This window comes from Gilvimarinus algae (genome assembly GCF_030518215.1).
GTDB lineage: Bacteria > Pseudomonadota > Gammaproteobacteria > Pseudomonadales > Cellvibrionaceae > Gilvimarinus > Gilvimarinus algae.
Genome location: NZ_JAULRT010000031.1, coordinates 113,579 through 169,290 on the forward strand (window position 1 = coordinate 113,579; position 55,712 = coordinate 169,290).

At 55.6% G+C, this 55,712-nt stretch carries 40 protein-coding genes (1 of these 40 cut by a window edge); 25 read left to right on the forward strand and 15 right to left on the reverse strand.

Annotated features, from left to right (window positions below):
• The 3 genes in view from QWI16_RS01230 to QWI16_RS01240 are tightly spaced (at most 60 nt apart) and all read right to left on the reverse strand, a layout consistent with a single transcriptional unit that may run on beyond the window.
• Nucleotides 1-182 carry the start of a Gfo/Idh/MocA family protein gene (locus tag QWI16_RS01230; protein ID WP_302710893.1) on the reverse strand. Its footprint begins 799 nt before the window's first position, so only the first 182 of its 981 coding nucleotides appear in the window; its start codon is at nt 180-182; its stop codon lies off the left edge, out of view.
• 60 nt (nt 183-242) lie between these two features.
• Entirely contained in the window at nt 243-1,244 is a 1,002-nt protein-coding gene (locus QWI16_RS01235; RefSeq protein ID WP_302710894.1) for an AraC family transcriptional regulator, read from the reverse strand.
• Nucleotides 1,245-1,255: 11 nt separating this feature from the next.
• Nucleotides 1,256-2,170, reverse strand: a complete 915-nt coding sequence (locus tag QWI16_RS01240) for a GGDEF domain-containing protein (protein ID WP_302710895.1) — start codon at nt 2,168-2,170, stop codon at nt 1,256-1,258.
• A 318-nt stretch (nt 2,171-2,488) separates the two neighbouring features.
• Between QWI16_RS01240 and QWI16_RS01245 the strand changes: the two genes are divergently transcribed.
• Genes QWI16_RS01245 through QWI16_RS01255 form a run of 3 tightly spaced genes read left to right on the forward strand, consistent with a single transcriptional unit; the run spans nt 2,489 to nt 9,177 of the window.
• Complete coding sequence (locus QWI16_RS01245; RefSeq protein WP_302710896.1) at nt 2,489-5,260, forward strand: TonB-dependent receptor; 2,772 nt, start codon at nt 2,489-2,491, stop codon at nt 5,258-5,260.
• Between the two features lie 52 nt (nt 5,261-5,312).
• Entirely contained in the window at nt 5,313-7,190 is a 1,878-nt protein-coding gene (locus QWI16_RS01250) for a phytase (protein WP_302710897.1), read from the forward strand.
• A complete protein-coding gene (locus tag QWI16_RS01255; protein WP_302710898.1) occupies nt 7,183-9,177 on the forward strand; it encodes a PhoX family protein in 1,995 nt (664 codons plus the stop codon). Before QWI16_RS01250 ends, QWI16_RS01255 begins: the two co-directional genes overlap by 8 nt.
• Here QWI16_RS01255 and QWI16_RS01260 read toward each other — a convergent pair.
• The 6 genes from QWI16_RS01260 to QWI16_RS01285 form a co-directional block, all read right to left on the reverse strand.
• Entirely contained in the window at nt 9,174-11,540 is a 2,367-nt protein-coding gene (locus tag QWI16_RS01260; protein ID WP_302710899.1) for an efflux RND transporter permease subunit, read from the reverse strand. The genes QWI16_RS01255 and QWI16_RS01260 overlap by 4 nt on opposite strands.
• Nucleotides 11,530-12,378 (reverse strand): MlaA family lipoprotein, encoded by an 849-nt coding sequence (locus QWI16_RS01265; protein ID WP_302710901.1) that lies wholly within the window; start codon nt 12,376-12,378, stop codon nt 11,530-11,532. The genes QWI16_RS01260 and QWI16_RS01265 overlap by 11 nt, the downstream gene beginning before the upstream one ends.
• A gap of 230 nt (nt 12,379-12,608) precedes the next feature.
• Nucleotides 12,609-13,295 carry an OmpA family protein gene (locus QWI16_RS01270; protein WP_302710902.1) on the reverse strand — a complete coding sequence of 229 codons (687 nt, stop codon included), beginning with the start codon at nt 13,293-13,295 and terminating at the stop codon, nt 12,609-12,611.
• A 288-nt stretch (nt 13,296-13,583) separates the two neighbouring features.
• Nucleotides 13,584-13,862 carry a YebG family protein gene (locus QWI16_RS01275; protein WP_302710904.1) on the reverse strand — a complete coding sequence of 93 codons (279 nt, stop codon included), beginning with the start codon at nt 13,860-13,862 and terminating at the stop codon, nt 13,584-13,586.
• Nucleotides 13,863-13,921: 59 nt separating this feature from the next.
• Nucleotides 13,922-15,106 (reverse strand): PepSY-associated TM helix domain-containing protein, encoded by a 1,185-nt coding sequence (locus QWI16_RS01280; RefSeq protein ID WP_302710905.1) that lies wholly within the window; start codon nt 15,104-15,106, stop codon nt 13,922-13,924.
• Nucleotides 15,107-15,111: 5 nt separating this feature from the next.
• A complete protein-coding gene (locus tag QWI16_RS01285; protein ID WP_302710906.1) occupies nt 15,112-17,250 on the reverse strand; it encodes a TonB-dependent siderophore receptor in 2,139 nt (712 codons plus the stop codon).
• A 132-nt stretch (nt 17,251-17,382) separates the two neighbouring features.
• On the opposite strand from QWI16_RS01285, the gene murJ reads away from it, so the two are divergent.
• The 6 genes from murJ (at nt 17,383) to ispH (ending at nt 24,740) form a co-directional block, all read left to right on the forward strand.
• Nucleotides 17,383-18,969: a murein biosynthesis integral membrane protein MurJ gene (gene murJ, locus QWI16_RS01290; protein ID WP_302710907.1), complete on the forward strand. Its 1,587-nt coding sequence runs from the start codon at nt 17,383-17,385 to the stop codon at nt 18,967-18,969.
• Nucleotides 18,970-19,045: 76 nt separating this feature from the next.
• Complete coding sequence (gene ribF, locus QWI16_RS01295; RefSeq protein WP_302710908.1) at nt 19,046-20,014, forward strand: bifunctional riboflavin kinase/FAD synthetase; 969 nt, start codon at nt 19,046-19,048, stop codon at nt 20,012-20,014.
• Nucleotides 20,007-22,808 (forward strand): isoleucine--tRNA ligase, encoded by a 2,802-nt coding sequence (gene ileS / locus QWI16_RS01300; protein ID WP_302710909.1) that lies wholly within the window; start codon nt 20,007-20,009, stop codon nt 22,806-22,808. Before ribF ends, ileS begins: the two co-directional genes overlap by 8 nt.
• A gap of 9 nt (nt 22,809-22,817) precedes the next feature.
• Entirely contained in the window at nt 22,818-23,330 is a 513-nt protein-coding gene (gene lspA / locus QWI16_RS01305) for a signal peptidase II (RefSeq protein WP_302710910.1), read from the forward strand.
• Nucleotides 23,323-23,772: an FKBP-type peptidyl-prolyl cis-trans isomerase gene (locus QWI16_RS01310; RefSeq protein WP_302710911.1), complete on the forward strand. Its 450-nt coding sequence runs from the start codon at nt 23,323-23,325 to the stop codon at nt 23,770-23,772. The genes lspA and QWI16_RS01310 overlap by 8 nt, the downstream gene beginning before the upstream one ends.
• Before the next feature lie 35 nt (nt 23,773-23,807).
• Nucleotides 23,808-24,740: a 4-hydroxy-3-methylbut-2-enyl diphosphate reductase gene (gene ispH, locus QWI16_RS01315; protein WP_302710912.1), complete on the forward strand. Its 933-nt coding sequence runs from the start codon at nt 23,808-23,810 to the stop codon at nt 24,738-24,740.
• On the opposite strand, the gene QWI16_RS01320 is transcribed toward ispH, so the two are convergent.
• Complete coding sequence (locus QWI16_RS01320) at nt 24,732-25,277, reverse strand: GspH/FimT family pseudopilin (protein WP_302710913.1); 546 nt, start codon at nt 25,275-25,277, stop codon at nt 24,732-24,734. The two genes, ispH and QWI16_RS01320, sit on opposite strands and share 9 nt — an antisense overlap.
• Before the next feature lie 136 nt (nt 25,278-25,413).
• Between QWI16_RS01320 and QWI16_RS01325 the strand changes: the two genes are divergently transcribed.
• From QWI16_RS01325 to QWI16_RS01350, 6 genes are read left to right on the forward strand one after another with little or no spacing between them, the layout of a single operon-like run.
• Nucleotides 25,414-25,986, forward strand: a complete 573-nt coding sequence (locus tag QWI16_RS01325) for a GspH/FimT family pseudopilin (RefSeq protein ID WP_302710914.1) — start codon at nt 25,414-25,416, stop codon at nt 25,984-25,986.
• Nucleotides 25,986-26,390, forward strand: a complete 405-nt coding sequence (gene pilV / locus QWI16_RS01330; RefSeq protein ID WP_302710915.1) for a type IV pilus modification protein PilV — start codon at nt 25,986-25,988, stop codon at nt 26,388-26,390. The genes QWI16_RS01325 and pilV overlap by 1 nt, the downstream gene beginning before the upstream one ends.
• Before the next feature lie 3 nt (nt 26,391-26,393).
• Nucleotides 26,394-27,425 carry a PilW family protein gene (locus QWI16_RS01335; RefSeq protein WP_302710916.1) on the forward strand — a complete coding sequence of 344 codons (1,032 nt, stop codon included), beginning with the start codon at nt 26,394-26,396 and terminating at the stop codon, nt 27,423-27,425.
• Between the two features lie 10 nt (nt 27,426-27,435).
• Nucleotides 27,436-27,960 carry a pilus assembly PilX family protein gene (locus QWI16_RS01340; protein WP_302710917.1) on the forward strand — a complete coding sequence of 175 codons (525 nt, stop codon included), beginning with the start codon at nt 27,436-27,438 and terminating at the stop codon, nt 27,958-27,960.
• A gap of 36 nt (nt 27,961-27,996) precedes the next feature.
• Nucleotides 27,997-32,229 carry a pilus assembly protein gene (locus QWI16_RS01345; protein ID WP_302710918.1) on the forward strand — a complete coding sequence of 1,411 codons (4,233 nt, stop codon included), beginning with the start codon at nt 27,997-27,999 and terminating at the stop codon, nt 32,227-32,229.
• A 14-nt stretch (nt 32,230-32,243) separates the two neighbouring features.
• Nucleotides 32,244-32,639, forward strand: coding sequence for a type IV pilin protein (locus tag QWI16_RS01350; RefSeq protein WP_302710919.1), 396 nt, complete (start codon nt 32,244-32,246; stop codon nt 32,637-32,639).
• Between the two features lie 59 nt (nt 32,640-32,698).
• Here QWI16_RS01350 and QWI16_RS01355 read toward each other — a convergent pair whose 3' ends face one another.
• Together QWI16_RS01355 and QWI16_RS01360 are read right to left on the reverse strand one after the other, a co-directional pair.
• The gene (locus tag QWI16_RS01355) at nt 32,699-34,081 is read right to left on the reverse strand and encodes a sigma-54-dependent transcriptional regulator (protein WP_302710920.1); all 1,383 of its coding nucleotides are present in this window, start codon (nt 34,079-34,081) and stop codon (nt 32,699-32,701) included.
• Nucleotides 34,078-35,685: a sensor histidine kinase gene (locus QWI16_RS01360; protein ID WP_302710921.1), complete on the reverse strand. Its 1,608-nt coding sequence runs from the start codon at nt 35,683-35,685 to the stop codon at nt 34,078-34,080. Before QWI16_RS01360 ends, QWI16_RS01355 begins: the two co-directional genes overlap by 4 nt.
• Nucleotides 35,686-35,827: 142 nt before the next feature.
• Here QWI16_RS01360 and QWI16_RS01365 point away from each other — a divergent pair, with 142 nt between their 5' ends.
• On the forward strand, nt 35,828-37,456 hold the full coding sequence (locus tag QWI16_RS01365; protein ID WP_302710922.1) for an NAD+ synthase: 1,629 nt from the start codon (nt 35,828-35,830) through the stop codon (nt 37,454-37,456).
• Between the two features lie 49 nt (nt 37,457-37,505).
• Here QWI16_RS01365 and QWI16_RS01370 read toward each other — a convergent pair whose 3' ends face one another.
• Nucleotides 37,506-38,408 (reverse strand): outer membrane protein assembly factor BamD, encoded by a 903-nt coding sequence (locus QWI16_RS01370; RefSeq protein ID WP_302710923.1) that lies wholly within the window; start codon nt 38,406-38,408, stop codon nt 37,506-37,508.
• A 102-nt stretch (nt 38,409-38,510) separates the two neighbouring features.
• Here QWI16_RS01370 and rluD point away from each other — a divergent pair, with 102 nt between their 5' ends.
• The 3 genes from rluD (at nt 38,511) to clpB (ending at nt 43,016) form a co-directional block, all read left to right on the forward strand.
• Entirely contained in the window at nt 38,511-39,464 is a 954-nt protein-coding gene (gene rluD / locus QWI16_RS01375) for a 23S rRNA pseudouridine(1911/1915/1917) synthase RluD (RefSeq protein ID WP_302710924.1), read from the forward strand.
• Entirely contained in the window at nt 39,457-40,221 is a 765-nt protein-coding gene (pgeF, locus tag QWI16_RS01380) for a peptidoglycan editing factor PgeF (RefSeq protein ID WP_302710925.1), read from the forward strand. The genes rluD and pgeF overlap by 8 nt, the downstream gene beginning before the upstream one ends.
• Before the next feature lie 146 nt (nt 40,222-40,367).
• Complete coding sequence (clpB, locus tag QWI16_RS01385; RefSeq protein WP_302710926.1) at nt 40,368-43,016, forward strand: ATP-dependent chaperone ClpB; 2,649 nt, start codon at nt 40,368-40,370, stop codon at nt 43,014-43,016.
• A gap of 98 nt (nt 43,017-43,114) precedes the next feature.
• Here clpB and QWI16_RS01390 read toward each other — a convergent pair whose 3' ends face one another.
• Nucleotides 43,115-43,552, reverse strand: coding sequence for a DUF4124 domain-containing protein (locus QWI16_RS01390; protein WP_302710927.1), 438 nt, complete (start codon nt 43,550-43,552; stop codon nt 43,115-43,117).
• Nucleotides 43,553-43,981: 429 nt separating this feature from the next.
• Between QWI16_RS01390 and QWI16_RS01395 the strand changes: the two genes are divergently transcribed.
• From QWI16_RS01395 to QWI16_RS01410, 4 genes are all read left to right on the forward strand, one after another.
• Complete coding sequence (locus QWI16_RS01395; protein ID WP_302710928.1) at nt 43,982-45,715, forward strand: acetolactate synthase 3 large subunit; 1,734 nt, start codon at nt 43,982-43,984, stop codon at nt 45,713-45,715.
• A gap of 1 nt (nt 45,716) precedes the next feature.
• Nucleotides 45,717-46,208: an acetolactate synthase small subunit gene (gene ilvN, locus QWI16_RS01400; RefSeq protein WP_026286800.1), complete on the forward strand. Its 492-nt coding sequence runs from the start codon at nt 45,717-45,719 to the stop codon at nt 46,206-46,208.
• Nucleotides 46,209-46,628: 420 nt separating this feature from the next.
• Nucleotides 46,629-49,676 carry a TonB-dependent receptor gene (locus tag QWI16_RS01405; protein ID WP_302710929.1) on the forward strand — a complete coding sequence of 1,016 codons (3,048 nt, stop codon included), beginning with the start codon at nt 46,629-46,631 and terminating at the stop codon, nt 49,674-49,676.
• Between the two features lie 69 nt (nt 49,677-49,745).
• On the forward strand, nt 49,746-52,391 hold the full coding sequence (locus tag QWI16_RS01410) for a hypothetical protein (protein WP_302710930.1): 2,646 nt from the start codon (nt 49,746-49,748) through the stop codon (nt 52,389-52,391).
• 59 nt (nt 52,392-52,450) lie between these two features.
• On the opposite strand, the gene ilvY is transcribed toward QWI16_RS01410, so the two are convergent.
• Nucleotides 52,451-53,326, reverse strand: a complete 876-nt coding sequence (gene ilvY / locus QWI16_RS01415) for an HTH-type transcriptional activator IlvY (protein WP_302710931.1) — start codon at nt 53,324-53,326, stop codon at nt 52,451-52,453.
• A 114-nt stretch (nt 53,327-53,440) separates the two neighbouring features.
• Between ilvY and ilvC the strand changes: the two genes are divergently transcribed.
• On the forward strand, nt 53,441-54,457 hold the full coding sequence (ilvC, locus tag QWI16_RS01420; RefSeq protein WP_302710932.1) for a ketol-acid reductoisomerase: 1,017 nt from the start codon (nt 53,441-53,443) through the stop codon (nt 54,455-54,457).
• A gap of 143 nt (nt 54,458-54,600) precedes the next feature.
• Nucleotides 54,601-55,455, forward strand: coding sequence for a CDP-diacylglycerol--serine O-phosphatidyltransferase (gene pssA / locus QWI16_RS01425; RefSeq protein ID WP_302710933.1), 855 nt, complete (start codon nt 54,601-54,603; stop codon nt 55,453-55,455).
• The last annotated feature ends 257 nt before the right edge of the window (nt 55,456-55,712 follow it).

Consider the following 55,712-nt stretch of genomic DNA (forward strand, 5'->3'; position numbering starts at 1 on the left):
AGCTGTTCATAGCTGCCGTAAGCTTTGGCAATGCCGAGCTTGGCAGCCTCGGCGTGCGCCTGCTCTTCGCGGCGCGAGGCGATGGCTACGACCTCACCCAGGGAGGAGGACTGTATGGCGGGAATCACATGGTTGCGGGCGATTTTGGCTGTGCTGAGCACCCCCCAGCGTATCTTTGACATAGACTCCTCTCGCGAACACGAATTGTCGCGCGCCATTATACGCTTTATTGACCGCTTTGTTCACAGTGCGCTGGGCAGCACCCCAGTCCAGCGCTTGAAGGCGCGGCGCAGGTTGCGACTGTCGTGGAAGTGAAGCCGCAGTGCGATTTCTTCCACATCCAGTTGCTTGCGCGTCAGCCACTCAATGGCCAGCTCTTTGCGCACGGTGTCGTAGCGCTGCTGGAAGTGGCTGCCGTGCTTTTTCAGCTTGCGCTTTAAGGTCGCCGGGCTCATTTGCAGTTCGTCAGCCACCAACTCCAGCGAGACGTGACCGGGCAGGCGCTTTCGAATGCACTGGTCGATAAAGGCAATAAATCCGAGCGCGGGCCGGCTGCCAAGAGTGCGCTCGCACTGTGCTCTGGCGATCATCGCCATGCTGGCACTGCCGCTGGGGCAGTTTGTACTGAGCAGCGCCCTGGGCAGACGCATGGCGGTGTAATGGCGGCCGGCTCTGACTCGGTTGCCCCAGTTGACCGCGTATTGTTCCGGGTGCTGGGCCTCATCCGGCAAAAAATACTCCCAGGGCAGGGATAATCCGCACAGCCTTCGGCACAGGGAGGTGACAGCGGTCATCATCATATGGCGCAGAAACGCGCTGTGGGCGCTCTCGGCGCAGCTCTCGTGCCAGTAAAGGTAGGCGAACTCACTGTCCAGTGAGAGGCGCGGTGTGAGCAGCGGTGTGAGAATAAAGCCATAAGCCTGCAGCGCTTGCAGTGCCTCCATCAGGTTGGGCGCCTGAGTGAGCGCCGTACCGGCCGGGCCAAAATTGCCGGGGTAGAGTCTGTGGCCGGCGAGAAAGGCGGTGTCGGCCGCAGGCAGCCACTTTTGGGTATTGCCGATCAGGGCCAGGCACTGCTGAGGCTTAATGGTGAGCTGGCCGCTGAGAAAGTCGTCCATAAAAATACCGGTGCCGCGCAGCAGCTTGTCCGGCTCAATATCGCGGCTACAGGCGAGGTCGATCAGCACTGCCGGAAATTCATGGGCGGCGATCACCGGCGAGTCGATGTCGTACCACAGGTTCATGGCAATCGGCCTCAGGCGGCTCGGGGCGCTTTGAGGTCTTTCGCCGCCAGCAGTCGCAAGGTGGCGCGCTCGATCAGGGCTTGAGCGCTGTCCTCGCTTTTGTCGGCCCCCGTGGCCATGCCGGTGCTGACGCTGTGGTAGACGGTTTCACCCTGGTTGGTCTTGTAGGCAAAGTGCTCGACCGCCCGTGTTAATTGTTCGGCAAGTTGACCGGCCAGCAACTCACCGGTGTTGGGCAAGACCACGGCAAAGCGGTCGCCGGCGTAGCGGCATAACAGGTCGCAGCGGCGCAGGTTCAGCAGAATCAGCTCACCCAGTTCACGAAGAAGGCGGTCGCCTTCGCGGTGGCCAAAGCGGCGGTTGGTCTGGTCGAAGTGATCGAGATCCAGCAGCAGCAGCGTCAGCGGCTGATGGTTGAGCTGGCACTGAGTCTGAAGCGCTTCCAGCTGCTGCTTGAGAAAGCGGGCATCCCCGAGGCCGGTAAGCGTGTCTTGCATGCGGTATTCGCGAAAGTCCTGCTCGCGTTTGCGTCGCTGCTCAGTAAACAGCAGCTGCTCTTTGTGCCAGTGGTAGAGGCCGACGGTGAGAACCACCAGCCCGAGGGGCATGAGCGTTGATTCAATACCGCCGCGCAAAAACAGGCCATCTTCAATGGCAATGACCTCATCCATTAAATCCTGAAAGGTGCCGACAAAGATCAGTGCCAGCCCGAGCGACAGCAGGTTAGTGACGCTTCCTGTTGGGCGGCTATTGAGTGTGAAAACCAGCCACAGCGCCGCCAACAGGCTCACCCCGCCCTCGCCGATGATGTCCAACCAATCGATACTGGCCCAGGGCTTGATGTCGCCTACCGCCAGGCTGAGGAGGATGGTGAGGTTCGTGGCCAGGGCGATGGCCAGTAATTTCCACTTATGCAGGCGAATCATGGGGCTTTCCCGCTCTTTAGCGTGTCTTGTCGATAGCGGGGTAGATAGCAGGCTTGTGTAACAGTTCTGTGACACAGCCGGGGGCAAATCAGCTCAGGCTATTTTTTTCTGCCAGCGCTCGTGAACGATCGGTGCCAGCGACAGGCCTGTTTTATCTGGCAATGAAGGGGGCCAATCGGCTCATTGGCGCCGTTAAACGGCGGTCTTGTTGGGCTCTAAGAGCCCAGTGTCACGGATCTGTCATTTTCACTTTTTACTGTCTGCCCCACTTGCCGTGCACGACACGGAACGCACTATGACTTTTTGGGGGATACCAACGTGAAGCCGACTCAACACCGTGCGCCTGCGTTTAAGCGCAATCTTTTACTCAGCGTCATCGCCGCTCTTACGGCGGGTCAGGCATGGGCTGATGGACAAATCAGTGGTCAGCTGACCGCGCAAGTGAGCGGTCTGCCTTTGCAGGGCAGCCGGGTACGAATTGAGGAGCTGAATGTCAGCACCGTCACCGCGCGCGATGGTCGCTACACCTTGCGCGGCATTGAACCCGGCCGCTACACCCTGAGTGTGAGCTATCTGGGCGTGCAGACACTGACCCGCCAGGTGGAGGTCAGTGACAACGAAACCCTGATCAGCAACTTTCAGATCAAGCCGGCAACCCCCGAGGCTGAATACGTTATCGTCATGGGCCAGGCCGGTAGCCTTAACAAGGCGCTGAATGTGCAGCGCTCTGCCGATAACGTGGTCAGCGCCGTATCGGCCGATGCGATCGGCCAATTGCCTGACACCAATGTATCCGAAGCGCTGCAGCGCCTGCCCGGTTTGTCCATTGAGCGCGACCAGGGTGAGGGCCGCTATGTGCGCGTTCGCGGCTTGGGGCCGGACTACAATGCCGTCACCGTTAACGGCGTGAACTTGCCCTCTCCGGACTCCGGGCGCCGCGCGGTAGCCCTGGATGTCATTCCCTCTGATTTGCTGGAGAGCCTGGTGGTCAGTAAAACCCTGACGGCCGACATGGATGCCAACTCACTGGGCGGGAGCATTGATATCCAGAGTCTGTCGGCGTTTGACCGAGACGGTATGTTCTACTCCTTTATCGCCGAGGGCAGCTACAACGAGCTCAGCGACAGCACTAGCCCCAAGCTGGCCCTGACGGCTTCCGACCAGTTCAGTATCGGTAGCGGGACCAACAATCTCGGTATTGCCGGCGGCATCAGTTGGTACGACCGTGAGTTTGGCTCCGACAACGTCGAGACCGGCGGCGGCTGGGATTTTGATGACGAGGGCACTTTGCTCGAAGAGTTAGAGCAGCGTGACTATCTCATTACCCGGGAGCGCTCTGGTGCGACCTTGAACTTTGACTACAAGCTGAGCGATAACACGCAATTGTACTGGCGCAACCTTTACAGTCGCTATACCGACTCTGAAGTACGCCTTGCCAATATCTTTGAGTTTGAAGAGGGTGTAGCGCCCGGTGAGGCCGGTGTGGCCGAAGTCGCCCGGGAGTTGAAAGACCGCGAGGAAACTCAGGAGATCTTCTCCACCGCGTTCGGCGGCAGCAGCCGTCTCAATAACTGGACCATTGACTACCGTGCTGCGTTGTCCGAATCGAGCGAGGATGAACCTCGCCATGTTAGCGGTGCTGTGTTTGAGGCCAGCGATGCGTTTGAAAGTGTCTCATTTACCGATACTCGTCAGCCCCATCTGAGCACCCCGGCGGCGTTTTTGTCGGTCGACAGCTACGAGATGGCCGAGGTGGAAAAAGCCGGATCAGGTACCAATGATGAAGAGCGGTCTTTCCAGCTGGATTTTACTCGCGACTTCTTTATCGCCCAGCACTCAGCGCAGCTGAAGTTTGGTGGTAAATACCGCAACCGCGAAAAAGACAATGATGTAGAAATTTGGGTCTACGAAGATTTTGATGAAAATGGCTTCAGCGACGATCAACTACTGATGAGCCACTATGCAGCGGACGCTCCGGATTACACCCTTGGCCAGTTCGGCCCGGGTATTGATACGGCGGCAGTGGCGAGCGCCCTGGCTGGCTTGAATGAGGAAGACTTCTACTCCGATGAAGACTCCACCATTGAAGACTTTGATGTGGAAGAGACTGTCTCCGCCGCTTATGTCATGGGGCGGGTGGATCTCAACAGTCTGCGCTTGATTGCCGGTGTGCGCTACGAAGACACGGAGTTTTCCTCCATGGGCACGCGTTTTGACGGTGATGAGTTCTCGCCTCTGGCCGTGGATAACCAGTACGACAATTGGTTCCCGTCAGTGCATGCGCGCTACACCCTTGGCGAAAACACTCAGCTGCGTGGTTCCTGGACCAACTCGCTGGTGCGACCCAACTTTGAGCAGTTGGCCCCCAATTTCGTGATTGACGATGAAGAGGCCGAGTTCGGCAACCCCTTGCTCGATCCGATGGAGTCGGAAAATTTTGATGTGGGCTTTGAACACTATATGGGTGTGGCAGGAGTCGTTTCGGTGTATGCCTTCTACAAGGACATCGACAACTTTATCTACCAAACGGACTTGGCTGGCACCGATCAGTACGGCGACTACGATGAAGCCATCACCTTTGCCAATGGCGATGCCGCCGAGGTCTCGGGCGTAGAGCTGGCGTTCTCCAAGCAGTTGGACTTTTTGCCGGCGCCGTTCAGTGGCTTTCTTGTCTCCGCCAATGCCACTTTTTCTGACTCTGAAGCAAACCTTAGTTACTACGACGCCGATGAGAGTAACTGGCTGAGCCGCGACAGCAAGCTGCCGAGCCAGTCGGACACCACTGGCAACCTGAGCCTTGGTTATGAATCTTCCAGTTTCAGTGTTCGCCTGGCGGCTAACTACAAATCGGAGTATCTGCTGGAAGTGCAGGATGTGACCGATGCCGACGCGGATGTGTATGTGGATGAGCAAACACAGCTGGATCTCTCGGCGCGTTACTATCTGACCGACGGCGTACAAGTGTATCTGGAAGCCCTCAACCTTACAGACGAGCCCTATTACGCTTACGTCAACGGCCGTGCCTACAATGCACAGTATGAAACCTACGGCTTGACGTTCAAACTGGGCCTGACGGTAACCAACTTCTAATAATACGCCAGAGGCGGTGCCAAGCACCGCAGTGCACTGAATGGAAACGATTATGTCGGTTAGAACAATAGCAGCGATTGTTGCCCTGGGGCTGGGTCAGAGCGCCTGCGCGGCCAATACAGTGGATTTTTCTGAGGCGCAAGCAGGGGCTGTGGCACTCGATGCGAATCATGCGCCCGGTCTTTGGGTGAGCGTTAACGCCTCGGGCGAGTTGCGCCTTGCCGGTGGTGAAGTCCTGGCGCAGCAGGTTGAGCTGGTGGATGCCCTGGCGCTGGAGCAAGGTTATCTGGTTGCCGCGACCGTGGGTCTTGAGGCCACCCCTAGCTTTTATCTTGTCAATCAAAAAGGCGCCAGTGGCCGGCAGGTTGCACGCTTACCGGTGCCCGGCTTTTTGCCCGAAGCGCTCTGTCTGGACCGCGATGCCAATGGCGATGTCTCGGCGTTTATTGTCGATGAGCGCGGCCGTGCCGAACACTGGCTGGTGTACAGCGAATCCCACACGGTGCAGCCTGCCCTGCTGCGCAGCTTGCCTATAGCGCCCAATACCTTGGCCTGCGCCAGTGACCACAACGGCCATTTGTATATGGCTGAAGAAGGTGTGGGTATCTGGCAGTACGAGGCCAGTGCGGAGCGTCCGCCGGGTCGCTCGGCCGTGGACATGGCCTCCCCCTTTGGTGCCTTGGATGGTGGCGCCGAAGCCATAGACACTCTGGGTGGCCATGTGGTCGCCGTCTCTGCAGACAAACAGGTTCGTCTCTATTCACCGGGCGCCGAGGGCTCATGGACCGCCAGGGTGCTGGGCCAGTGGCCGGAGCTCGGCGAGGCCGAGTCTTTGCAAGTGTGGTATGAACCCGACGGTCACCGCCTGCAGGCGATGGTGCGCGACGATGACAGTGGCCACATAATGCAGGGTGACTGGCCCCTGCCCGAGGCGGTGTCTTTTTCGTCGGCTGCAAACCACTCTGTTGCTCAGGTAAAGCCGAGCTTGCAGACCGAGCCTGTAGCGCGCTTTGGCGATGCGGCTGATGATCCTGCCATTTGGGTTCACCCCACAGTGCCAGAGCAGAGCCGCCTGCTGGGCACCGATAAAAAACATGGCTTGATGGTGTACGACCTTCAGGGTAAGCAGTTGCAGTTGTTGGCCAAAGGTCGCCTCAACAACGTGGATGTGCGCTATGGTTTTGATTTTGGCGATGGGCGCGATGACATCGCCGTAGCCAGCCAGCGCGATGACAATACCTTGTCGGTCTACCGGATTGATGCGGGCAGTGGGCAGGTGAGCCATTTGGTTGAACTACCCACCCAGCTCAGTGAAATTTACGGCTTGTGCCTGTATCAGGATCGAGCCGGCACCTACGCGATTGCCAACGGCAAGAGCGGGCGCTTTGAGCAGTACCTGCTGCAAGGCACCAAGGGGCAGGTAAGCGCTACTTTGTCCCGCACCTTTGCCGTTGGCTCGCAACCGGAGGGCTGTGTTGCCGACGATGCGCGCGGAACACTCTTTGTAGGTGAGGAGGATACGGGAGTCTGGACACTTTCCGCCCGGGCAGCCGATGCGCCCGAGATTACGCTGGTGAAAGCTGTGGACGCCGAGCTGGTGGCAGACGTTGAGGGATTGGCGCTCTACCCGGCCAGTGACAGCCGGTACCTGATTGTCTCCAGTCAGGGTGATGATACTTATCTGGTCTTGCAGTCGCAGGCACCTTACAAAGTGCTCGGTAAATTTGCCGTACGCAATAACCTGGCACTGGGCATAGACGCCATATCGGAAACCGACGGGCTTGAAGTCACCCATCGCTCTTTGGGCAAAGGCTTCGAGAGCGGGGCTTTCGTTGCCCAGGACGGTCACAATGTCATGCCCGAGCAACCCCAGAATTTTAAAATGGTGTCCTGGAAGGATATCGCCCGGGAGCTTGGCCTTGATGAGTAGACCCACCTCGCAAAACACACTGCAAACGACTTATGGGAGTGGCGATATTGACGATATCGCCATCAATCCCTCGACCAACCTCTCCCTCGGGGAGCTGGCCTGCTCACGGCGTCGAATCGTGACAGGTTCCATGGCTGCTTGCCTGGCGCTCGGCGCCGGGCCTTTTTTATTGTCTGGCTGCGCCACCCGGCGCGAGCCAATCTTTACCGATGCTCTGCGGCCGGCTATTGGTTTTCAGCCTGTGCCTGCCGCTCTGGGGCCGGACGTGGACGTTGTAACTGTGGCCGAGGGCTATACGGCGCGGCCTTTTTTCAGCTGGGGCGACCCTGTTGTAGAGGGTGCACCCAGCTGGCGCAGTGACGCTGGCGACGGCGCCGCGGAGCAAAGCCTGCAGGCCGGGCAGAACAACGACGGCATGCATTATTTTCCCTTTGCGGATGCGCCCAATGCCCACGGGCTTTTGGTGGTGAACCACGAGTACACCAACGATACCCTGCATACCTCCGGGCCGCAGGTGATGGAGGACAGCACCGGGGCGCGGCTGCGCCCTGAGTCACAAGTGCTCAAAGAGCAAGCGGCTCACGGTGTCAGTGTGATCGAAATCGCCAAAGATAAGCAGGGGCTCTGGCAGCGGGTCTATCCATCGGCTTACAACCGCCGGTTGACGGCCAATACCCCGATGGACATCAGTGGCCCGGCCGCCGGTGCGCAGGCCATGAAAACCGCACAGGACCCTACGGGTACCCGGGTGCTCGGCACTCTCAACAATTGCTCCATGGGGGTGACGCCCTGGGGCACGTATCTGATTTGCGAAGAAAACTGGAAAAACTATTTCGTTAATCGCGATGTTGGAGACTGGCAGGAGCGTCCCGCGCACCATCGTTACGGCATCGCCGCTGGAGTGCACAGCCACAAATACTATTGGGAGTCGGTGGATGAGCGTTTTGACGCAACGCCGAACGAGGCTCTGCCGCACGACGGCTTTGTCAACGAGCCCAACCGTTTTGGCTGGGTGGTGGAGTTTGACCCCTTCGACCCCACATCACAGCCGGTAAAGCGCACCGCCCTCGGTCGCTTGGTGCGCGAAGGCTGCACTTGTGTCTTGGCTGAAGACGGCACTATGGCGTTCTATTCAGGCGATGATACTCGCGGCGAGTATGTCTATAAGTTTGTTCCCAACGGCAAATACCACCCGGACGCGCCCGAAGCGAATCGCCGATTACTCGACAGCGGCAACGTGTATGTCGCGGTCTACCGCGCCGATGGTACGGGAGAATGGCGCCTGCTCGAGCAGGGTAAAAATGGTTTGACCGCCGACAAAGGATTTGCCAGCCAGGCGGATGTACTCATTAATTTGCGTGGCGCTGCTGATATCGTCGGCGCTACGCCCATGGACAGACCCGAATGGGTCGCCGTTCACCCGCAGACGACTGATGGCTATGTGACGCTCACCAATAATTCCGAGCGCGGCGCCGACCCCCGTCAGCCGGTGGATGCCGCCAATCCGCGGGCTGACAATGACCATGGCCAGATACTGCGCTGGCGCGAAAAAGACCGCAATCCCGCCGCGACCGAATTTTACTGGGAGCTTTTTTTATTGGCGGGCCCGGTGCTGCAGCGTCAGACGCAACCCGGGCAGTTCAAAGCGCTGGACGGCGACCGCTTCTCCTGCCCGGATGGGCTCTGGTTTGATGGCGACGGCCGGCTGTGGATTGCCACTGATTACGACGAGCAGGAGGCGCCCTATCTCAGCCAGGGCACCAACCAGTTGCTGTGTGCCGACCCGGTGACGCGCGAGGTCAAGCGCTTTATGACCGGCCCTGTGGGCGCGGAAATTACCGGTTTGACCGGCACTCCGGATGGCACGACCCTATGGTTTAACGTACAGCACCCGGGCTTGAGCTATCCTGCCAGCGACGGTAAATCCCGCCCGCGTTCCACTACCGTGGTGGTCACCAAGAATGACGGCGGTGTGATCGGGACCTAGCGCGCATAGCGCTTGAGCAGTGTGGGCAAGAGCGTGAGGTCTGCCAGGAGGGCGATGGACATGGCCAGACCCGATAGCAAGCCGAACTGAACGCTGGGGATAAAGTCGGAAAACAGCAGCAGGGAAAACCCCAGCACAATAATCAAGGTTGTGTACAACAGCGCATAGCCAACGCTTTGATGAGTGCGCCTTATGGCGCCCTCGCGGCCGGTTTCTTCGCGGTAGCGGTGCATGTAATGGATGGTGTCGTCGACCGCAATGCCCATGGCAATGGAGGCAATGGTCATGGTCATCAAATCGAGAGGAATGCCTGCCCAGCCCATAACACCCAGTACGGAAACCGTAGTGGCCACATTGGGCACAAGGCCAATCAGGGCCAGCCTGAACGAGCGGAAAATGGCCCAGAAGGCAAGGCCCAGAGCGATATACACCAGACCCAGCGACAGTATTTGTGAACGAAACAGCTTCTGCAGAATGTTCTGGTAGAGCATGAAAAGGCCCGTCAGCTGGTAGTCGCTTTCGGGAATGTCCAAGGCGTTCATGTCGGCTTTGAGCTCCTCAATCAGCGCCTGGCGATTGAGTCCTTCGGTGGTGTCCTGAATGCGCGTACTGACGCGGAACTGGTGGTGCTCATTGTTGTAGTAAGAACCCAACAAACTGTCGCGCAGGTCCTTGTCCAGTGTCCAGTAAACCGCGTTGATCTCGTACTCTGTTAATGGCTTGCCGGCGTTGATCTGTTTGGCGAGCTCGGTAAAGTTGACCACCGACAGAGTGTCACCACTGGCTTGGTAGTCGGTCAGGGCGGACTGTATCAACTGTAGCCGTTGAATTTGCTCAGCGGTAAAGTCCAGATCGGTGTTTTGTGGTTTAGTTGGGGAGTAGGTAATGTCCAGGGCTGTGGTGCCGCCGAACTGCTGATCGATAAAGCTCAGCTCTTTGTGTACTTGGGTTGACTCTTTGAAATAGTTGATAAAGCTGTTCTCAACCGACAGGCGGGCCAGGCCCAGTGCTAGCGCGACGACCAGGATCAAGCTGGTGGAGATAATCAGTTTGCCGCGCTTTTCCGCTGCCTGAGCGAGCGCTGCCATCACGCGTTGGCTGATGGCGGGTGTTTTTCCGGGCTTTTCCCGTTTGAAAAAAACCAGCAGTGCCGGAAACAACAGCAGGCTGGTGGTGATAGACACCGCCATGGCGATGATCATCATCCAGCCAAACGCCATGACGGGCTGGATGTCGGTCAATAACAAAGAGGCAAAGCCCACCGAGGTGGTGAGGCCGGCGTAGAGGCAGGGTTTGAACTTGCGAGCCAGGGTGGCGCTCAGCAGTTGCTTTTGGGTCCAGTCCTTTTCCTGGTCGCGGTACTCGCGGTACTGCACAATCAAGTGCACGACAATCGCGAGCGTGAGAATCAGTTGCAGGGCGACAAAGTTGGCCGAGATAACCGTAGCCTTGAAGCCCAGTGCGCCAAACAAGCCCAGCGTCATGACCACACTGCAGATACAGCAAGCGGCAGTGACGATGATCCAGCGTGGCCGCTTAAACAGAATCAACAGCAACAGAACAATCATCGCCGCAATGGCGCTGCCAAAAATCAGCAGGTCATTTTTGATGATGTTGATCAGCTGATAGCCCAGAGCGTGGGCGCCGCCGATGTACAAATTCGCCTCCGCCTGATAGGGAGCGATGATACGCCGGATCTCATCGATTTCGCGGTTGCGTGTTGCAGTCAGTTGTTTTTCGATGGGCTCTGCTTGTGCCTGGAGCGCTTCGAGTTGTGTCTTCTCCGCTTGAGAGAGCTCGCGCTCCAGCATTGTTTCCTGCAGGCGGGTAATGCCCTGCTGTATTTCCTCAAGTTCCGGGTGTGGCTTAAAGAGCAGTTGGATGCCCGTGGCACTCTGGTCGCGATTGATGACCAGATCCTCGTAGATGGGGTGGCCTTCAAAGGTCTCTGCCAGCTCCTCTGGGGTGAAGTTCTTTTCCGCGATCGTCCAGCTGTCGGCGGTGCCGGCACTGAGACCACCCTTGGCCAGGCTCAGAAGCGGAATATTCAAAATGGAGCGAACTGATTCCACTCGGTCGATGCGCTCGAATGCCTCGGTTAAGGCCTGTATGTCACTAAAACTCTTCTCAGACAATACTTGATGCTTTGTCGGCTCATAGGCCACCAACAGAAATTCCTGCGGAGCGAAGCGGGCGTCAGCTACACGCGTTTTCAGGTACAGTTCGTTGTTCTTGGTGAGCAAGGTGTCGGCAGAAGCATCGATGGTAAAACGCGTTGCCTGCCAGGCCAGCAGCGCGGTGATCACCCCAAAAATCAACAGGATCAGTTTGCTGTGGCGCACGGCCAGGGCGCTATTGTTCATCGGCGGCGCCCTGGTAGTCGGCATCGCGCATCACGCTTTGCAGATAGAGGTTGCGAAACAGTATGTAAGGATCATCGCTTTTCTCGCGCAGTGCTTCGTAGCGCTCGGCGTCGCTGGCGTAATCCTGGAGAAAATCAAACGTTTTCACACCGTATTTTTCCGGATTTTCCATCAGGTAGGTGATGGGGTTGAGGAAATAGTCGGTGATGGCGGACATGCCGTCGCGCAGATCGGAGGGACCGAAAAAGGGCAGCACCAGATAGACGCCGTAGCCCGCACCGTATTTCATCAGGGTGTCGTCAAAGTGGGCTTCGGCACGCTGGAGACCGAACCACGCGTCGGCGGGGTCGAAGAGCCCGGCCAGACCCAGGGTAGAATTAATCACAAAGCGGGCTAGGTTGCGACAGGCGAGGCGACCTTCGAGCTGCAGCACGTTGTTGACCAGGTAGATGGGCGTTTTCAGGTTGTAGAAAAAGTTGGTGACGCTGTTGCGCACCGGTAATGGCACTGCTTTGACGTAGCCGTTCGCCAGGGGGATGAGCGCGTAGCGGTAGACGGTATCATTGAAGGTGAACATGGCCCGGTTAAAGCCTATAAATGGGTCGTTGTAGTCCAGGTAGGACACCACCGTTGGCTCCACATCGGGTATGCCCTCGGGTGCGTCAATCACCTTTACGCCGTTATCTACCTCACTGGCCGGCACCTCCAGGGGCACATAGCGTCGGCCGACGTCTTCCTGGGGTTGGTTGACGCTGGCGCACCCCGACCCCAGAAGCAGCAGGAGGCAGAGGTAAAGCCAGTTGGTAATCCTTGGTACTGTTATCGATCCGCTGGCCATAGGGCTTATCCATTGTTGATATCCCTGTGCTAACAGCAAGTGGTATGCCACGCCAACCGGTGGCGTGTGTAGCGGGTTTTGGCGCTTCGCCGAGCTAAAGCCATGGCGGAAACTACATTGTCTTGTAACTTCTACGAAAGTTGGGCGTGGGTCGGTCAGCGGTCAGAAAAAAGGGCGGCAGCGCCGCCCAAGAGGGTGTCCAGGAGTGACAACGATTATTGAGAGGTGATTCAGTGCGCCTTAGCGACCTCCTGCTCTGAGCTGCGGTTGAGGATTTGGATGTCCACGCGCCGCTCCAGCGCGTAGGTTTCGTAGTCGCCGCTACTGGCCTGGGTGACCGAGGCGCCGTGGGCGTTGAGCTCAATGCGTGAGTCCTGCACCCCAGCGCTTACCAGCGCTTCGCGTACGGCGCGGGCACGGTATTGCGATAGCACATTGTTGTATTCGTCCGTGCCGCGAGGGTCGGCGTAACCGTCGAGCCGGACCACGAGCTCAGGGTTTTCCACCAGAAATTTCGCCAAGGTGTTCAGTGCCTGGCGATTTTGCGGCGTGAGGGTGTCCTCGCCGGTTTTGAACATCACCTGCAGCTCCAGCTGGTCGAGGGTGATGGTTTCAAATTCGCTGATGCTGGTGTGGGCGGCGTGCAACTGCCGGGTCACGTCTCTCAGCTCGGCTTGGGTGGTGTGAAATTGCTGCTCAAGCAGGCGTGCTTCTTCGTTGTTTTCCATTTGTTCACTGACGTAAATAGTGCCGACAAAAGCCGCCAGCATGCCCACCGGGCCGCCCACCAGAGCGCCGGTGAGAAGTCCGGCAGTGGCGACGCCAGCTTGTTTGGTTTCCAGGCTGGCGGCCTGGGTGATCTGTGGGTTGAAGGCTGTGGTGGCAATGATGGCAGAGGCCAAAATGGCTTTTTTCATGGTAGTGCTCCTGTAAAAACAGTGGGTTTGTCTGTGTCTTCAGGAGTTATTTAACCGCTGCAAAAGGGCAGGGCTGTGGCGCAATTAAGGCAAGTCAGCGAGCAATTGTGGTGAATAGTGGCGGGCGCAAGTCATGGCGCACAGTGGCGCCTGAGCTTAAAAAAACCGCCGCACCGTTGAGGGGAGTGCAGCGGTGAAAAAGCGGCAGCGCGTTGTGGAAGCGGTGCGCGGCCGCGAGCGCCGTGTGGAGTGATGGAGTGGAAGCCATCCGGCGCGTGGTGATGGGTATTACTGGTTGGCTACCAGCGGGGTAACGCTTGCGTCGTCGTCCTCTTCGAGCAGTGCCTCTGGTTTGCCTTTGCAGGCCTTGGCCAGTAGCTCACTCTTGCCTGCCAGCAGCAGGCCTATGGCCTCGCTGTGCTCTTCGCTGATGCCCTTGACCGAGCGCTCAATCAAATCGGTGATATTGGCAGCCAGCTCCAGCATTTTATCGTGGGCTTCTGCGGCTTTTTTGTCTTCAAACATCTTTCCATCCCGGTCACATTTCCAGACGGCGACTACAGCCATAATTAACCTCCATTGCAATATACTGTTTTTATGTACAGTATATTGGCTGTAGGGTGCTGTCAAGCAATAATGAAGGGGAGGCTAAGGCCCAGGCTCAGCAGTATCAGGGCCAGCTGCAGCCAGCGGCTGCGGCCGATCTGCCGCCAGGCCGCTGTTGGGGCGGGGCCTGTTCGTCGGCTGCCCAGACGCAGGGCACAGAGCCAGACGCCGCTGGCTGACAGAAGTGTCATGGCCATGCCCCAGATAAACCAGACGATTTTGCTGGTGTAGCCAGCAAAGGTCCCAAAGTGCAGCGGGTCGGCGGCCTCGGCAATGCGTTGATGCGCGGTCAACTGCTCCCCTTTGACTTGACCGACAATGCGTTGGCTGTGGGCATCCACGGCGATGGTGTTGGCCCGGTTGCGCACCAGCAGGGCAGTCGCCTGCCCCTGTAGCAGCAGTGGTTTCCCTTCGCTTAGGAGAATGTGTTTTAGCGCAAATTCCGGATTTTGCGCCAGCGCTTGGTCAATGGCTCGGGTAAGGGTGGGAGCGCCCCTCGGTTGGCTGGTGCTGGCGTATTCCGGCAAAAGACGAGAGGCTGGCGCTGCGGCGCCGCCCCAGCGTTCAATCAGATACCACAGGCCGGTGATGGCGATCAAGGCAATAAAAGGTAAGCTCCAAACGCCCAGTAAACGATGCAGGTCGCCCCACCAGCGCCGCGGCGTATCGCCGCCTTTGGGCGTTTTACGAAAGCCCCGCCACCATTTTTTGTAAATAGGAAATGCCGAGGCGAGGGACAGCAGCAGCGGAATGCTCAGTAGCCCGACAATGCTTAGCCCCCACTTGAGCGGCAACATCAAATGCCGGTGGGTTTGGCGCAGGAAACGGTGGGCGTTGAACCAAGGCGCCACTCCAATCACCTCGGCGGTGTAAGGGTTGAGATAAATCCGCTGTAACTCGCCCGCTGGGTCGCGGGCGATGGCTTCAGCCGCCATGAAACTCGGTAGTTCAAGGTTTAGAGAAGTGATCGTCCATTCGGGATTAGCGCGGTGAGCGGCGGCCAGCAGTTCTCCGGCCGGTCGGGCGCTGGCTGCTGGTTGTGGAGTAACCCTTAGCTCGGGTGTGAGCAGCCAGTCGATCTCGTAGGCGAAGACTGCCAGGGTGCCGGTCAGTGAGACAAAAAACATTAACAGGCTAAATTTTAATCCGGCCCAGCTGTGCAGGCGAAACCACCACTGTCGATTGGGTCTGGATGATTTCGCCATGCGAATCAGAACTCGCGACTGATGGTGGCGACCACGCGGCGCGGTTCACCGGGAAAGTGGCCGGTGCGGGTAATAAAGCCGCTCTCGGCATATTCCTCGTCGAACAGGTTGCTGACATTCAACTGAAATTTCCACTGCTCAATGGTGCTCTGCCAGCTGGCATCGAACACCGTGTAGGGTTTGACGTAGTCACCCTGAATGCCGATTTGGTCGTCTTTGTAATCCACCCCGAAGGCCAGCGCCGAGTTGATGGCCGGGAAGTCGTAGCGGGTCCAAAGCCCGAGCAGGTTGCGCGGCGTGTTGGCAAAGCGCTCGCCCGTGGCATTGGTGATGCCGCTGGTCGCTTCCAGCACCTGAGTGTCGTTGTAGGTGTAGTTCAAGGTCATGGTCCAGTGTCGCAGCAAGTCGGCGCTCAAATCCAGTTCCATACCGCGGCTGCGTACCTTGCCAATGGCAATCAGGTCGTCTATGCCGTCGCCTCCGACATCGCCGGCCGGATCGGCCTGCAGCACATTGCGCTTTTCAATCTCGTAAGCGGCGATGTTCAGCTGCGCGCGCCCGGACCAGAGGGTCAGCTTAGTGCCGATCTCGAGGCTTTCGCTCTCTTCCGGCTTGAAGGGGCCGCCTTTTTCCGTCTCCTGGTTGGAGACGCTCTGCGGTTCAAACCCCTCACTGTAACTGGCGTAAATATTCAGATTATCGGTGAAATGGTAGACCGTGCCCAGGCGGTAAGTGAGGGCGGTATCGCTGTCTTTTTCGATGCCGCTGTCACTGTCAAAATCGTTAAAGCGCACGCTGATAAGTGCGTCCCAAGCGCTGGATAGCCCGATAAGATCCTGCATATACAGGCCCGATTGGGTGAGCCCGGATTGCGAAGCGCTCTCCCAGTCGCGCTCGTCCAGGCCGTATTGCGCGCGCGACGTCTGGCCGTACACGGGGTTGTACAGACTCAGCGGTGGTACCAGGCCGCCGGATTCAACCGGGCTGCCGCGCTTGGCTTTAAAGTCGCTGTCTTGGTCGAAGATGTCCGCGCCCGTGAGCAATTGATGGCTGATGCCGCCAGTGTTGAACTCGTAAATCAGGTTAATGTAGGCGCTGGTGCCCTCGCTGTTGCGTACCTGGTCGCGAAACTGGCGACGCATCATGTCCTCTATACCGTCGCCGTTGGAATCGTAGAGTCCCTGAGGCTCATGGTAGTTTTGCTTTTCCTGGTTGTCGTAGTAGCGCAGGGCGACATCCAGCTTTAGTTGATCGTTAAAAGCGTGCTGTAAACGCGAGTAGAAAACGTCGGCATCCAGTGTCAGAAAGTCGGTGGGTTCATTGTGGTTCCAGGTCGGCTCTACCAAAAACTCGCCGTCTTCATCCACGGGCACACCGCGCAAGCGGTTGGCCCCGAGCGTCTGTTCCACAAACGAGTATTTCAGCTGCACGCTGGTATCCATACCCGGCTGCCAAATAAAGCCCAGGTCGCCCTGGTCGTTGTCGTTGGTGGTGTGTTTGCGAAACGGCTCTTCGGTCTCTTTGAGCATGGCGACGCGATAGCCAAAGTCGCTGTCGCCAAAAGCGCCCGTCGCCTCGACATTGACACCGGTTAACTCATAATCGCCCACTACGATTTGGGCTCGACCATAGTGCTCTAGGCTCGCTTGGCTAGTGGCGTAGTTGATCAGGCCGCCGGGGGCGCCAGCACCGTAAATGGCACCGCTGGGGCCTTTTAATACCTCCAGCCGGTCCACACCAAACAGCCGCGGCACGGTAAAACCCGCGTAGGGGTCGCCGCGCAGGCCGTCGTAGAGCACTTCGTCCTGGCGAAAACCGCGAAAGGTGATGCCCGAGTAGCTAAAGACGCTGACGCCACTGATGTCCCGGTAGAGGTCGCGGGCATCGCGAGCGCCCTGATCCTCCATCAGTTCGGCGTTGATGATTTGCACAGAGGCCGGTACCCGCGAGAGGTCGGCATTGATGCGGGTGGAGACCGATGACTCATCGGCGCGGTAAAGGGATTGCGCCCTCCCCGTGACGACCATGGTTTCCAGTGTTGCAGCCTCGTCTTCTTGAGCGCTGGCGGGCTGGGTGAGTCCCGAGGCAAGTGCGATGGCGAGAAACAGCGGTGACTTTTTCAGTTTAACGGGCAACTTCAGCATAACGGGCATCCACTTTACGAAATTTTTGCAAATGGTAAGTATTATCAGGTGCGTTTGCAATGGCGGCGCTGTTCAATGATGCCGGTGACGTGGATAATGGCGCTCTCGCTAGCGCCTCTGGATTAGAACCACGTGAGTCAGACACAGACCAACAAACCTCCGGCAAAACCCGGACTGCTGCGCTCCAGTAGCAAGGTGGGGGCGATGACCATGAGCTCACGGGTTCTGGGGTTGGTGCGCGATGTGGTTTTCGCGCACACCATCGGCGCCGGGGCGGCGGCGGATGTGTTCTTTGTCGCGTTTAAAATTCCCAATTTTATGCGCCGGCTGTTTGCCGAGGGGGCCTTTGCCCAGGCGTTTGTGCCGGTGCTGTCAGAGTATCGTCATCGCGGCCCCCACGCCGCCGTGCAGGCGCTGGTGGATCGCGTGGCCGGCGCCTTGGGGCTGGTGTTGTTATTGGTGACGACTCTGGCGATTGTCGGCGCGCCCCTGGTGGCGACGGTGTTCGCACCCGGCTTTCGGACCGACCCTGACCAGTTTGCCCTCGCCACCGAGATGATCCGAATTACCTTTCCCTATTTGTTGCTGATTTCCCTGACGGGTTTTGTCGGCGCTATTCTCAATTGTTACGACCGCTTTGCGGTCCCCGCCTTCACCCCCGTGCTCTTGAATGTGGCCCTGATTACCGCCGCACTGGTGGCGGCGCCGCTGTTCGACCCCCCGGTGCTGGGCCTGGCTTGGGGGGTACTGGCCGCAGGGGTGCTGCAGCTGCTGTTCCAGTTGCCTTTTTTGCGCCCGGTGCAACTGATGCCGGTCCCCAAGCTCGATTGGCGTGATCCCGGTGTCAGGCGCATTCTGGCGTTGATGGTGCCGGCGCTCTTTGGCGTGTCGGTCAGTCAAATCAACTTGATGTTGGATACGGTGATTGCCTCGCTTTTGCCGGACGGAAGCATCTCCTGGCTCTACTACTCAGAGCGTTTGTCAGAGCTGCCTCTGGGGGTGTTCGCGGTGGCCATCGCCACGGTGATTCTGCCCAACCTCTCGCGCCAGCACGCGGCTCGGGACCCCGAGAACTTTTCCCGCACCCTGGACTGGGCGCTCAGGCTGGTGTGCTTGATTGCCCTGCCGGCCACGGTGGCACTGGTGATTTTGGCAGAACCGATTTTGGTGTCGCTGTTTCAATACGGCGCCACCTCGCCCGCCGATACCGCTATGGCGGCTTTGAGCCTTAAGGCCTATGCGCTGGGACTGCTGGCTTTTATGCTTATCAAAATACTGGCACCGGGCTTTTTTGCCCGTCAGGATATGAAAACCCCGGTGCGTATTGGGGTGCTAGCCATGGTGGCAAACATGGTGCTCAACGTCGTCTTTGTGGTGCCGCTGCATCTGTACTATGGGATTGGGCATGTGGGGCTGGCGTTGGCGACCAGCAGCTCAGCCTGCCTGAACGCCTTTTTACTCTATCGCGGTTTGCGCCTGCGCCAGGCCTTTTTGCCTCAGCGCGGGTGGGGCCGCTTTGCGCTCCAGGTGCTGTTGGCCAATACGGCAATGGCGCTGGTTTTGCTTACGGCGGTCGAGTTCTGGCCCGACTGGGGACACTGGGAGGCTACCGGGCGCCTCTGGCGTCTCGCCTGTGTCTGCCTGGCAGGTCTTGGGGTGTATTTGCTGGCGGCCCTGGCCGCCGGCCTGCGGCCAGCGAGTTTGCGTCACAGCCCCTGAGGCTCTCGTCGTCTCGCACGCTAGCAGCCCGTGCTGTATACTCTCGCGTCTGATTTTTGACCCCCGGCAGGCCTTGATGCAACTGATACGCGGCTTACACAATCTGCGAGCTTCTCATCGCGGCTCGGTAGCCACGATCGGCACGTTTGACGGGGTGCACCTCGGGCATCAGGCCATACTGCGCCAGTTGGCCGAAGTGGCCGTCAGGCACGGGTTACCCTCGGTGGTGATTGTGTTTGAGCCCCAGCCCCATGAGTACTTCGCCCGGCACGAGGCTCCCGCGCGGCTCATGCGCCTGCGGGAAAAGTTGATTGCGCTGGAGCGTGCAGGCGTGGAGCGAGTTCTCTGCCTGCAGTTTAACGAGGCCTTTCGCCGCCTGAGCGCCGATGAATTTGTCTCGCAGGTGTTGCTGGACGGCTTGGGTATAAAACACCTGGTGGTGGGGGATGACTTTCGCTTTGGTTGCGACCGGCGCGGCGACTTTGCGCTGCTGCGGGCGATGGGTAAGCGCGAAGGCTTTGGGGTAACCGATACCTGCACCCTGACCATGCAGGGCGAGCGTATCAGCAGTACGCGGATTCGCGAGCTCTTGGCGGCGGGTGATTTTATCCGCGCCGAGGCCTGCCTCGGTCGACCGTTCACGGTCACCGGCCGTGTTGATCACGGCAGAAAGCTCGGCCGGGAGTTGGGTGTACCCACGGCCAATATTCGGCTTAAGCGCTTTCGCTCGCCTCTGGCCGGGGTGTTTGTAATCAGCGCCTTGGTGGCTGGCCGGCGCTATCACGGCGTTGCCAATGTTGGGGTAAAGCCGACCCTGGGCGGTGCCCAAGAGCCACTGCTGGAGGTCCACCTGTTTGATTTTGAGCGGGATATCTACGGCTGGCCCGTAGAGGTACACTTTCACGCCAAGCTGCGCGAAGAGCAACGGTTTGCATCGCTGGATGCGCTAAAAGCACAATTGCATGAGGATATTCGTCGGGGCCGCGGTTTTTTTGCTGCTCTGGACGCTAACACCGACCGGGTATTGACTAACGACCATGAGTGATTACAAAGCGACTTTGAATTTGCCCCACACGCCCTTCGCCATGAAGGCGAACTTGGCACAGCGTGAGCCCCAGATGCTAAAGGCCTGGGAAAAGGCGGGCTTGTATCAGCAGATTCGCGAGGCCCGCAAAGGCCGCGAATCTTATATCTTGCACGATGGCCCTCCTTACGCCAACGGCGATATTCATATTGGTCACGCGGTTAATAAAATTCTCAAGGACATTATTATTAAAAGCAAAACCTTGAGCGGTTTTGACGCCCCCTATGTGCCCGGCTGGGATTGCCACGGTCTGCCCATTGAGCACAATGTGGAGAAAAAGCACGGTAAGGCAGGCGTAAAGCTGGAAGTGAAAGCCTTCCGCGAGAAGTGTCGCGCCTATGCCGCGCGCCAGGTTGAAGGGCAAAAGAAAGACTTCATCCGCTTGGGCGTCTTAGGTGAGTGGGACAATCCCTACCTCACCATGGACTACAAATTCGAGGCCGATATTATTCGTGCCCTGGGCAAGATCGTCGAAAACGGTCATTTGCAACGCGGTTTCAAGCCGGTGTACTGGTCCGTGGTGGGTGGTTCGGCCCTGGCCGAAGCCGAGGTGGAGTATCAGGATAAAACCTCTTTCAGCATCGACGTAAAGTTTGCGTTTGTGGATCAGCATGCTGCCGCTGGCGCTTTTGATGAGCTGTCGGGCAGTGGCGATTTGGAGGTAGTGATCTGGACCACCACCCCCTGGACCTTGCCCTCCAACCAGGCGGTTAGCCTAAATGCCGAGCTGGACTACGTGGCCGTGCAGGTGGGTGATAGACGTTTGGTGGTGGCCGAGGGGCTGCTGGAGTCGGTGATGCAGCGCGCGGGTGTAGAAGACTACACCCCTGTGGGCCGCACCACGGGTGCCAAACTCGAACATCTGGTACTGCAGCACCCGTTTTACGAGCGCCGGGTGCCGGTGATTCTGGGTGATCACGTTACCTTGGATGCCGGTACCGGCTGTGTTCACACCGCTCCCGATCACGGTGCTGACGACTTCTCGGTCGGGCAAAAATACGGTATCGGCACACTGAATTACGTTGATGACAATGGCGTCTACCGCGACTTTGTTGAGGTGTTTGCCGGTGATCACGTTTATAAAGTGGACGAGAAAGTCATTGAGCTGCTCACCGAGAAAGGCGCGCTGTTTCATGCGGGCAAGCTGACACACAGTTTCCCCCATTGCTGGCGTACTAAGACGCCGCTGATTTTCCGGGCAACTCCCCAGTGGTTTGTCAGCATGAGCAAAAACGACTTGCGCGGTGAAGTCGCCAAATCGGTTGAGAGCGTTAACTGGGTGCCCGGCTGGGGTCGCGCGCGTATCGACGCCATGCTGGAGTCCAGTCCCGATTGGTGTATTTCCCGTCAGCGCACCTGGGGCGTGCCCATCGCGCTCTTTGTTCACACGCAAAGCGGCGAGCTTCATCCCCGCACAGCGGAACTGATTGAGCAGGTTGCACTCGCCGTGGAAAAAGGCGGAATGGATGCCTGGTACGAGCTGGATGCTACCTTATTGCTCGGCGATGAGGCCGGGGATTACGAAAAGGTCACCGACACTCTGGATGTGTGGTTTGATTCCGGGGTGACGCATCATGCGGTATTGCGACAGCGCGAAGGGTTACGCTACCCCGCCGATTTGTACCTGGAGGGCTCCGATCAACACCGGGGTTGGTTCCAGTCATCCCTCAAAACCGCCATGGCCATGCATGGCACGCCGCCCTATAAAACCGTTTTGACGCATGGTTTTACCGTGGACGCCGACGGACGCAAGATGTCCAAATCCATTGGCAACACGGTCTCGCCGCAGAAAGTGGCGAACGACCTGGGCGCCGATGTGCTGCGTCTGTGGGTGGCCGCAACGGATTTCAGCTCGGAGATGAGCGTTTCCGATGAGATTCTCAAGCGCGCGGCCGACTCTTATCGGCGCATCCGCAATACCGCCCGATTTATGCTCGCGAACCTGAATGGTTTTGATCCGGCGACGGATATCGTGGCTACTGAGCGAATGCTGGCGCTGGATCGCTGGGTGGTGCGTCGCGCGCAGGCGTTACAGCAAGAATTGATTGCCGCCTATGACGGCTTTCAGTTGCACCAGATTTACCAGAAGTTGCACAACTTCTGCGTTGTTGAGCTGGGTGGCTTTTATCTGGATATCATTAAAGATCGCCAGTACACCACCAAGGCCGATTCGCGGCCGCGATTGTCAGCGCAAACGGCGCTCTATTATTTGTCAGAGGCCTTTGTGCGCTGGATCGCGCCTATCCTGAGCTTTACCGCTGATGAAATGTGGCAGGAAGTGCCCGGCAAGCGAACCGGTAGTGTGTTCACTGCCGAGTGGTTTGACTTGCCGGCGCTGGCCGATGATACCCTAGGCGATGCTTTTTGGGAGCAGGTGGCTGAGGTGAAAACGGCGGTCAACCGCGTGATGGAGGCCAAACGTGGAGAAGGCGCTATCGGTGGCTCCCTGACCGCGGAGCTGACCTTGTACTGCGACGCTGAGCTTGCCGAAATGTTGAGTCAGTTGGGCGATGAGCTTCGCTTTATCCTTATCAGCTCGACGGCCGTTGTGGCCCCCTTGTCCGAAGCTCCAGCTGAGGCGGCAGGTACAGAAATTGAAGGATTGAGGGTTTTGGCTGTGAAATCGGCGCAGCCGAAGTGCGAGCGTTGCTGGCACCACCGCGCCGATGTCGGCGCGGTCGCAGCGCATCCAACCATTTGTCAGCGCTGCGTGGACAATATTGACGGCGCCGGCGAACTGCGCCACTACGTCTAGAGGTACCCTGTGAAACGATTGTTACACCCGTGGGTGTGGTATTTCTTGGCGCTGGTGGTCATCGTGCTCGATCAGTGGAGCAAGGTCGCTGCCGTGGCGCATTTGCAGTACGGCCAGCCGGTGGAAGTGACCTGGTTTTTCGATTTGACCTTATTGCACAACCACGGCGCCGCCTTTAGCTTTTTAAGCGATGCCGGTGGCTGGCAGCGCTGGTTCTTTACCGCCATTGCCGTGGGTATGAGCATCGCCATTAGTGTCTGGTTGTACCGCATCGGCCGCGAGCGCTGGCTGGAGTCTGCGGCGTTGGGCTTTGTCCTGGGGGGTGCGCTGGGCAACCTCTACGATCGGGTGACCCTCGGCTACGTGGTGGACTTTATTTCGGTGCACTATAAAGGCAGCTATTTTCCCGCCTTCAACCTGGCGGATTCGGCGATTTGCTTCGGCGCCTTTTTGATGATTGTGCATATGCTTTTCTTTCAGGATGAAAAAGACGGCGACTCCCGGGAGCGAAACAATGCGTGAGTTGACAGTTGGGCCGGGCACCACGGTGACCCTGCACTTTTCTCTATCGCTAACAGATGGCGAGCTGGTGGACTCTAACTTTGATGGCGCCCCCGCCACATTTACTGTGGGGGACGGGCAGATGCTCAAAGGGTTTGAGCAGGCACTGTTTGGTCTGCAGGAGGGTGCCAGCGAAGAGTTTGTGATACCGCCCGAAGCGGGTTTCGGGGCGCACAACCCTAATAACGTGCAGTTGGTTGAGCGCGAAGAGTTCGATCCGGGCATTGAGCTCAGCGAGGGGTTGATGCTGTCGTTCGCCGATGCCCAGAATACCGAGCTGCCCGGGGTTGTCGTGGACTTTAACGACGAGCAGGTAACCATTGATTTTAATCACCCGCTGGCCGGGCGTGATATCCTGTTTAAAGTGGCGATTGTGCAAATTGAGCCGGCGCAGGTGCACTGAGCACTGCCTTGTCGGCGAGACCCAAAGAGAGCGTTATGCAAATCAAACTGGCCAATCCCCGGGGCTTTTGTGCCGGGGTGGATCGAGCCATCGACATTGTTAACCGGGCGTTGGACGTTTTCGGTTCTCCCATCTATGTGCGCCACGAGGTCGTTCACAACCGCTATGTGGTGGATGGGTTGCGCGACCGAGGCGCCGTATTCGTTGAGGAGCTCAGCGAAGTCCCGGACGATGTCATTGTGATTTTCAGCGCACACGGGGTCTCCCAGGCGGTGCGCAACGAGGCTGAAAGACGCCATCTCAAGGTTTTTGATGCCACCTGTCCGCTGGTGACCAAAGTGCATATGGAGGTGACCCGCTACTCGCGCGAGGGGCGCGAGTGCATTCTCATAGGCCACGAGGGACACCCCGAGGTGGAAGGCACCATGGGGCAGTACGATGACAGCAACGGCGGGCGGATTTATCTGGTAGAGAGCGAGGCGGACGTTGCCACGCTTGAGGTGCGCGAGCCTTCGGAGTTGGCCTATGTGACCCAGACGACGCTCTCTATGGACGACACGGCCAGAATCATTGAAGCTCTGAGGGACAAGTTCCCCGATATCCAGGGGCCGCGCAAAGACGACATTTGTTACGCCACCACTAATCGTCAGGACGCCGTGCGCCAGTTGGCGCTTGAGTGCGACTTGGTGCTGGTGGTGGGTTCGCCCAACAGCTCAAACTCTAATCGCCTGCGCGAGCTGGCCGAGCGCTGCGGCGCCCAGGCTTATCTGGTGGATTCGCCGGAGCAAATACAAGAGGGCTGGTTGGCCGGTAAGCGCCAGGTTGGCATTACCGCGGGGGCGTCTGCACCGGAGACTCTGGTTCAGCAGGTGATTGAGCATTTGGTCAGCCGGGGCGCGCAGGGCTCAGAAGAGGTGGAGGGCATCCCCGAAAACGTCCGTTTCTCTCTCCCGAAAGAGTTACGTTGAGGTGGAGCACTCTTCGTTGTTGAGCTTCTCGGTTCTCAGTCTGCCTCCGCGCGAGAGCACCAGCGCAAAGCCAGGTCCTTCATCGGCGGGGCAGACCGTTAGCGTGCCCGCTTGAAAGGCGCCTTCGCGTTCACCGCTGGCCCAGCGGCTTTCCCCGGTTCCTAAGTACGAAATGTAGTCTTCAACCGGTCTATTGCCTTTTACTTCTATCGACTCATGCAGTTCGCCCTGTGTTTGGATTAGCCTCTCCTGCTCATCATACAATCCGTTGTGATTTTCATCATAAAAGATCTGCCACCCCCTTCTCCAGGTAGGATTGGCGAGCATGGTAACTCGCATGTTGGATTTCACGGCATAAGACCTAGCCGCTTGAGTTGCATTGAAAATACTCCAAGCGGCCGATTCAGTTCGCATATCTCTTACAAGTCGGTCAAATGCAGGCAAGGCAATAGCCATAAGAATAGCCGCAACAGCTATAGTAACGAGCAGCTCGAGGAGTGTGAATCCAGAGGGTTTTATGGGTGGCGTCCATTTCATTGTGCTAAGTCCGTTTACTCTTTGGCGAAGACCGTATGTCAGTCTTGGACAGCGCTTGTCCGTTCACTGTGGTAGCTTTAAGAGGCTAGTAATTGGTCAGAGTTTCGTCAAATCATAAATACAGGAGTGCCGCTAGTTGAATTCAGATGACCCTGGAAAAAACAAGGGCTTTACCTTGATTGAGCTTATGGTCACGCTAGTGGTCGCAGCAATATTCATGGCAATAGCTATGCCAAACTTTAGTACTCTCATTGTTAATGGCAGATCTGACGGACTGGGTGAGGAGTTGGCGGCTGTATTACAGGCCACTAGGGCAGAAGCGGTCAAGCGTGGGCGGCGGGTGAGCTTGTGTGCCAGCAATGCTGATGGAACGGGCTGCGCTGGGGACTGGGCGAACGGCTGGCTAATGTTTGTTGACAGTGCTGCGTCAGATGGAGCCGGAGCGACAGTACTTGGCGCGGCATCTGATGTGTTGAGGCATATCAATGATGTTGACGATCAAGCGGTGATTAGTGCGACCAACGATGGTAGTGCGGTCAGTTTTGTGCGTTATACCAGTTCAGGCCAGCTTGCCCGAATTGGTGGGTCGGCAAATACCGCTCCGGTGATTTTAAGTGCTTATGTCACCGGCTGCCAGGGTGAAAAAAGAAATCAAATTACAATTGGTGTGGCGGGTATGATGGATGTCGATAAAGAGGAATGCCCTTAATGAAAGTATGTGATGCTTGCTCTAAAGATCAATCCGGTGTGACTTTGATAGAAGTGATGGTGACCGTTCTAATATTGGCAACCGCACTGATGGCCCTAGCTGCACTCCAAACTAGAGCACTTCAATATAACAGCAGCGCGTATCTACGGTCTCAGGCCAACATTATTGCTTATGATGTGCTTGAACAAATGCGGACGGCTTCGACATATAACGCGCTGAGAAGTAACGGCGCTGTTGTTCAGCCTGATGTGGATGCTTTGGCTTCGCAACTTCCCGGTGGTACCGGTGCCGTTGAGTGTGTGGCGCGAGTGTGTACTGTCACCTTGACTTGGGACGAGCCGAATAAAAGTCAAGAGAGCGACGCTATGGAAAGAACATCATTTGCTTATGCTTCAAGGATCTAATAAATGAGAATGTTCCAGCAAAGAGGTCTGTCTCTGGTTGAATTGCTGATCTCAATCACTATTGGTTTGGTGTTGATGACGGGGATTGTGCAACTGTTTTTGTCCAGCAAAGAAGTTTTTACTACGCAGCAAGGGCTGTCTCGGTTGCAGGAAACTGGCCGTTTGGCGGTGGAGTTTATCAGTCGTGACCTGCGGCAAGCTGGGTATATGGGGTGCGCGCACCCCACTGATTGGAATGTCGGCACAACATTGAATAATGGCCATACATTCAATTCCTCCTTTGAGTTTGGCACACCTTTACAGGTTTATGATGCTCCTCCGCCCAATATTGCTCTGGCGCCGGCTCCAAAAGCTGGTACGCAGATTCTGGTTGCTTACACGGCAAACGATGACTCTGCTTCGGTTAGCCAGACAAACACGAGTGAATTGGTATTTATAGATTTAACCACACCTGCCGGTGAAGACTGCCCGAGCGGAATTTGTGCAAATGACATCGTTGTTGTTGCCGATTGTGATAAGGCGATGGTTTTTCAGGTTACTGGTTTCAACGAGGTGGGTGCGGAGGTCGAGCTGCAGCATCAGGCTGGTGCCGATCCTGGTAACGCGCGTACATCCTGGGGTGGGAATCCGGATAATTTAGTCGAGACATTTAGCGAGGGAGCTGAAGTTTTTAAAATAAATACCGTCGCATACTATGTGGCCGAAGATGCAGAGGGTAACCCCGGGCTGTATCAGAAAATCGGTGGTGACCCTTCGTTTGAATTGCTGCGTGGTGTCGAAAATCTGAACATTTCAGTAGGTGTAGATAACAACGCTGATCGCGCGGCAGACGAGTACATCGATCATGGCTCTGTCGGCGCCAACTGGAAGAACGTGGTTGCGTTGCGAGTAGAGGTGCTGGTGCGAACTCCAGAGGACAAGGCGACTAGCGAGAATCAGACTTATGAGTTTGCCGGAGCAGAGGTTACAGCTACTGATAATCGAATTCGGCAAGTGTTTACGACTACGATCGGTGTTAGAAGTAAGTTGCCGTGAAGGGGGCGCTATGAGAAGTCAAGTAATGCGATATCAGTATCAGAGTGGCGCAACAATAATCGTAGGCCTGATTATGGTGCTAATTATGACGGTTCTTGGGCTTTCGGCTATTAGGGGCAGTGGATTGCAGGAGCAGATGGCCGGTAATATGCGAGATCGACAACTGGCTTTTCAGGCGTCTGAGGCAGCTTTGCGAGAAGCGGAGTTCGCCTTAGAAGTGCCAGAGCCCCCCATTGGCGACCAGGCTGGTTTTCAAGAGTCTCTGGATCAGTCTAGCAGCCTCTTCTGGCAAGACTTCGATAACAACTGGGCCGCGCTGTCGGCTACCTATTCAGCGGATATTGATTATGTCAAAGAACGTCCACGCTATTTGGTTGAAGAGGTCAGGTTTTATTCCAGTGGAGTTGACGGCAATCCCGTAGATTTGGCTAGCCTACTCAACAAAGGTATGGAAGTTCGTTATCGAGTGACCTCGCACTCGACAGGCGGCTCCACTGATGCGAATGTTATTTTGCAATCCACTTACCGAAATTAAGCCATTTGTTTGCGAAAGCAACATGGAGTTATGAAAATGAACAAAACGAGTTTGATTAGAGCGCTGACCACGGCCAAACGTTCAGCGGTGGCGGTGGTGGCATCCATTGTTGCGCTCGGAAGTGCGCACTCGGTACACGCAATAAACCTTGCGCAGTCACCACTGTTTTTGGCTCGTCCTGTCACACCTATCGTTATGTTGAACATGTCAAATGATCATCAGCTGTTTTTTAAAGCCTATGATGACTATTCTGATCTTGATGGCGATGGTTTTCCTGATACCACATACAAAAATAGCTACGACTACTATGGGTACTTTGATAGCAATAAGTGTTATACCCATGACGGAGAAGTTTTTCGGCCTTCAGGTAATGCCAGTGGGCACTATTGCTCAGGGAAGTGGAGCGGTAATTTCCTTAACTGGGCCACTATGACGCGAGTCGATGCTGTGCGGAAAATTTTGTATGGCGGAAAGCGCTCAGAAAGTGGCGATACGGCGACATCAACTATTTTAGAGCGTGCCATGCTTCCTCAGGACGCTCATGCTTTTGCTAAGTATTATAACGGCAGCGATCTAAATCGCTTGACACCGTATTCGGTCACATCGGGTTTGTCTGCTACAGCGGATACTGGTATTACCATTTGTAACTCGACGAATCCAACAGGAACAGCGCGGGATCAAGAATCGCAGAATGTTACTTCTCCCCCAATGATGCATGTGGCCAGGGGTAATTACTCACTATGGGCTAGCAATGAGGGTTGGCAGTGTCGTTGGGGCACTGGAACTAACGATAATGATTCTGCTATTTCCGGTATTTATGCGTATAGCTCAAGCCCTGTTGCATCAACTAGACGCCTAAATGATCTGGAAGTACAGGTCGAGGTGTGTAACTCAAGTTACATGGACTTGGATAACAATGAAAACTGTAAAGGTTATTCTGAAGGATTAAAGCCAATAGGGCTGCTGCAAAGGTATGGAGAGGACGATACCATCCATTTCGGTTTGATGACAGGTTCATACAGTTTGAATAAGTCAGGTGGGGTCTTGCGGCGCAATGTCGGTAGTATCGCAGATGAGGTGAATGCGGACGGTACATTTAAAACCCCACCGGATGGAAGTTTGGGGGTTATAGGGACCTTGGATGCGCTGAGAATATCGCGCTACAGTTTCAGTTCCGGTCAGTACAACGCTACGGACAAGTGTCCTTGGGAGCTCGCCTACTTTAGTGACGGGGCTTGCTCTAACTGGGGTAACCCTCAGTCAGAGATTTATCTTGAATCGCTCCGTTATCTAGCAGGAAAAGGGCCGAACTTTGCAACTGACGATAGCACGAGAATCTCGGGGTTGGGCGAGGTCAACTGGGTGGACCCGATCAATAATGACAATTATTGTGCTCCTTTGGCTGTGTTGCAGTTTAATGCGTCTACTAGCTCCTACGACTCGGATCAGCTAACTGGCTTTGGCGACATCGCGAACGGAAAGTCGCTGAGTGCATTGACGGATTTTGTTGGTCAATCTGAAGGCATTCATGGAAACACCTATTTTGTGGGGGAGACTGGTGCGAATAAGGATCAGCTCTGTACTGCAAAAACAGTCTCGAAGTTATCTGAGGTCAAAGGTACATGCCCTGATGCACCACGATTGGGGGGAAGTTATCAAATTGCTGGTCTAGCGTATCATGCAAGGGTCAATGGAATTGGGGCTGACCGCGAAACCGTGCAAACCTTCGGTGTTGCTCTGGCCCCAGCTGTTCCGCGAGTTGATGTGCGAGTGCCAGGAAGCACCAATAGGACCATTAGCATCCAGCCAGCATGCAGAAATAGTACGCCCAATCCAGATGCTAACTGCGCCATCGTAGATTTCAAAATTATCGAACAGGACAATACGGGCTCTATTTATCGCGGAAAACTCTATGTGAACTGGGAGGATAGCGAACAGGGTGGTGACTTTGACCAAGATATGTGGGGCATTATTGAGTACAGGTTAGATAGTGAAGAGCTTGAAGTGACTACTCGTGTTATTGCGCAATCAACCCCTAATTCTATGGGCTTCGGGTATGTCGTTAGTGGTACAAATAAGGATGGTTTTCACGTCCATTCTGGCATTAATCACTTTGCTTATACTCACCCTGATCCGACCGCACTAAGCTGTAGTAGTACTGGTGCCAATCAATGCGACTGCCGCGATGGCTTTGGGCGTTGTAATAGCAGCTACTCTGCAGCTACGACGCAAGTATTTGGTGTTGAGTCTTCTGCTGCATCAGCTCTTCAGCAGCCTCTATATTACGCGGCTAAGTGGGGTGGTTTTGACACTCTTGATGAAGAAGGCAATGAGGTAAGTGTCCCTCCCGCTGGAGATCCGGAAACATACTTCTTTGCAACAGATCCTCGTGAGCTGGAAGCGTCTTTGTACAAAGCCGTAGAGGCATTTGCAGAGGGGGCAGGGTCAGCCACTGCGGTCGCCACAAATTCTACTCGCCTGGGTACGGATTCAATTGCTTACCAAGCTACCTTTAATACGACCAGTTGGACAGGGGATTTAATTGCTGCAGCTTTGGGGGAAGGCGGGCTGTCTGCTCCGCTGTGGTCGGCAGCAAGTCAGCTGCCAACACCTTCAAGTCGTAATATATGGACTCATAATGGGAGTGCGCCGGTAGAGTTCCAGTGGGGGAATTTGTCCCCAATCCAGCGAAATTTGTTGGGAGGGAGCGTTGCTAGTTCAGACCCTGCGTTAGAGCAAGACGGATTTGGTGAGAGTCGTGTGCAGTGGACAAGAGGCACAGATGTCCCCGGTTTTGCAGAGAGGGAAGCTGACAAGAAGCTTGGCGATATCGTTAACTCAAACCCTAAGTTTTCCGGCGCGCAAAACTATGGCTTTGGAATGTCTCAAGCAAATGGCGCATCCAGCTACGAGAGTTTTGTGGCGAGCAAAACTGAAAAAACAGTGTTTGTAGGGGCTAACGATGGAATGTTGCACGCATTCAATGCTGTAACAGGTAGAGAGCGTTTTGCTTACATACCTTCGAATGTCTATGAACAGCTTCGTCGGCGTACAGCTGCAAATTATGGCTCTTCTGTAAATCCGCATAAGTATTCTGTCGATGGCCAGATTTTTGTTGGCGATGCTTATTATGGCGGCCGCTGGAGAACAATTTTGGTGGGAACTATGGGCGCAGGTGCAAAAGGTATTTTCGCTCTGGATGTCACCAATCCGGGAAGTTTTAATGCTGGAGATGTTCTGTTTGAATACACAGAGGGAAACGCCCCCGAAATTGGCAACATAACGGGTACCCCGATTATTGCACCTATGCCTGATGGCAGTTGGGCAGTCGTGACGGGTAACGGCTACAACAGTCAAAGCGGTAGAGCTCAGCTCGTGATCATTCCGCTTGACGGCACTTATACTCCAAGATATATAGATACTGGCTTGGCGGGAGATAATGGCTTGAGTGAGCCCTCAATCTCGGTGGGTGGCGGCTTTCTATCCCGCTACGCTTATGCGGGAGACTTGAAAGGCAAACTCTACAAGTTTGATCTACAGAATATGTCAGTCAGCTATACGCTTTTTGAAACCGAGAGTGGCCAACCCATAACTTCAGCTCCAATTTTGGGTATAAACCCCTACCGCAAATTTAGTGATGGCCGGCCCGGCACTATGGTGTACTTTGGTACCGGTAGCTACTTAACCTTAGGAGATTTGAGTAACGTGGATTTGCAAAGCTTCTATGGTATTGCTGACACAGGGGGGGCGGTAGCACACTCTGCATTGTTTACGAAAGATATTGTTTCGGAGGGGGCGTCTGGTAGAGAGGTGTATCAAGGCGATGGCCCCTATGGAGATGAAATCGACTGGCAGACATATGCAGGGTGGTATTTGGATTTTGATACCGAAGAGGGAGAGAGGGTAATCGACAAGCCGATTCTGTCTTATGATCGTGTGATCTTCCCTACGGTTATTCCAACCGATAGCCCCTGTGATTTCGGCGGTCGCAGCTGGATTATGGCGTTAATTGGTGTTGGAGGGCTTTATTCCGCGTATTCTCCTTTCGATTCATCCGTTCCAGATGGCGGAAATGGTGGCGGCGAGTCTCCACCTGACGGTATCGAAAACGATACAATAGTGAAGTTGACTCCTCCCAGTGAAAATGGTGCCCCCTGTGGTGGTGGCGGGTTTATCATTCAGCAAAATAGTGATGGCACGGTCGAGTATATCTGTACCGGTGAGCCAGATGTCGTCGAGGGCCGCCAATCTTGGCGACAAATACAATGATGAGGCGGGATGGTATGAAACAGCATCAAGGGTTTTCGTTGGTTGAGCTGGTGATTGTAGTGGCAATTATTTCTCTTTTGGCAGTCATAGCATTGCCCGCGTACGTTGATCATGTGCGACGTGGAAATCGCACTGACGCTATGGCGTCGTTAACAAGTGCGGCGCATGAAATGCAGCGCTGTTATACATTGAATAACAGTTATGCTGACTGCCCCGCGTTGGGCTCTAGAGACTCAGATGAAGAGTTCTATAGTATTGAGATTGAGTTGTCGGATGGTGGTGCAGGTTATTTGGCGACCGCTACAGCTGTGAAGTCTCCACAAACGGGCGATACGGATTGTGCGAGTTTTACCTTGAACCATTTGGGGCAAAAAGGCGCCACACCTGACACGGAAGGGCGGTGTTGGTAGGTTACTCGACTTTAAAAGCTCGAGTTTGGTGTAATAATAAAGCCCGCAATTGGCGGGCTTTATTCTTTATCCAGACCTAATTTTTGAAGCCTATAGCGCAGGGATCGAAAGGTAACTCCCAGCTTTTTTGCCGCCTGGGTCTTGTTCCAACGGCAGGATTCCAGCGTCTTACAAAGTATTTCCCGCTCGATTTCTTCCAAGTACTCGTCGATAGAGCCGTGCTCCAGACAATTTTGGTAATAATCTACTTTTCCACCGCCTCCGACAGGAGAGCTTGGCGGGGGCTTAGGGGCGGAGTCGGGTAAGTGTAGATCTTCCGTCTGAATTGTGTCGTGCTCGCACAGAGTAAACGCTCGCTCGAGGATGTTCTCCAATTCGCGAACGTTTCCAGGAAAAGAGTAATTCTCAAGTGCACTTATAGCGTTGCCAGAAAGCGTTGGGGTGGGGGCCCCGGCAGAAGAGGCGATTTTTTCTAATAACTCACACGCCAAAGCCGAAATATCCTCTTTTCTGTGTCGTAGTGCCGGTACGTTTAACTGTATGACATTGAGCCGATAAAACAAATCTTGCCTGAAGTGACCACGAGACACCTCGTTCTCCAAGTTTTTATGGGTCGCGCATAGGACTCTGACGTCTGTAGCAGTTTCGCTCTCCGCACCTACAGGGCGTACTTTTTTTTCCTGAATTGCTCTTAGTAGTTTTACCTGCATGTCCAGCGGTAGGTCAGCCACTTCATCAAAGAAAAGTGTTCCTCCTTCGGCAGCTCTGAATAGACCGGCTTTGTCTTGATGGGCGCCAGTGAAGCTACCTTTTACGTGGCCGAAAAGTTCGCTTTCGAGTAATTCCCTCGGGATGGCGCCGCAGTTTACGGCAATAAAAGGTTTATTTGATCTTGGGCCCAAATTGTGGATGGACCTTGCTACCAGTTCCTTTCCTGCGCCCGATTCACCGCTAACGTAAACAGGTGCTTGTGATCGAGCCAGTTTTTGAATGCTGTTGACAAGCTGCTTCATTGCTCGAGATTCACCGGTCAACAATGGTTGTTTATCTTCCCTGTTCGTGGTTTCGAGCTCCGTCGCCCGCACGGCTGTATTCACTAATTTTCTAAGTGCAGTGAGGTCTACCGGCTTTGAAATAAAGTCGAAGGCTCCAGCTTTCATCGAGTCTATAGCGATATCGACATTGCCGTGAGCGGTAATGACGGCCACTGGCAGGCGGGGATGATGCAACTGAATATATTCTACAATCTCTAGTCCGTTGCCATCTGGCAGCTTCATATCGGTAAGGCAAATAGAGAAATCTCGTTCGGCGAGTAGGCGTTTTGCCTGGGCGACATTTTCTACACTAAAGGTTTCAATGTGCATACGTCCAAGTGTGATTTCGAGGAGCTCCCGGATATCAGGTTCGTCGTCGATCACTAACGCCGTCTTGCTTTCGCTCATTTTTGTACCTTATCTGGGTGGGCAAAGTGTAAAGTAAAGCAGCTCGCGCTCTCTTTGTCGCAGCGATAGGTGATAAATGCTTGGTTCGCTTCGCAGAGTTCCTTGCAAATGAAGAGCCCAAGGCCTGAGCCGCTATTTTCGGTGGTAAAGAAAGGTTCGAAAATATGCTTCTGGTTTTCGGGTGCGATTCCCGATCCGTTGTCAATAACTTTTAGGTAAGGTGTCTTTCTGGTGCTGTCGATGCCAAGTTCTATCTTAACAGGTGGACTATCGCTCGATTTTGCGTAGCGGAAAGCATTGTCAACCAAATTGTTGATAATTTGATGTAGCTGAGAAGGATCGAATTGAGCGAATATTGATGGGTGCGCAGAAGCTAGCAGAATGTCTAAGTCTTTATTGACGGGTTCGTTTAAAAAGTTCTTAACCCAATCGTTGAGTTCTATGGTCGAGGGGATCGTGGGACGTCTTCTTGATACCTGAAGAATGTTCTCAATGATTTGATTGACCCGCTTGGTGTGCGTGCTAATGATATCCGTTAAGCGGTAATCCGCTGCGCCAATGTCTGGCGATTCACTCAATAGTTGACTGGCATGAGAAATGGCGCTCAGAGGGTTTCTAATTTCGTGAGCTATACTGGCGGTCAATCGACCCAGAGACGCCAGCTTTAACTGTTGTGCCTGCTGGGCTATAGCTCGATTGTCTTCAATAAAAACTAAGGTGTCTTCTTCTTTTCCAAGTTCGAGGTTCGCGAGGCTGATCTTAAGCTCATTGGTCGGTCCCGTCTGCGTGTTTATAATCGTACTTCCTGCTTTGCTGTCTCGGGAATGGCGCCATTGTGATAATTGCTCATAAACAGCCGGGATGTCGCTTATGCTTAAAGAAAGGTTGTTGCCAACTTTGATGTTTAGTAACGATTGCGCCGCTTCATTAATCAGTTCAATGTCATCTTGTTGGTTTAACACAATGATTCCAGTGCGCATTCGCTCTACGATTAATCGAGCGAGTTTTTGCAGGTGTGCTACGTGTTCTGCTTGAGCCTGAAGCTCGGCAGTGCTGCGACGAATCTTTCCCGTGACATACTGAAAGGTTATTGCTGTGATAAAGATCAGGGCGCCCAGTGATCCGGCAACAAATAGAGACCTGGTGTCTATACCTGTCAGTGTATGGTGAACTACGCTCTCGCCAATTAGCGCGATAGTGGCCATTGCTGCCATAAATATCGCAAGTTGCGCGGGCAATAGCATGCCCGCAGTGGCGACGGACACGATCATCAAGTAGCCCAGGCCACTGGTCGCCCCGCCGCTGGCGAACATCATTAGGGTGATGGCACAAATATCAAAAAATATGGCAAAAAACCGCTGTCGTAGTGATGGGGTTTCACGCCGCCGCCAGAGCTTGACAAGACTCAGTAAGTTTGTGCCCGTATAACCCCAGCAGGTATAAAAAAAGAGTTTGCTATTTTCACTGCCCACCAAGTTTGTTAAGAGGCTACTTTCATGAATAAGCAGCAGCAGGCAGCCGAGCAGCACCCGGTAGTAGGTGTAGACTCGTAGCAGTTGATAGGGGTCGTAGCCCTGTTCGGTACTCTGGTGTCTGGATTTCATGCGCTTATGTTGTGGTTGATCGCAGTGGACGATCGGCAGCTCGCTGCGCCGTGTATATTATTGTACAGCATACGCCGGCTTTGCTTAATGCGGCGCTTTAACGGAAAATACGGCTGTTTTCACCGGTGCAATAGGAGTTTCGATGGGCAAGTTGGTTATCTGTATGGCTCAGGTCAACCTGTTAGTGGGCGATATCCCCGGCAATACCCGCCGAGTGCTGGAGGTGGCTCGTGAGGCTTTGAGCGAGCATAGTGCGGATGCCGTGGTCTTTCCGGAGCTGGCGCTTACGGGCTACCCTCCAGAAGACCTGCTGATGCGACCCAGCTTACAGCGACGTATTGACCGGGCTCTGGATGAGCTTCGCCAGGCCTGTCTTCCCTTGGCTATTGTGATCGGCTACCCCAAAGTGGTTAATGGCAGGGTGTTTAATATGGCCGGTGTGATTGATCAGGGAATATTGGTTGCGGAGTATGCCAAGCAGCACCTGCCGAATTATCAGGTCTTTGACGAGGTGCGGTATTTCGCCCCCGGCGCTGTCCCCTGTGTCTTTAACCTGAAAGGCGTGCCCACCGCTTTAAGTGTTTGCGAGGATATTTGGCAAGCTGGTCCCATGTCGCAGGCCCGGGAGGCGGGCGCCAAGTTGATGCTGAACCTGAATGCCTCCCCCTTTCATCAAGGCAAGGCCGCTGAGCGGGAGACGCTACTCGCCCGTCGCTGCACCGAAGGCGGCATGCCGATCATTTACACCAACTTGGTGGGGGGGCAGGACGAGCTGGTGTTTGATGGCGGCTCCATGGTGGCCAATGTGCGGGGAGAAATCTGCCAGAGAGCGCCTTGGTTCTCCGAGGCGCTCTTGCCATGTACCTTGATGATCGATGGTGATCAGCTGGAGGTTGAGCGGAAAAACTTGCCCGAGCCCTTATCTCGGCTGGATGCGGTCTATAAGGCGCTGGTGCTTGGTCTGCGTGACTACATCGAAAAAAACGGCTTTCGCGGTGTCGTCCTCGGGCTCTCCGGTGGCATTGATTCTGCGTTGACTCTGGCGATTGCGGTCGATGCCCTTGGCGCCGAGCGTGTCGAGGCGGTGATGATGCCGTTTCGCTATACCTCCGATTTGAGTAAAAACGACGCTGCTGAGCAGGCCAGACGCCTCAATGTGCGTTATCAGTCGATCAGTATTGAGCCTATGTACGAGGCGTTTATGGCGTCATTGTCGGCGGAGTTTGCTGGCCTCCCGGTGGACGCGACTGAGGAGAACCTCCAAGCGCGTTGCCGCGGTGTGTTGCTGATGGCGATTTCCAACAAGAAAGGTAGCTTGGTGCTGACAACGGGTAACAAAAGTGAGCTGGCGGTGGGTTACTCAACCCTCTATGGCGATATGGCGGGTGGCTTTGATGTGCTCAAGGATGTGCCGAAAACGCTGGTGTTTGCCCTGGCTCGCCACCGCAATGGGCGCTCAGCGGTGATTCCGGAGTCCGTGATTACCCGGCCCCCGTCTGCGGAGTTGGCTCCGGATCAAAAAGATGAAGACTCCTTACCACCTTACGATATTTTGGACCAAATTTTGGCGCTCTATGTCGAGCACGATTTCAGTGCCGACCAGATAGCCGCCGAGGGTTTTGACGAACAGGCGGTGCGCAAGGTTATCCGGCTTGTAGATATCAACGAGTATAAGCGCCGGCAGAGCCCCATAGGGCCGAGGATTACCACCCGTGGCTTTGGGCGGGACAGGCGCTATCCGATCACCTCCGGCTGGAAGCCCGGCGAATAACTAACAAAAAGGGGCCTAAAGGCCCCTTTTTCTTGGATCGGTAAAGGCGCTATTGTGTAGCGCGCGGTGCGTCCTGGTACTGGGGATCATAGACCCGGCGCGAGTCAAAGCCTCTGGGGTCGCGTTTATCAAACAAGCCAAATGTGGCTCTACTGACCCAGCTGCGCTCTTCGATGTCGCCGTGCTGATAGTTAAACTCCCCGCTGTTATCAAAGGCGGGATGATCCGGGTAGTTCAGCCGCAACACAGCGAGGTTGCGATCGGCCAGCTCATCCATGCCCAACAGGTGATAGCCTTGCACAATAACGGCTAGCGCGTCGGGCACAGCGGGTGTCTCCTGATAGTTTTCCAGCACATACTGGCCACGATTCACCGAGGCCAGGTAGGCGCCGCGCTTAAAGTAGTAATTGGCCACATGGATTTCATAACGTGCCAGCCGATTGCGCAGGTAGAGCATGCGTTTTTTGGCATCTTGCGCGTAGGGGCTCTCGGGGTAGCGGTTCAGCAGCTGGGTGAAATAGGCCAGGGATTCTCGGGCAGCGCCCGGGTCTCGTTGAGTCTGGTCGAGTGGGATAATCTTTGCGAGAAAGCTTTCGTCTTTGCTATAGGCTGCCAAGCCCTTCATATAGTAAGCGTAATCGACGTTGCGGTGCTGCGGGTGGAGCCGGATAAACCGGTCTGCCGAGGCCGTGGCCGCATCAGGGTCGCCAGAGCGATAATAGGCGTAAATCAGTTCCAGCTGCGCCTGTTCGGCGTATTTACCAAAGGGGAAATGCTCTTCCAGAAGTTGCAGCGAGCGAATGGCGCTCTCCCAATTGCTGCGATTGAGCTGGCTCTGAGCCCGCTCATACAGATCGGCCTCCGAGGTAAAATCCTGGCGCTCGCCATTGGATGAACAGCCGGCGGCCAGAGCCAAAAGGGCTCCGAATAGGAAAAAAACAACAGCTCGCATAGGGTTATAACTCACAATTCGTTATCATTTCGCCAAGCCCGCTATTTAAACACAGTCGGGGGCCAAGCCAAAGCGGCTCCCCGCGCCAGAAGAGAGATCGGTATGAGTCATACCATTACCCTTGCCGCACAGGTGCCCGCCGAGTATCGGGGGCGGCGCTTTGACCAGGTGGCGGCTAGCTTGTTCCCCGACTACTCACGCGAGCGGCTTAAGGAGTGGATCAAAGACGGGTGCTTGACCATAGATGGCGCTGGCGGCAAGCCCAAGGACAAACTCGTCGGCGGCGAGCAGCTTAACTTGCAGGCCCAGCTGACCTCCGACGATAGTTGGCAGGCAGAAGACATCGCACTGGATATTATCCATGAGGACGACCACATTCTGGTGATTAACAAACCCGCCGGCTTTGTAGTCCACCCAGCGGCGGGGAACTATTCGGGTACCCTCGTCAACGCGCTATTGCATCATCGCCCGGAGTTGGCGGCCCTGCCACGCGCTGGCATCGTTCACCGCCTGGATAAAGACACCACCGGCCTGATGGTGGTGGCAAAGACACTGCCGGCCCATCATAATTTGGTTGGTCAGCTGCAAGAGCGCAGCGTCAGTCGCGAGTATGAAGCAGTGGCTGTGGGCACATTTACCGGCGGTGGCAAGGTGGATGCCCCCATTGGTCGCCACCCCAAGCAACGCAAGCAAATGGCGGTATTGCCGGTAGGTGGGAAGGAAGCGATTACTCACTTCAGAGTACTGCGCCATTTTCGCCATCACACACACCTGCGACTCAAGCTGGAGACGGGCCGCACTCACCAAATTCGCGTCCATATGGCCCACATTCACCACCCGTTGGTGGGTGATCCGCTCTACAGTGGCCGCTTTCGCAAGCCCGCGGGTATCAGCGAGACTTTGGCAGCGACTCTGAGGGCGTTTTCCCGTCAGGCACTCCACGCTGCCAGTCTGGGGCTGCTCCATCCCGCCTCGGGTCAGTCTTTGAGCTGGCAGGTGCCGCTGCCGGAAGACATGACTCAGCTATTAACGGCTCTGGAGCAGGCGGATGAATAACCCGGACTCGATTTTGCTACCCGATTGGCCTGCCCCGGCCAGTGTCGGCGCCCTCTGCACCACCCGCATAGGCGGTTTCAGCGAGGCACCTTTTGCCAGCAACAATCTGGCCCTGCATGTGGGAGATAACCCCGAGCGCGTTGCGCGCAATCGACAGCAATTGGCGGACTTATGTGATTGGGGAACGACGCCTCAGTGGCTGGAGCAAATTCATGGCGTCAAGGTGGTGCGGGCCAAGTCCGATGGGCTGGTTCGCACCGCCGATGCTTGCTACACAGACGCCGCAAAACTTCCCTGCGCTGTACTGACGGCAGATTGTTTGCCGGTCTTGGTGTGTGATCTGGCCGGCAAAGAAGTGGCCGCGATCCATGCCGGCTGGCGCTCTCTCGCCCGAGGCATTTTGCCCCGAGCCATTGACCGATTTTCGGCCTCCGCATCCTCTCTAATGGCTTGGCTGGGGCCGGCCATAGGGCCGCAGCGGTTCGAGGTGGGTGTGGATGTGCTCGAGGCCTTTTTCAAACATGCCAAAAACGACAGTAACACCGACGCAATCGCCGCCGCCATGCGTCCGGCGAAACGGCCATTGCACTTCTACGCCGACCTCTACGCCCTTGCCCGAGCCTCGCTGAGCGCCTCCGGCGTTAGCCGCGTCTACGGAGGCGGTTGGTGCACTTACGAGGACCAGCAGCGCTTCTATTCCTACCGGCGAGACGGAAAAAATACCGGTCGCATGGCCAGTGTCATCTGGCGGCGCTGAGTAGGCTCTGCGCCAGCTTTCTATGGGCAGCGCTCGTTGGTGCTCGTCGCCTCAGTTTACTTGATTTCCCGCAAGCTGCCCCTATTACTTAAGCCATACACTGTTTACGGATACTCGGGGTTGTCCCGAATCGCGAGGAGCACAAAATGCGAATTGACCGTTTAACCAATCAGCTGCAACTGGCCTTGTCGGATGCCCAGTCGATGGCGGTGGGGCGAGATCACACCCAGTTGGAGCCGGTGCATGTGATGCTGGCACTCTTAGATCAGCAGGGCGGCACCGTCCAGCCCCTGCTGTCGCAAGCCGGTTTTGATGTAAAGGGCTTGCGCAATGAACTGAATAAGTCGCTGGATCGCCTGGCTCGCGTGCAAAACCCATCGGGTGATGTGCGTATGTCGCAAGATCTGGCGCGCCTGTTGAATCTCGCGGACCGCTACGCGCAAAAGGCTGGAGACAAGTTTGTCTCCAGTGAATCCCTGTTGTTGTCGGCCATGGCGGACAAAGACAGCGAACTCGGCAAGCTGTTGATGCAGTTTGGTAACACCGAACGCTTGAAGCAAGCGGTAGAAGCCGTGCGCGGCGGTGAGACTGTGAACGACGCCGATGCCGAAGGCAACCGCCAGGCTCTTGAGCGGTTTACGGTGGACCTGACCGCCAGGGCCGAGGCTGGCAAGCTCGACCCGGTCATTGGCCGGGACGACGAGATTCGGCGCACGGTCCAGGTGTTGCAGCGCCGCACCAAGAACAACCCGGTACTGATCGGTGAACCGGGCGTGGGTAAAACGGCCATCGTAGAGGGTTTGGCCCAGCGCATCGTCAACGGCGAGGTTCCCGAAGGGCTGAAAAACAAACGCCTTTTATCGCTGGATTTGGGGTCGCTGCTGGCCGGGGCTAAGTTTCGTGGGGACTTTGAGGAGCGTCTCAAATCCGTGCTCAATGAACTGGCTAAACAGGAGGGGCGCATCATCCTGTTTGTCGATGAGCTGCATACCATGGTCGGCGCCGGCAAGGCCGAAGGCGCCCTGGATGCGGGCAACATGTTAAAGCCTGCTCTGGCCCGCGGCGAGCTTCACTGCGTTGGGGCGACCACCTTGGACGAGTATCGCCAGTTTATCGAAAAAGACGCCGCGCTGGAGCGGCGGTTTCAAAAGGTTCTGGTGGATGAGCCTTCCGAAGCTGACACCATTGCCATTTTGCGCGGCCTGAAGGAGCGCTACGAGCTTCACCACGGTGTGGATATCACCGACTCGGCGATTATTGCGGCGGCAAAACTGTCGCAGCGTTACATCACCGACCGGCAACTGCCCGATAAAGCCATTGACTTGATCGATGAGGCGGCCAGCCGGATTCGTATGGAAATCGACTCCAAGCCGGAGGAGATGGACCGTCTCGAGCGCCGTTTGATTCAGCTGAAAATCGAGCGTGAGGCGGTTAAGAAAGACGAAGACGAGCCAAGCCGCAAGCGTTTGGAAAAAATTGAAACAGACATTGATGAGCTTGAGCGCAAGTATGCCGAGCTTGAGGAAATATGGCGCAGTGAGAAAGCTGCACTGCACGGCTCTCAGGAAATTAAAAGCAACCTTGAGCAGGCTCGCCTTGATCTCGATGCCGCCCGCCGCGCTGGTGATCTTGGACGTATGTCGGAGCTGCAGTACGGAATTATCCCCGACTTGGAAAAGCAGCTGGACATGGCCAGCCAGGTCGACATGATGGAAATGAAGCTGTTGCGCAACCGCGTTGGCGACGAAGAAATCGCCGAAGTGGTATCCAAATGGACGGGGATTCCCGTGGCCAAAATGCTTGAGGGTGAACGCGAAAAACTACTGCAAATGGAGTCGGCGCTGCACGCCCGGGTGATCGGCCAAGACGAAGCGGTCACCGCCGTTTCCAACGCTGTGCGTCGCTCGCGGGCGGGCCTGTCCGATGCCAATCGGCCTAACGGCTCCTTCCTGTTTTTGGGTCCTACGGGGGTGGGTAAAACAGAGCTTTGCAAAGCGCTGGCCGCCTTTTTGTTTGATACCGAAGACGCGATGGTACGCATCGATATGTCCGAGTTTATGGAGAAACACTCGGTTGCCCGGTTGATTGGTGCTCCGCCCGGTTATGTGGGGTATGAAGAGGGTGGCTACCTGACGGAAGCTGTTCGCCGTCGCCCCTATTCCGTACTATTGCTGGATGAAATCGAAAAGGCGCACCCGGATGTGTTCAATATTCTCCTGCAGGTGTTGGACGACGGGCGCCTGACCGATGGACAGGGCCGCACGGTGGATTTTCGCAACACGGTAGTGGTCATGACATCCAACCTTGGGTCGGATCGCATTCAGGACTTGGCGGAAGACAAGTCATTCGATACCGTGAGTTTTGACAGCGCTGGAGACTTGTCCGATTCCACCAATAATGAAAACCGCTATGCCGCTATGAAGGCGGCCGTCATGGAGGTGGTTAGCCAGCACTTTCGTCCAGAGTTTATTAACCGGGTGGACGAGGCGGTGGTGTTTCACCCGCTGGCGAAAAACCAAATTCGCGGCATCACCAATATCCAGATCGCTCAGCTGGCCAAGCGGTTGGCTGACAAGGAAATGGGCTTGGATCTCGGTGACGATGTTATGGACAAACTGGCAGAGGCAGGCTATGACCCGGTATACGGTGCCAGACCCCTCAAGCGGGCCATTCAGCAAGCCATTGAGAACCCTCTGGCTCAGGAAATATTGGCAGGCAAGTTCGCGCCGGGTGATGTGATAGAGGCAAGCTTGCAGGGCGAGAAAATCGTCTTCAAGCCCCGATCTGTCCATTGATGCTGCTTTCTGTGCGCGCTACCGGCCGGTAGCCTAGCTTGAACGCAAAAGGCCGCCAAGGGTTGGCGGCCTTCTTTAGTGGGTGCTGCAATAAGCGTTTAGCAGGACTCGTCAATCGCTTTTTGCGCATCTTCCAGGCGCTTGGCCTTTTCTTCTTCACTCAGGTAGCGGAAGCTGCCATCGTCAGTTGCCTCCCGCACGCGTCCGCCGCGCCCCAGAATTTCTTTGTTCTTGCGGGCCGCTTCGCAGCGCTCAGGGTCTTTGGTCGATGCCTCCTCCTCTGCGCTGGATTCATCCCGATCGGTTTGCTCTTGCTCCTCCGTGCCTGAGAGGTGGGAGTAGTCTACCGGTTCGCTGTGCCCGGTTTTGGGTTTGATCGCCGTGCTGTCAACGCCGTTGGGAGGGCGGGTGCCGTAGTGGGTGGTGCCGTCCTCGCCAACCCATTTGTACACAGTGTCCGCCGCTTGCATGGGCAGGCTGGTGGTCACAGCCAGTAACCCGGCAGCCAGTCCCGCGCGCCAATCGAGTTTACGCATGTTATTCATCCCATTTAATCGTCGTCAGGCCACTATAACGCTAATTGATGGCGCTGGCGAAGTTTGGCGCAGTATTTGTGATATCCATTCACCAACCAACCGCGAAAAGCTTGAAAAATAGTGCCAAATCTTGACTTTAGGGCGTATCTTGCGACAATACACGATCTCGCTAGATGGCTCGTAGATTTCGCCGACAACCTCGGCGCCTTATACTACGCCAGCAAGTCACCCGCTTGTTGAACCATCCGCACCGCGTAGGCGCATCCACCGATGCCGCCTGCCCAAGAGACCGCAATCGCTACAAGCGCGTAACTTGGGGAACCCTGAATATCAATCGCTCTGCTTATCCGGGCGCAACGGAATCGTTGCCTGCTCTGGTATAGTAGGGCGCAATCGATCAAGTCAAGCAGTAGTAAAAGGGGAAATGACGTGGAAATGCTATCAGGCGGCGATATGCTGATTCGCGCGCTGCGGGACGAAGGCGTTGAATACGTTTTCGGCTATCCCGGCGGCGCTGCGTTGCACATATACGACGCTATTTTCCGGCAAAAAGACGTAAAGCACATTTTGGTGCGTCATGAGCAGGCCGCGACTCACGCGGCGGATGCCTATTCGCGCGCGACCGGCCAGGTCGGTACGGTTCTTGTGACCTCCGGCCCCGGTGCCACCAATGCGGTCACCGGCATTGCCACCGCCTACATGGACTCCATCCCGATGGTGGTGATCTCTGGTCAGGTGGTCTCTGAGCGCATCGGCGAAGACGCCTTTCAGGAAACCGATATGGTCGGTATTTCGCGGCCGATTGTGAAGCACAGCTTTATGGTGCGCGATGCGCGGGATATTCCCGAGGTGGTGAAAAAGGCCTATTACATTGCGGCGACTGGCCGTCCGGGCCCCGTGGTGATCGACATTCCCAAGGATATCACCAGCCCGTTCGACACCTTTCCCTATGAATACCCGGAAAAGGTCAAAATTCGCTCCTATACGCCGGCGACCCGCGGCCATGCGGGCCAGATCAAGAAAGCGGTGCAGCTGCTGCTGGAGGCCAAGCGGCCGGTTATCTACGCCGGTGGCGGTGTGATTCAGGGCAATGGCTCTGAGCTGCTGACTGAGCTTGCGCGCAAACTCAATTACCCGGTGACCAACACCCTGATGGGCTTGGGGGCTTACCCGGGCTCGGATCGCCAGTTTTTAGGAATGTTGGGGATGCACGGCACCTACGAGGCCAATATGGCCATGCACCATGCCGATGCTATTCTGGCGATTGGTGCGCGCTTTGACGATCGCGTGACCAACGCGGTCAACAAGTTCTGCCCCAACGCCAAAATCATCCATGTGGATGTAGACCCCGCGTCCATTTCCAAAACAGTGACCGCGGACATTCCGATTGTTGGCGCGGTGGACAGTGTGTTGAGTGAAATGATGGCGCTGGTGCTCGAGGCCGATCAGAGCCCGGATGCTTCGGCCATCAAAAACTGGTGGGAGCAGATTGAGGAGTGGCGCGATGGTCACGGCCTTTATACGGCGCCGCGCTACAACACCTCGGGCGAAAAGATCATGCCTCAGGATGTGATCAAAGTGTTGCACGAGGTGACCAAGGGCGATGCTTATGTGACATCCGACGTGGGTCAGCACCAGATGTTTACCGCTCAGTACTATCTGTTCGACAAGCCGCGTCGCTGGATCAACTCAGGTGGCCTGGGCACCATGGGCTTTGGCTTGCCGGCGGCCATGGGTGCGCAAATGGCCGACCGGGACGCTGTTGTTGTCTGCGTGACTGGTGAGGGCAGCATACAAATGTGCATTCAGGAGCTGTCCACCTGCACCCAGTACCACCTGCCTATCAAAATCATTTGCCTGAACAATCAGGCGCTGGGCATGGTGAAGCAGTGGCAGGATATGCAGTACGACAGCCGCTACTCCGAGAGTTTGTATGAGGATTCGCTGCCGGACTTTGTGAAGTTGGCTGAGTCCTACGGACATGTTGGTATGCGGGTAACCAAGAAAGAAGAGCTCAAGGCTAAAATGGAGGAGTGCTTTGCGTTGAAAGACCGGGTGGTCTTTATGGATATTTATGTGGATAGCACAGAGCATGTGTACCCCATGCAGATTGCCGGCGCCTCCATGCGCGATATGTGGTTGAGTAAGACGGAGCGCACCTGACATGAGACGTATTATTTCAGTATTGATGGAAAATGCCCCGGGCTCGCTGTCCCGGGTGGTGGGCTTGTTTTCCCAGCGGGGGTATAACATCGAGTCCCTAACCGTGGCGCCGACAGAAGACGAAACTTTGTCTCGTCTAACGTTAACCACCATCGGCGACGACCACAAAATTGAGCAGATCACCAAGCATCTGAACAAGCTGATTGATGTGGTCAAGCTAGTGGATCTGACTGAGGGGGCTCACATCGAGCGCGAGGTTATGCTGATCAAGGTCAAGGCTGCCGGCGCTCAGCGGGCCGAGATTAAGCGTTGTGTGGATATCTTCCGCGGGCAGATAGTGGATGTTACGGCCAGCCTGTACATCATTCAGATTACCGGTACCAGCGACAAGCTCGACGCTTTCCTGCAGGCCGTGGGGGATGCTTCTATTCTGGAGGTGGTCCGCTCTGGCGTGTCGGGTATCGCGCGCGGTGAAAAAGTCCTTAGTTTGTAATCGTTTACCGGGGGCGCGAGTCGCCCCCGTCTTCTCCAACTTTACCCATTTCTTGCCTATTCCTCTCTAGCTCTGGCCTCTACAGGTTTTTGCTTGTGAAATAAATTTTATATTGAATTTTCTCTGGGTTTGAGCTACTGTTCGTGTAATCGGTTACAGTTTGGCGCAGCTTGCCTGGGTGCCGGTGTTATAAGCGATCACAAGACTGGTCGGAGACAATAAGAATAGTGGTTGGGTTGCTCCCAGATTCTGTAGCGGTGCGTGCCAGCGCGCCCCGAAGGCTTTCTCTGTCTCTCGGCGGTTCAAATATAAGCATAAAAACGTTCGAGGATTCATAAGATGATCAAGCGCAGTGCGTTTTCTCCCCGCAGAAGTGCCTTAGCTCTGGCTATAGGTTGTGTGCTGGGGAGTCCAGGTCTCATGGCCCAGCAGGCAGAGGATTCGGCCAGCGAAGAAACGACCTTGCTGGAAGAGGTTATTGTCCGTGGGGTGCGTCAGTCCCAAGCCAAGGCCATTGATATCAAACGGGATTCGGACCGTATTGTCGACTCGATTGTGGCAGAAGACATCGGTAAGTTGCCTGACTTAACCATCACCGACTCGCTGCAGCGGGTCACCGGGGTACAGATTAACCGCGAAGCCAATGAGGGCACCAGCCTCAATATCCGCGGCATGCCCCAGGTGCTCACGACCTTAAACGGCGAACAGTTCTTAAGTCCCTGGAGTATCACCGGCATCGGCGCCAATTACTCCGATATCCCCGCCGGCATGATCAGTGGTGTGGATGTTTACAAGTCCCAGTCGGCCTCTATGGTGGCCGGTGGTATTTCGGGCGTGGTGGATCTGAAGACTCTTTCGCCACTGGCTATGGAAGAGGGGGTTACCGCCAACCTCCGTGCTGAAGGGTCATTCGGTGATCGCTCCAAGGATGAAACCAAACCCGATGGCAGCACCGGAACCCGCGATCCTGATTACAACGTCAGCGGATTTTTTGGCTACAAATTTAATGACGATCTCGCGTTTAACGCCGGATTGTTCAGCTCCGAGTCCTACAACGCCAATTATTCAATGAACCATGATTCGCGGTTTGCCTTTCTGGATCGTCAGAATGGTACGCCCACAGACCCTCTGGACTTTGATGGCGATGGCGACCTAGTCAATGACTGGTATCTGGTACCGGAAACCTACGGTGCCTCAAGCAGCTTTGTAACGCGTGAGCGTGAGGGTGGCTCAGTCAGTATCGAGTGGCAATTGACCGATAACTTCCGCTTGCGCGGTGACGCCTTTTACACCGAAATGGAGCAGTACGACCGTGGTGTGAGGGTAGCGTTCAACGCGAAAAGTGCGGTCAGCTCTTATCAGGTGAATGGTACACCTGGCACTGAATCGGATCTTTACGATGCACTGGAAGACGGGTCCGTCTTTAATGAGGCAGGGCAGTTCTCCTACGTAGAGGAGGCCGGCCAGGCTCAAACCGTGACCATTCACAGCCTGCAAGTCGCGGACGTGTTGGCTCCTGATTTCACCACGACCTCCTCCAACAACATTAACCGAACGGCGGCACTAAACACCAATGTCCAGCTGGACTACACTAACCACGACAACCTGACGGTCACCGCCCGCTACATTTATGCCGAGGCCGAGAAACGTTATCGCCAGGCGTCCTTGCAGCAGGGCACGCCGGCTTGGGAATGGGTAGACGTTGATGGTATTCCGGGCAAAGATCCTATTGACCCTTACGCTGTAACGGTTGATTACACCGGCGATTATCCTTCTTTCAATTTTGATAAAGACGTTTCCGACGCTGATCTCCTTGGGCGCTACCAAGCGATCGCCACCGGCAACAACACAGAAGGTCTTCTTAATGTGGCGCGGGTAGACGCCAACTTCGAATTTGACAACGGCGGCTTTTTTGAATCCGTTGACTTCGGGGTGCGCTACGGTGTGCGCGAGGCAGATTACACTGAGTTCTTTTATGTGACGCCCACCCAGCGCTACGCAAACGACCAGCGGATTCCCATCGACAAGCGCAATCAGCTATACAGCGGCAACCGCATTTGGCAGCGCTATCCGGATTGGCGGCTGTTCAATTACGACGACGAGCCTGCTGAGTTGATAGAGGCCGGCCTGTACAACAATGGCTTTACGGCGGCAGACACCTCGGTGTTCACCGATTTCGGCCCCTTCTCTGGCTTTGAGGGAGGTGTGTCCTCCGTTGACCCGGCGCAGTGGGATTCGCCGCTGGAGTTTATGAACCGTCTCTACCCAGGCACCCGTACGGTCGAAGACCCTTCGTATGCTTACAACGTCGAGGAAGCCTCGGCTGAGGTCTTTGGCCAACTGAATTTCGGTTCTGAGAGCGGGTTATTCGGTATACCCTACAGCGGGAATGTCGGTTTAAAGGTGATGCAAACGGACCGGACGGTCGAGCGCAATACCGTTCCTGAAGTGCTGGATGTGTTTAACTCTATTGGTGCTGTGGATTATCAGAAGCTCGCCTTCGTTTACGATATTGAAACCAAGGAGCGGTCCTTCACCCAGTACCTGCCGTCTTTTAACCTGAATATGTTCCCATCCGAAGATGTGGTGGTTCGCTTTGCCGCGGCTCGTACCACCTCGCGCAACGACCTGCAGAATGTTGGTTCCGGTTTGTTTCTCTGGTACAGCCAGTGTGAAAAGACGGACGAGAATGGCGAACGGGTTCTGATCGTCGACAGTGCAGGTAACCTGGTGGGTGAAACCGTTACCTGTGTCGGCGGCGGTAGTGACAACGGCAACATTGATATTGATCCCTGGATTGCCGATGTCTATAACACGTCCGCCGAGTGGTACTTCGATGAAAACGCTATTGTCGGCCTGGGCCTTTTCTATATGGATGTGGACACCTCGGTGAGAAGCTTTCAGGAGCAGCGCAACTTCGTCGACGGCGATGGCATTGACCGTGGTAGGACGGGCAACGTCTGGGCCACCGAGAATGCCAGCGGTTCTTCACTTTACGGTGTGGAGTTCGGTTATCGTCAGCCCTTTACCTTCCTGCCGAGCTTCTTGAGCTCCACAGGTATCGAGTTTAACTACACCTATTCACAGAGCGAGTCAGACGAGAAAGACCTGGAAGGCAATACCCTGCCGCTTCAGTCAAACTCCGAGCATCAAAGCAACTTGATTCTCTGGTACGACCATGCCGGCTTCAACGCTCGTGTGGCCTACAACTGGCGCAGTGACGAGTACGTGCAGCCAGTCGGTTTAAGCCCAGGTGGCGAAGCGATCAACCTGGCGACTTGGGCTGAGCCCGCCGGGTATCTGGACCTATCCTTGAGCTACTGGATCAACGAGCATGTCAGCGTCTACCTCAACGGTACCAATCTGACCGCGACAGATCGCAGAAACTACGCTCAGTACGAGGATCAGCTGCAAAGCATCAATGTTCAAGAGCGCCGTTATGCGGCGGGCTTTACTCTGACCTTTTAAGGCCAGTTCTCAGCTACTCGCCTCCCGCGCGTGGCGCGGAGGCCAAAAGAATAATGACGGAGTTTGGATATGAACATTAAATTACTGCCATGGGTCATCGTGACCGGTGCTCTGACCTTAACCGCCTGTGGCGGCGGTGACGGACTTTTGGGTGAAGACCAGGATGTCGACATGATGTATCCGGAAGCGGGCGTTGAAGATCCGACCGATCGTCCCCGCCCGCCGGAAAACGAGCCAACCATGACCACCGAGCAACAATTTCTCGTGGATGTGGGCGGCTATCCGGTCTTTCTGCGTGGTGCGACTCTCAAGTACCATCTCGACCCCCCCCAGATGATTAATGCACTGGAGCCGATGGCCGCCACAGGCGCCAATGCGGTGCGCCTGATGATCGACAGCAATGTCACCGCCGATGAGCTGGATGGCGCCTTGAGCACGATTGCCAACCAAAACATGGTGGCGGTGGTCAGCTTGACCGATGACGGTAGCTCACTGCGCTGCCAGGAAGACCCCAATGCCATTATTGATGCTGTAAACACCCTGTGGCTGGATAAGTGGATCGCGGTCTTGGCACAAGATCGTTTTCAGGGGCGGGTGATCATTAACATTGCCGACGGCTGGGGTCCTATGGGTATTTTTAATGCCTCAAGCCTGGGTTATCAGGAATATGTGGATACCTACAAAGCACTGATCCGCCGCTTTCGTGAGGCGGGTTTTAAGCTGCCGCTGATGATTGACGGCGCCAACTGCGGCCAGGATTTTAATGCTTTCCTGGTTGGCCGGGGGAAAGAGCTCCTGTCGGCTGACAGTGAAAAGAACCTGATTTTTGCCGCTGACGGTGAAGGCCAGCGCTGGGACAACGCCGATAAAATCATCACCGCTAATACGTTGCTTGCGCAGGAGGGCGCCCCCTTTGTGATGAACGCCTTTGGTGGGTCCGGGACGGGTGATTTCCCCGTTGACCAGAGCGAGTTCATGGCGCAGGCCGTGGGCGATACCGCCCTGGTGGTGGATACCCCCTGGGCCAGCAGCGACGATGGAGTGGGTTACCTGAACGCCTTTGGTGAAGCGCTCGATTTAACCGGCGGCGCCACCTCCTTGGACGTGTTCATGGACCGGCGTTACCTGGAGTTTATGCGGGTTTCCCCGGGCAGTTCCAACTATGCACCTAACGGCACCACAGGTATTGCGATGTACCTAATGGATGCCGATGGCAACCGACTGCGTCTGGGTATGTCGCTGGCGCGCGAGCTGCGTGAAAATGTGTGGAACAAGTTGCGCTTTGATATTCCAGCTGAAATCGATCCGGCGAATTTAATGGATGGCGCCACCGGGTTCGATCAAACGGCTGTGACTCACGTCGGTGTGGAAATTCTTGCCAACGGCAAGGCGGATACCTCAGAAGGGGAAATCAAGTTTGACAATATGAACTTGTTCCCCGGTGTACCGCCCATGTTTACTTCGGAGTTCAATACGGATGGCGACACCGAACAATGGATGGCGAGCAACTCCGAACTGTCTGTGGCTAATGGTAGCCTTCAGGCGCTGCCCACTGGAAGTCAGGTGGACTTCAGTATGGCGGCCTGGAACGGCGATGCCATTGGTTTGATCGACTTTAGCAAAACGCTCAATGTGACCGTGCGTATGTTCCTTTCCGAGGAATACGCGAGTGATATCCCGAACATGTGGATGCAGGCTTTTGGGCAGTTTGGTGAAGGTTGGTCCTGGAATGCAGTGCCGGTGTCTAAGGCGCCTTTGGTCGCCGGGCAATGGTCTGAGCTTAAGTACACGGTAAATTTCAATGAAACCGTGCAGCCACCCTCTGACATTCATACCGCCCAAGCATTTGGCTTGCAAGTAGGTGGTATTTCTACGCCTAAGTCTGATCCTATTATGATCGACTCTATTGTCATCGAGGATCCATCGGCGCGGCCCACCAAAGTGGTGACCGACACCCAGTACAAAGCGACGTTCAGCAGCGGTACAGAGGGCTTTGTCAATGCTGGCTGGGACGGCGGCCAAGTTGAAGTGTCCAGTGTCGATGGTGAGCTGGTAGCAAGCGTTCCGGCCGGTGATGGCGGTGCGGTTAACAAGGCCGATGTTAACTCAGTGCAAGAGATTAACTTTGGTGGCAATTTAACGGTGAAGGCACGGTTGTTCCTTCCGGAATCGTTTTCTGGTACGGAGTTCTGGATGACCTTCTTCTTTCAAAGTGGTGGTTGGCAGCATTTCCCATTTGGTGAAGTCGATATGTCGGTCATTAACTACGGTCAGTGGAACGATCTGGAGTTTGAAATTACGGATGAAGATTACCCAGAAGGCTTCTCTCGCACCCTGTCGCCACAGATGTTTGGCTTCCAGTACGGTGGCACCATTGCCGGCGAGTTTAAGCTGGACGATATCGAGATTATCGGTGACAGCATCGTGGATGATCTGCAGCCGATTTACGAGCAGGGCTTCAATACCATGGGTTCCGTGGAGGATCTCTCCGTGGATTTCACCAACGGTGCTTTGGATGCCGGTAGTGCCTTGGCAGCCAAGTCTATGGGATTCCACGTGGTGCCCTTCGGTTGGACTGCAAGCACTTGGTACGATACGAGCGCCCTGACGATCACTGAGGATGTAGAGGGGGAAGTGCTGACCGAGCGCGGCGAGCAAATCGTCAATGGCCCCACTGGTATTACCGCGACTTCTCTGCCGGTGATGTTCGAGTAACCTGCAGCGGGCCCCTGTTCATCTGATTTGCAAACGGGTGAGCAGGGGTCCCAATCCCGTCAAGGCGCTTTGTCGGCAATTTGTTGCCAAAGTGCCGAGACAATCGGGCTTTTAAGCCTCCTTTCCAGTACGCATATCCCCGTCTCAAAGGGCCCCAGGTCTGGTTGGCCTTCAATCACCCTTACCTGCTCCTTGAGTGGACTGTTCTCCAACACGATCAAGGGAACCAAGCCCACACCAAACCCGAGGCTCACCATACTGACGATGGCTTCGTTACCTTTCACCTCGGCATAGATATTGGGGCTTATGCGTTCCTGCTGACACCATTGATTGAAGCGCTCTCGTGCCAATCCCTCTTCCGAGATAATCATGGGCCGGTGCTTCCAGAGCCGCTCTTGCTCGGGTGTGTTGCGGGAGTTGGCCGCACAGATAAAGACCAGTGGCGAGCGGGCGATGGGTTTAAAGTCCAGGCCGGCTGGCAGTTTCTCTGGCTTTGCGGCGATGGCAATATCCTCAAAGCCGCCGGTGATGCGCTCAATGGCCTGGGCGGGGTCGCCCGTATGAAGCTTGATGTTGATGCCCGGGTGGAGCGCACGAAATTCAGTGAGGATGTCGTAGAGAAAGCTATAGCTTGCGGTTACCGAGCAGTAAATGCTCAGCTGGCCTTTAAGTTGATCAGCTCCCGCCCACAGCGATTCCTGAAAGGTTTCCCATTGCTGTAACGTCTCGCGGGCAAATTGGAGAAATTGGTGGCCTTGGTCGGTCAGGGCCACCGAACGATTGTCGCGCTCCATCAAGCGGGCCCCGAGCTCCTCTTCCAGCTGCTTGAGGTTGCGGCTGATGGTGGAAGGGCTGACGTGACATGTAGCCGCCGCCCGGCCAAAGTGGCTTGTCTCAGCCAGAGCCGTAAAGAGTCTGAGTTTGTGGATATCCATGTGCTTGTTGCTAATTCTGCAATATAAGATTGCGAATATATCATTTTACGTAACGCTGCGCATTCACTACACTGCCCGGGATTTGTCACTCACCCCACTTTTAAGGAGTCTGCTATGCAGGTTTACTACGATAAAGATTGCGACCTATCCATCATCCAAGGCAAGAAAGTGGCCATTATTGGCTACGGCTCGCAAGGCCATGCCCACGCCTGCAACCTGAATGACTCGGGTGTGAATGTCACCGTAGGTCTGCGCAAGGGTTCTTCATCCGTTGCCAAGGCTGAGGCTCATGGCTTGAAAGTAGCTGAGGTCGCCGATGCGGTTGCCGGCGCCGAGGTAGTGATGCTGCTCACGCCGGATGAATTTCAGGCTCAGCTGTATAAAGAAGAGATCGAGCCAAACCTAAAAGAAGGCGCCACCTTGGCGTTTGCTCACGGTTTTGCCATTCACTACAACCAGATCGTTCCCCGCAAGGATCTGGACGTGATCATGGTTGCGCCCAAGGCCCCGGGTCATACCGTACGCTCCGAGTTTGTGAAAGGCGGCGGTATCCCCGATCTGATCGCTATCTTCCAGGACGCCTCCGGCAAAGCCAAAGACGTTGCTTTGTCTTACGCGTCAGGCGTAGGCGGTGGTCGCACCGGTATTATTGAGACTACCTTTAAAGACGAAACCGAAACCGATCTGTTCGGCGAGCAGGCTGTTCTGTGTGGTGGCGCGGTAGAGCTGGTAAAAATGGGCTTTGAAACCCTGACCGAGGCGGGTTACGCGCCAGAAATGGCTTACTTTGAGTGCTTGCACGAGCTCAAGCTGATTGTCGACTTGATGTATGAAGGCGGCATCGCCAACATGAACTACTCCATTTCTAACAATGCCGAGTATGGCGAGTATGTGACCGGCCCTGAAGTGATTAACGAAGAGTCACGCGCCGCTATGCGCAATGCGCTCAAGCGCATTCAAAACGGCGAATACGCGAAGATGTTTATTGCGGAGGGTGCCCATAACTACCCATCAATGACCGCAAATCGTCGCAATAACGCTGCGCACCCCATCGAGCAAGTGGGTGAAAAGCTGCGTGCGATGATGCCCTGGATTCAGGCGAACAAAATCGTTGATAAAGCAAAAAACTAAGGCGCGCCGCGGCCTTGGTGGAGGCGAAGCCTCTGACGACAAACCCCTGCCTGGCGCAGGGGTTTGTCGTTTTTGTGGTAGGCTAGTGTTCGGCCTTGGAGAAGACTCTGGCCCGAAAACTCACAGCTGCGGGATCGAATAGTATGAGTGATGACGCGGACAAGCGTTTGAATAAAGAAAGCGACGACAGTTTGTTGCCGTTTGACGAGCATGTCGAGGAGGTTCAGGAGGGCGGTAAAAAAGTCCGCCACAAAGGTGTCTACCTCTTGCCCAACTTATGCACAACAGCGGCGCTTTTCAGTGGTTTTTACGCCATTATTACGGCTACTCAGGGGCGCTTTGAAGTGGCCGCCATCGCCATCTTCGTCGCGATGGTGTTTGATGGTATGGACGGTCGGGTAGCGAGACTGACCAATACCTCCAGTGCTTTTGGCGAGCAGTACGACAGCTTGGCCGACATGGTGTCCTTTGGTTTGGCGCCAGCCTTAGTGATGTTTAACTGGGCGCTGGTGGATTTAGGCAAGGTGGGGTGGGCCGCGGCCTTTGGCTTTGTCGCCTGCGCCGCGCTTCGGCTAGCGCGCTTTAACACTCAGATTGGCACCGTGGATAAGGGGGAGTTTGTGGGCCTTGCAAGCCCCTCGGCAGCGGCTTTGATTGCCGCCACCGTCTGGTCAGGTCACGATACGGATATGTCGCTACCGCTCGCCGTGTTGGCGGCGTTAATTACGGTGATAGCCGCTCTGTTGATGGTCTCCAATGTGCGCTATACCAGTTTTAAAAACATCGACTTTCGGGGGCGGGTGCCTTTTGTCGCCATGCTGGTGGTGGTTCTGGTCTTCGTGATTGTCAGTATCGATCCTGCCAGAGTCTTGCTGGTGATGGCATTGCTTTACGCCTTCTCGGGGCCCGCTTGCTGGCTCTGGCAGAGAAAAGGAATCTTGGCGCCGAAGCTGGCGCGTCGCGCCCAGGTGGGTGAGGAGACAAAAGAGGACGCTTAGCATCTCTTCTGCCACGGGCAAAAGGCGGCGTAAGCCGCCTTTTTTGTGTGTTTTTCGCCCGCACTGGTTGCAATTTGACCGGCTTTGGCTAAATTTTTAATTTGCTCTCAAAAAGCCTTGCGCGGTTTAGATTGGTGCGTATAATGCGCCCTCCTCGACACCGGCGAGGTTGATTGAAGGCTTGCGAAGCGGGCGTTTGATCAGCGTTTTTGGAAGGTGTTTGAGGCTTGGTAAAAACTTTTTCAAAAAGGGGTTGC

Bases quoted from the DNA above. Each gene is read 5' to 3' on its own strand.
- QWI16_RS01235 (WP_302710894.1), bottom strand. From the start codon at position 1,244: ATGAACCTGTGGTACGACATCGACTCGCCGGTGATCGCCGCCCATGAA.
- QWI16_RS01240 (WP_302710895.1), bottom strand. From the start codon at position 2,170: ATGATTCGCCTGCATAAGTGGAAATTACTGGCCATCGCCCTGGCCACG.
- QWI16_RS01250 (WP_302710897.1), top strand. From the start codon at position 5,313: ATGTCGGTTAGAACAATAGCAGCGATTGTTGCCCTGGGGCTGGGTCAG.
- QWI16_RS01255 (WP_302710898.1), top strand. From the start codon at position 7,183: ATGAGTAGACCCACCTCGCAAAACACACTGCAAACGACTTATGGGAGT.
- QWI16_RS01260 (WP_302710899.1), bottom strand. From the start codon at position 11,540: ATGAACAATAGCGCCCTGGCCGTGCGCCACAGCAAACTGATCCTGTTG.
- QWI16_RS01265 (WP_302710901.1), bottom strand. From the start codon at position 12,378: ATGGCCAGCGGATCGATAACAGTACCAAGGATTACCAACTGGCTTTAC.
- QWI16_RS01270 (WP_302710902.1), bottom strand. From the start codon at position 13,295: ATGAAAAAAGCCATTTTGGCCTCTGCCATCATTGCCACCACAGCCTTC.
- QWI16_RS01275 (WP_302710904.1), bottom strand. From the start codon at position 13,862: ATGGCTGTAGTCGCCGTCTGGAAATGTGACCGGGATGGAAAGATGTTT.
- QWI16_RS01280 (WP_302710905.1), bottom strand. From the start codon at position 15,106: ATGGCGAAATCATCCAGACCCAATCGACAGTGGTGGTTTCGCCTGCAC.
- QWI16_RS01285 (WP_302710906.1), bottom strand. From the start codon at position 17,250: ATGCTGAAGTTGCCCGTTAAACTGAAAAAGTCACCGCTGTTTCTCGCC.
- ribF (WP_302710908.1), top strand. From the start codon at position 19,046: ATGCAACTGATACGCGGCTTACACAATCTGCGAGCTTCTCATCGCGGC.
- ileS (WP_302710909.1), top strand. From the start codon at position 20,007: ATGAGTGATTACAAAGCGACTTTGAATTTGCCCCACACGCCCTTCGCC.
- QWI16_RS01310 (WP_302710911.1), top strand. From the start codon at position 23,323: ATGCGTGAGTTGACAGTTGGGCCGGGCACCACGGTGACCCTGCACTTT.
- ispH (WP_302710912.1), top strand. From the start codon at position 23,808: ATGCAAATCAAACTGGCCAATCCCCGGGGCTTTTGTGCCGGGGTGGAT.
- QWI16_RS01320 (WP_302710913.1), bottom strand. From the start codon at position 25,277: ATGAAATGGACGCCACCCATAAAACCCTCTGGATTCACACTCCTCGAG.
- pilV (WP_302710915.1), top strand. From the start codon at position 25,986: ATGAAAGTATGTGATGCTTGCTCTAAAGATCAATCCGGTGTGACTTTG.
- QWI16_RS01335 (WP_302710916.1), top strand. From the start codon at position 26,394: ATGAGAATGTTCCAGCAAAGAGGTCTGTCTCTGGTTGAATTGCTGATC.
- QWI16_RS01340 (WP_302710917.1), top strand. From the start codon at position 27,436: ATGAGAAGTCAAGTAATGCGATATCAGTATCAGAGTGGCGCAACAATA.
- QWI16_RS01345 (WP_302710918.1), top strand. From the start codon at position 27,997: ATGAACAAAACGAGTTTGATTAGAGCGCTGACCACGGCCAAACGTTCA.
- QWI16_RS01350 (WP_302710919.1), top strand. From the start codon at position 32,244: ATGAAACAGCATCAAGGGTTTTCGTTGGTTGAGCTGGTGATTGTAGTG.
- QWI16_RS01355 (WP_302710920.1), bottom strand. From the start codon at position 34,081: ATGAGCGAAAGCAAGACGGCGTTAGTGATCGACGACGAACCTGATATC.
- QWI16_RS01360 (WP_302710921.1), bottom strand. From the start codon at position 35,685: ATGAAATCCAGACACCAGAGTACCGAACAGGGCTACGACCCCTATCAA.
- QWI16_RS01365 (WP_302710922.1), top strand. From the start codon at position 35,828: ATGGGCAAGTTGGTTATCTGTATGGCTCAGGTCAACCTGTTAGTGGGC.
- QWI16_RS01370 (WP_302710923.1), bottom strand. From the start codon at position 38,408: ATGCGAGCTGTTGTTTTTTTCCTATTCGGAGCCCTTTTGGCTCTGGCC.
- rluD (WP_302710924.1), top strand. From the start codon at position 38,511: ATGAGTCATACCATTACCCTTGCCGCACAGGTGCCCGCCGAGTATCGG.
- pgeF (WP_302710925.1), top strand. From the start codon at position 39,457: ATGAATAACCCGGACTCGATTTTGCTACCCGATTGGCCTGCCCCGGCC.
- clpB (WP_302710926.1), top strand. From the start codon at position 40,368: ATGCGAATTGACCGTTTAACCAATCAGCTGCAACTGGCCTTGTCGGAT.
- QWI16_RS01390 (WP_302710927.1), bottom strand. From the start codon at position 43,552: ATGCGTAAACTCGATTGGCGCGCGGGACTGGCTGCCGGGTTACTGGCT.
- ilvN (WP_026286800.1), top strand. From the start codon at position 45,717: ATGAGACGTATTATTTCAGTATTGATGGAAAATGCCCCGGGCTCGCTG.
- QWI16_RS01405 (WP_302710929.1), top strand. From the start codon at position 46,629: ATGGCCCAGCAGGCAGAGGATTCGGCCAGCGAAGAAACGACCTTGCTG.
- QWI16_RS01410 (WP_302710930.1), top strand. From the start codon at position 49,746: ATGAACATTAAATTACTGCCATGGGTCATCGTGACCGGTGCTCTGACC.
- ilvY (WP_302710931.1), bottom strand. From the start codon at position 53,326: ATGGATATCCACAAACTCAGACTCTTTACGGCTCTGGCTGAGACAAGC.
- ilvC (WP_302710932.1), top strand. From the start codon at position 53,441: ATGCAGGTTTACTACGATAAAGATTGCGACCTATCCATCATCCAAGGC.
- pssA (WP_302710933.1), top strand. From the start codon at position 54,601: ATGAGTGATGACGCGGACAAGCGTTTGAATAAAGAAAGCGACGACAGT.